Source organism: Anaerococcus sp. Marseille-P9784 (assembly GCF_902500265.1).
GTDB lineage: Bacteria > Bacillota > Clostridia > Tissierellales > Peptoniphilaceae > Anaerococcus.
The window spans coordinates 115,343-172,642 of sequence record NZ_CABVOZ010000003.1 but is presented as its reverse complement, the minus strand read 5'-3'; the positions used below and the strand labels follow the sequence as shown (position 1 = coordinate 172,642).

The following is a 57,300-nucleotide window of genomic DNA, read 5'->3' as shown; positions in this document are numbered from 1 at the left end:
AAACGATAAATTACTAGATCCTACCAGTGGAGAAATAAAAGAATCTAGCCAATTTGCTGGAAATGAGGAACTTGACAAAAAAACTCGTCAATCAGAAGCGACCAAAGGTGGAGAGGATATTGATAAAAAATTAAGTCCTGATCAAGAAGAGCTTAAAACCGAAGTTGATGAAGCTGATCAAATCTCTAATGTCGGTGTTGAAGCTAGAAGAACAAGAGATGATGATTTATCAGAAAATCCTTCTATGGACTAATATATAAACCATACTTTACATAAATATATAAGTATTAAGATGCCAAAATATTGTATTGTTTTTACTAAAATACAATATTTTGGCATCCTTTTATTTGCTATTTAGATATTATCATCTTCTAGGATTTCTCTTCTTAACATATCTCCTTTTTCAAGAGGTAAATCAATAGATATCAGAATTTTTTCTTTTGGTTTGTTTGCTACTTCTATATTTTCACCTTTGGTATTTTTCATATTATCGATTTTAAATTTGTAAAAATCTTTAGAATTTCCAAAAATTTCAATTTCTTCATCTAGAAAAAATCTATTTCTTTGCTCTATTGTTGCTATTTTACTATTTTTATCGTAATCTAAAACCGTACCTATAAAATCATAATTTCTAATATAAGAAGAATTTTCGTAAATTTGATCGTTGCCATCTGGCTTTTTATGGAAAAAGCCTTTAGTATAATGTCTGTGACTAGCTTTTTGTAGTTCTTTAAAATATTTATCTATAATTTCTTTATTGTAATTTCCCTCATAATATGCATCTATAGCTTGTCTATAAGATCTTACAACGGTTGCTACATAAAAAGCTGTTTTCATTCTTCCTTCAATTTTAAAACTATCTATCCCTGCTTCTATAAGCTTATCAATCTCATCAATTAGACAAAGATCCTTAGAATTCATAATAAAAGTTCCAGATCCATCTTCTTCTATTGGATAATATTCGCCAGGTCTAGTTTCTTCTTGTATGCTGTATTTCCACCTACAAGCTTGGGCACAATCTCCCCTATTTGCATCACGTCCTGTCATATAATTACTTAGTAAGCATCTTCCTGAATAAGAAATACACATAGCTCCATGAATAAAGACTTCAATTTCTAGATCTTTTGGAGTATTTTTCCTGATTTCTATTATTTCATCCAAAGATAATTCTCTAGCAAGAATAACTCTTTTTGCGCCCATCTTATACCAAAAATTAACTGTGGCAGTATTTGTAACTGAGGCTTGAGTGCTTACATGGATATCAATATTTGTTAGTTCTTTTGCTAAAGAAAATATACCTGGATCAGATATGATAAGAGCATCAACTCCTATCTCTTGCAAAAATTTTAAATAATCTTCTATTCCATCCAAATCTTCATCGTGGGGTAAAATATTCATAGTTATATGAACTCTAACATTATTTTCATGGGCGTATTTTACAGCCTCTTTCATAGATTCTCTATCGAAATTCTTTGCATTAGCTCTAAGTCCAAAGCTATCTCCTGCCATAAAAACAGCATTAGCTCCAAATTTTACTGCAGCTTGAAGTCTCTCCATATCTCCAGCTGGAGCAAGCAATTCTACTTTTTTTTCTTGCATTAATTCTCCTTAACACTTAAAGTTAGTCCATCGCCAATAGGTATGATTGTGCTTTTAAAATCATCTCTATCGACAACATAAGCCAAATAGTTTCTTAGCCTTTTTACTATAGTTATCATTCTTTTATCAACTAAATCATCATTTAAAACCATACCTCTAAATAAAACATTATCGGCAATTATTATTCCATTCTTATTTAATAACTTCGCAGAAATCTTAAAATAATCTATATAATGTGCTTTGTTTGCATCAATAAAAACAAAATCAAAGCCTTGATTAATATTACTCAAGGCTTTAATTGCATCATCATTTATTAAATTAATTGGTGCGTTGTATTTTTTGAAATTATTTTTTGCAATATCAGAAGTTTTTTCATCAATTTCTATTGTTGTAATATTTGCCTTAGTATATTTATAAAACACTAAGGAAGAATAGCCTATTGCGCTACCAATTTCTAGAATAGTTTTTGGCTTATTTATTTCTAATATTGTTTTAATAAACTCTTTTGTTTCAATATTCATAATTGGAACATTGTGTTTTTCGGCATAAGCTCTTAATTCCAAAAAATCAATATCTTCAATAATATTTTTTAGATAATCTGAAGTATGAGGGTAATTAATATATTTCATTATTATCTACTTCAGAAATAATAGGAAGAAGCATAGGATCTCTACCTAATTCGTTATAAAGGTAAGATTTTAAATCTTCTCTAATCTGATATTTAATTTGACTTAAAGCTCTTATCTCTTCTTTTTGGCATTTTTCTATGGATCTTAGAACAACTTCCTTAGAATTTTCAATAATATCCTGATTTTCTTTAACATAAACAAAACCACGTGATACTATTTCAGGGCCTGCCAATAAAGTTTGAGTATTTCTATCAAAAGTTATTGAAACAACCATCAATCCATCTTCAGATAAATGTTTTCTATCCTTTAGAACTATATTACCAACATCGCCAATACCAGAACCGTCAATTAAAACTTTACCTGCTTGAACTTTGCCTGAAATTTTAGCAGATTTTTTTGTAAATTCTAATATATCTCCATTATCTAGGGAGAAAATATTCTTTTTTTCCATGCCCATATCTTCAGCAATTTTTTCATGAGTTTGCAATTGTCTCGCCTCCCCATGGGCAGGAATGAGGTATTTTGGTGTTGTTAATTGATACATAAGCTTAATTTCTTCTTGACAAGCGTGTCCTGAAGCATGAACTTTGGCAAGTGAAGCGTATATTATATTTACACCTATTCTGGTTAGTTTGTTTATTGTATTGTTAATAGAAATTTCATTTCCAGGAATAGCTGATGAGGATAAAATTACAGTATCTGTTTCATTTAGATGGATTTGCTTATGCTCACCATTTGCCATTCTAGTTAATGCTGATAAAGGCTCCCCTTGTGTTCCAGTAGAAAGAACAACAACTTGATCATCAGAATATTTTTTGATATTTTTCATATCAATCAAAGTATTGCTATTAATTTTTAAATAACCCAAATCACTAGCAATCTTTACGTTGTTAATCATACTTCTACCAGAAAGTGCCACTTTCCTATTATATTTTTCTGCTGCATAGATAACTTGTTGTACCCTATGAAGGTTACTAGCAAAAGTAGCTACAATTATACGACCAGATACTTGTCCAAATATTCTAATAAATGTATCTCCAACCTCTTTTTCACTTATAGAAAAACCAGGTCTTTCAACGTTTGTACTATCCGCATAAAGAGCTAACAAGCCTTTTCTACCAAGCTCTGCAATTCTTTGGATATCCGTTGGATCGCCATCAATTGGTGTAAAGTCCATCTTAAAATCTCCAGTAAATAGTATAGTACCTACAGGTGATTTTAGGGCAATTGCACATGAGTCAGGTATTGAGTGGCTAACTCTAATAAATTCAAGACTCATATCTCCAACTTTGACCTTATTATTTACATTAACCATTTTAATTCTATTAGGATTTAAGCCATGTTCTTTAAACTTACTTTCTAACAATCCCTTAGTTAATTTGGAACAATAAACATTGGTGTCTACATTTTTCAAAAAATATGGAATTGCACCAATATGATCTTCGTGACCATGAGTTACGAAAATTCCTCTTAATTTATCCTTATTTTCTTCTACATAAGTAAAATCTGGTATTACTATATCAACTCCAAGCATATCTTGGTCAGGAAATGTTAGACCGCAATCTATCATTACCATATCATTACCATATTCTACTACTGCACAGTTTTTACCAATTTCTTGCATGCCTCCAATTGGTATCAATTTTAATTTTTTTTCATTTGTCATTTGTACTCCTTAATTTTTGACAGTCGGAGCAAGTACCATAGATCCTTAGTGAATAATAATTTAAATCGAAGTCATATCTTTCTTTCAATTCTTTTTCCAACTGATTTGTTGATATACATTCATCTTCTATGATTTTTCCACAATTTGTGCAAATGATATGATCATGATGAGAATTTGAAGAATCGATCAATTCGTAAGTATAAGCATTATCAGTAAATTCTTGTTTATTTACAATTCCTAATTCCTCAAATATATTTAGTGTTCTATATATAGTTGCTATTCCAACTTGTTTGTTTTTTTGGCGCACTATAGAAAAAAGTTCTTCTGGTGTAACATGCTTAGGAGAACTCTTTTTTAAGGCTAAAAATATTATTTCTCTCTGTTTAGTATATTTTTGATTATTTTTTTCAAATATTTTTTTTATATCTTTACTTTCCATTTGATTCATCTCTCATTTGTTCATAGAGTTCAATAATTTCATCTAATTCTTTTTGATCGTCAATACTCTTAAATAAAACTTCTTTGTCATTATTTATTACTTCTAAGATAAGAATCATATCATCATTATCTTTTTGTAATGCACAATAATTTTTATCATCAACTCCGAAAGTATCTATTATATTAAATTTAACTTCATTATTATCTTCATCGTATAAAATGATATTATCCATTGTTTCTCCTATCTAAATAGGTTTGTAAAATAAAAGTTGCAGCAATTTTATCAATATATTTTTTTCTATTTTCACGTCTTACATCCATGTCTATAAGAACTCTCTCCGACTGTAATGTTGTCATTCTTTCATCTTCATAAACAATTTCTTTATCGGTTTGTTTTCTTAATAAGTCTACAAAGCTCATAACTTTCATAGATTGTGGACCAATAGAATTATTCATATTTTTAGGTAAACCTACAACAATTAGATTTACTTGATTGTCTTCAATGATTTTTAGTAACTTTTCGATATCTAAACTTGCTTTTTTTCTTTTTATTGTTTCTAATGGATTAGCTATCAAAAACATAGGGTCGCTTAATGCAACCCCTATTGTTTTATCTCCTATATCCAGGCCCATAATTCTAGTCATTGATATAGCTATTTAATAATTCTTCAATTATTTCATCACGATCAACGGCTCTAATTAGTTTTCTAGCACCATTATGAGCAGTTATATATGTCGGGTCCCCAGATAATAGATAACCGACTATTTGACCAGTTGGTTTATATCCCTTTTCTTCAAGAGCAGAATATACAGTATTTAAAATATCTCTAATATCTTTTTTCTTATCTCTATCAGGTTTAAATGCAATAGTTTCATTTAAGTTATTATTATCAGTCATTTTATAACTCCCTTTATATTAATTGACGAGCCTTTTCTAAAGCAAGATCAACCTTTGAAATATCTTTACCTCCTGCTTGGGCGAAGTTTTTTCTTCCTCCACCGTTGCCACCTGTTACTTGACTTATTTCCTTTACAATTTTTCCTGCATTATATTTTTCGGTTAGTTCTTGATCAACTGAGACAGTAAATACTATTTTTCCGTCTAAAACACTAACAAATACAATAATTAATCTATCAAATATTTGTTTTAATCTATTTTCGTAATCACGCATTTCATCAATACTAGCATCATCAAATTTATATATCAAAAGATTTAGATCATCTTTTTTGATCACATTTGATTTTAAACTTTCAAAAACATCTTTGGTTGATGTTGATTTTAATTTTTTTATCTCATCTTTTTGATTATTAATTTCTGATTTTAAAGATTCTATTTTTTGTTCTATGAAATCTGGTCTAGAAGAAATTAAATTTGCTATCTCATCGATTTTGGAAATTTTTTCTTGGAGCAATTTGTAAACTTTATTTCCAGTAATTGCTTCAATTCTTCTAACTCCAGCTGATACTGATGATTCACTTACTATTTTAAACATTAAAATATTTGATGAATTATCAACATGACAACCACCACACAATTCTTTTGAGTAATCTCCAATAGAAACAACTCTTACTTCATCTTTATACTTATCTTCAAATAATCCAATTGCTCCCATCTCTTGAGATTTTTTAAATGGAACAATTTCCTTACTTACTGGTAATTGTTGGCAGATTTTATCATTAATAATATCTTCTATTTGCTTTTTTTCTTCTTTAGTTAAAGATTGGTTATAGGTAAAGTCAAATCTTAATTTATCCTCATCAACTAAAGAACCTGCTTGTTTTACTTCGTTACCTAAAATATCTTTAAGAGCCTGGTCTAAAAGATGTGTTGCTGAGTGATTGCGTGTTATAGCTAAACGTCTGTTTTTATCTATTTGGAATAAATACTCTTTTTCTGTTTCTAATGTTCCTTCTAAAACTTCTACATAATGAAAATAAATATCATTTTTCTTTTGAACATCATCTACACGAACTTTTGTATTTTCTCCTAAAATAAAACCAGTATCTGCTACTTCGCCGCCACCTTCAGCATAAAATGAAGTCTTATCACTTACTACTATACCTTCTTGTCCTTCTTTTAGCGATGTCAATCCACTATTTTTATCAAATAAATTTAAAATTTTAGCTTTTGTTGTGAAATTATCATAACCAACAAATTCAGTTATTTTAATTCCATCAGTTGCTATATTATCTAATGACCAACCAGCGTCTTTTTTTCTAGCATTTCTAGCTGTTTCTCTTTGTTTTTCCATTTCTTGATCAAAAGTTTTTATGTCAACATCATAATTAGATTCGTTTAAAATCTCTTTTGTAAGATCTATTGGAAATCCATAAGTATCATAAAGTTTGAAAGCTTCTGCTCCATCTAAAATTTTAGATTTTTTCTCTCTAATTTCATCGATTAAAGAGTTAAGTCTTTCAAGTCCTTGTTCTATAGTTTTTTGGAATCTTTCTTCTTCTTCGATAACTACATTTAGAATATTTTCTCTATTTGTGACTAACTCTTCATATTCTACTTTATAAGAATCAATAACCTTATCTATGATTTTTGATAAAAACTCACCTTGAATGCCTAATAATTTTCCGTGTCTATAGGCTCTTCTTATAAGTCTTCTAAGTACATAACCACGTTTTTCATTAGATGGTAAAACACCATCGGAAATAAGAAATGTCATTGCCTTGGCATGATCTGTTATAACTCTAATAGAAACATCATCCTTTGGATTTTCTTTATATTTTTTATTAGAAATTTTTTCTATTTCTGAAATAATGTCTTGAGCTATATCAACTTCAAAAATATTATCTTTATTTTGAACTATCATAGCAATTCTTTCAAGACCCATACCAGTATCAATATTTGGATGAGCAAGTGGCGTATAATTTCCTTGACTATCTTTATTAAACTGAGTAAAAACGAGATTCCAAACTTCCAAAAACCTATCTGAATTATCATTACCAGGCTTATTGTCATTACTATCAACAGCTCTTTTTTCTCCTCTATCTACAAAGATTTCAGAGCATGGTCCACAAGGACCAACTTCTAATTCCCAGAAATTATCTTCCTTACCTTGTTTTAGGATTCTTTCTTCTGGCATTCCAATATCATTTTTCCAAATATCGAAGGCTTCTTGGTCATCTTTATAAACGGTAACCCAAAGTTCATCTTTAGAAATTTCTAATTTTTGGGTTAGAAATTCATATGCCCAAGAAATAGCTTCTTTTTTGAAATAATCTCCAAAAGAAAAATTTCCAAGCATTTCAAAATATGTTCCGTGACGTTCAGTCTTGCCTACTCTTTCAATATCACCAGTTCGCACACATCTTTGTGAAGAAGTAGCTCTATTATTTTTCATTTTTTCTTCACCAGTAAAATATTTTTTAAGAGGAGCCATTCCAGCATTTATCAAAAGTAAAGACTCATCGTTTTTTGGTATTAATGGAAATGATTTTAAAATTGTGTGATTTTTCTCATTGCCAAAAAAGTCAATATATAATTTTCTTAACTCGTTTACTCCTAAATTTTTCATTTATTCTCCTAAGTTTTATTAATTTACAATTTCATCTATAGTTAAAGAATCTATAGTATTATTTATAGCTTCATCTATTTTATTAAATGCAAAAAAAGCGTTGCATTTGTTATCACAGTGATCTTTATTTTCAAAGCAACCACTAATACTAAAATCTCCCTCCAAAACTCTTAAAACTTCACCGACTGTTATTTCTGATGGATTTTTAATGAGTTTATAACCGCCTTTTGGTCCTCGGATAGATTTTACAATTTTTTCTTTTCTTAGTATTCTAATTAGTTGTTCCAAGTAATTTTCTGATAAAGATAGTTGTTCAGAAATTTCTGATACTGGTATGTAGCCTCTATCTTCATTTTCTGCCATATAACAGATGGCTCTTAAACCATACCTGCTTCTAGTTGATAATTTCATAATACCACACCTATACAGTTATCAAATCTTTTAATGATTGATAAAATTTTTCTCCTATGCCAGTTACATTTTTAATGTCTTCTATTTTTTCAAAAGGAGAATTTTCTCTATATTCTATAATAGCATTAGCACGTTTTTCGCCAATATTAGGTAATGTCATAAGTTCTTCTTTACTTGCTTTGTTGATGTTTATTTTCTCTATTTCAGTAGATGGTTTATCAGATATCAATAGATTATCATTTGTACTTGATGTTTCATCTTCAAAATCATAGATGCTAGGTATGTAAATTTTCATCTGATCTTCTAATTTCATAGCTAAATTTATTTTTTTGCTATTAGCATCTTTAGTTAAACCACCAGCTCTTTTGACCAAATCATCTAATCTATCGCCATTATTTACTTCATAGACTCCTTCTTTGTTAATCTCTCCAGCTATATGTACTTTGATTGTTTCACTAGCTTGTGTTTGATTAGAATCTTCTTTTGTTTCTTCTGTTTCTTCGAATTCATCATCTGAGCTAAACAAAGATATTTTTGAGTTAGAAAAATCATCTTCTTTTTGATCTATAAAATTATTTGCTAATAAAGCCACTAAAGCTATTATAAGTCCAATTATAAGCTTATCTTTAATTTTATCTTCCATTTTTACACCCAGAAATTATTGGCGAAGATTATTCACTCAACAAATTATCTATGCCATAAAATTCTCTTTGCTTTCTTGTGAAAATATGAACAATAATATCATTAGCGTCTATCAATATCCATTCGCCTTCTCTAAATCCTTCTTTAGAAATTAAAGAAAAACCATTCTTGATTAATTCTTCTTCGATGTAATCAGCCAGAGCTCTAGTTTGTATAACTGAAGTACCTGTAGCAATTACAATTGTATCTGCAATTGAAGAATTTTTAAGATTGATTACATTTATATCTTCTGCTAATCTATCCTCTAAAACTTTTAATATTATCTCTAATTTATTCATTATGCTCCCTAATTAAATAATTATATGCTTCTATAGTTAATGGATGAATAAGAAAAGATTTTTCCACCAAATAAGTAATATTGCGACTTAGACTATATAAAATTGCCTTATCCATATCATTTTCAGCAAGTTTTCTTATCTGATCTACTCCTGGATAATTTCTTTTACTTTCTATGGCATCTGCAAGGTAAATAATTTTATCAAGCTTTGTCATATTAGCTCTTCCGGTAGTATGAAATCTTATTGCATCCAATATATATTCATTATTTATATTATACACTTTTTTGGCAACTTCTGCTCCAAGAAATGAATGAATTACATTTTTAAATTCTAAATCTGATTCATTAATTTTATCTCCATAAAGTTTTAAATACTTCTTTTCATTATATTTGGCACAATCGTGTAAAATCGCAGCAGTTCTTACCAAATCTTCATCAATATCTTTATTTAATTTAATAGCGACTTCCATAACTCTTTTTGAGTGTTCAAATCTTTTAATCCCAATATCTGCTATTAAATTATTTTCCCGTTTTTTAATATCATACATAAAGTCTATTCTCCATTATAAAGTCATAAACATCGTCTGTAACTAAATATCTAATACTCTTTCCATTTCTAAGTAAATTTCTAATTAAAGTTGATGATATATTTATATTTAGATTATTGATTAGATGTATATTTTCTTTATTAGTTTCCTTAACTTTTTTTACTAGACTACTTTGCGAATCGATACTTGATCTTGCAAAAACTATTAGATTTTCTTTTAATAAATCCTTATAATTTTTCCAACTTTCTATATTCATAAAAGAATCTTCGCCCATTACATAATAAAATTCGTCAGTAGGATATTTTCCTTTGAAGTAATTTATAGTCTGATAGCTATAAATCACTTCGTTACTATTTGCCTCAAAAGTGGAAAGTATTATTCTATTATTATTTTCTATAGCTTTTTTTACCATATCAACTCTTAGCTTCACATCAGTTTTATCTTTACCTTGCTTATGTGGAGGATTTGAACTTGGCAAAATAATAATTTTATCTAAATTCATAATATTTAGAACATTTTCCATAACTATCAAATGTCCTAGGTGAATTGGGTCAAAAGTTCCACCAAAAAGTCCAATTTTCATAGTTATTCCAAATTATAATTCGAATTTATTATCATCACTTTTTCTATATATTGTTATTATACTTCCTAAGTGATTTACAAAATCTGCATTTAGACTAGTTAAAATATTTTCAAGTATTTCATCTTGATCGTCTAAATTATTATTTAGTATTTTAATCTTTATTAATTCACGAGAACTAAGAGCTTCATCTATTGCCCTAATTACTTCATCGGTAATAGAATTCTTCCCTATATTTATTACCGGTTTGAAATCGTGACTTAAAGATTTAAGCTTTGCTCTTTCTTTAGCGTTTATCATATTTCCTCCTATTCATAATATTCGAAGACAATATCGCCAATTGCTACACTATCTCCTTCTTTTATTCCCATTTCTTTTAATTTATCAAAAACTTCCATTTCTCGAAGTTTCTTTTCAAAAAACATTCTAGAATCGTAATCTTCCATATTTATTTTTTCAAGTAAATTATCAATTCTTCTGCCAGAAACAACAAAAACTTCGTTTTCCCTTGCAAAATTAAGGTCAAACTCAATTTCTTTATTATAAAATTCTTCCAAAAAGTTCTCATCAACTTCTTCTAATAAATCAAATTGTTTATCTTCAGATTTTGATAATAAATCATAGGCACCATCTAATAATTCTTTTATTCCATCAGTTGTAGCTGCTGAAATTTTATAAATTTTATAATTATTTTTAAAAGTTTCTATAAATTTACTTGCATTATCATTAAAGTCTAAATCTGTCTTATTTAGGGCAACAATCATTGGTTTATTAGCAAGTTCTTTGTTATATAATTCTAATTCTTTATTTATTAGATCAAAATCTTTTATAGGATCTCTTCCTTCTATACCAGAAATATCAACAAGATGAATTAATACTCTACATCTTTCTATATGCCTTAAGAAATCGTGACCTAAACCCTCTCCCTCATTAGCACCTTCTATAAGTCCTGGTATATCAGCTACAATAAATGATCTTTCTTTATCGATATTTACAACCCCTAAATTTGGATTTAGTGTCGTAAAATGATAATTCGCTATTTTTGGTTTTGCTTTTGAAATAACAGATATTAGTGTTGATTTTCCTACGTTTGGAAGACCTACTAGTCCTACATCGGCAAGTATTTTTAATTCTAATATAAGATTTATCTCTTGTCCTTTTTTACCATTTTCTGCAAATCTTGGAGCTTGTCTTACGGAGTTTTTAAAATGAACATTCCCTCTTCCGCCTCTGCCACCTTTTGCAATTAAAAATTCTTCTCCATCAACTTTAAAATCTTTTATAATTTTATTAGATGTTTCTTCTCTTAATATAGTGCCTACAGGAACTTTTATAATTAAATCTTCACCTTTTTTGCCAAATTTTTTGCTCTTGCCACCAGCTTCTCCATTTTCAGCTTTAAAAATTTTTTTAAATTTAAAGTCATCCAAAGTTGAAAGATTTCTTGTAGCTTTTATTATAATGCTGCCACCATCTCCTCCATCTCCACCTGCAGGACCGCCGGTCGGCTCATATTTTTCACGTCTCCAAGCAATAGCTCCATTACCGCCATTGCCAGCTTTTAGACTAATTTTTGCCAAATCTATCATGATAAATTCCTCTCACATAAAAAAGCTTGCCGAAAAGCAAGCTTTAGTTTCTTAAGCAATATCTTGTTTTGGATAAACAGAAACTTGTTTTCTGTCGCGTCCTTTTCTTTCAAATTTTACAATACCTTCATTTAAAGCATAAAGTGTATCATCTCCACCTCTTTTTACATTATTGCCTGGGTGGATCTTTGTACCTCTTTGTCTAACAATGATAGTTCCAGCATTTACAAATTGACCATCAGCTCTTTTTACTCCAAGTCTTTTGCTTTCTGAATCTCTACCGTTTTTAGAAGAAGATACTCCCTTTTTACTTGAAAATCTTTGTAAATTAATATCTAATATCATTTCATATCTCCTATAATATATTTGTATAAGCTTTTACAAAGTCATCATAACTTTGCGTTAGTGTCCAAATTCCTGTAGAAAAAGTATTTAAAATCACTTCTGAATCATGAGATGGATTTTTTACTAATAATTTCATAGTTTCTTCATCATCTTTAAATTCAAAATCATAATTATATGAATCAAGTGAATTAACTGTAGTATAAGCTAGCATTGATACTGCTGCACAAACTATATCTTTACCAGATTCGTCATAATCTGCATGACCAGTAATTTTAAAACCTCTTATAAGATCATCAATATAGATTATCTCTACTTTAATCATTAGTTAGCTTTGATGCTATCGATTTTTACTAAAGTATAAGGTTGTCTATGACCGTGTTTTTTTCTATACATTTTTTTAGGTTTATATTTGAAAACCACAATCTTCTTTGCTTTGTTTTGATCTTCTACTGTTGCGGAAACTTTTGCGTTTTCAACTGTTGGGCATCCAACTTTTACATCATCATCGTTAGCTACTAGTAGTACATCTTCAAATTCAACAGTTTCTCCAACTTGGTAAGGAAGTTTTTCAACTCTTACTAAGTCACCTTCTGATACTTTATATTGTTTACCACCTGTTTTAATTATTGCGTACATAGGTGTCCTCCTAACTTAAAATTCTCGCCAGTGTGGGTGATCAGTACCTAAACTGAGCGGTTTACCTTTAAATGATACTATTTGTATTATAGTTTGTCAACTATAATATTTAAATTTCAATAATTTCTAAAGTTTCTAAAGCTTCATTAATTAAATTTTCTATGTCTAAATTATTTTCATCATTTTCTATATATTTTAATCTTGGTTTTGTAACTGGTTTATCTGGTGCAAATATTGAACAACAATCATCAAAAGGTTCGATGGATTTCTCATATGAACCGATCTTTTTTGATAGATCGACTATATCTTTTTTATCCATGGCAATTAATGGTCTAAATATTGGTAAAGCTGATGCATTCTCTACAACAGTAAGAGACTCTAAAGTTTGACTTGCAACTTGTCCTAGGCTATCACCAGTTATTAAGACTTGAAAATCATATTTATTAGCTAATTTTTCACAAATTCTAACCATAAATCTTCTTGAAATAATAGTTGTATTTCTTCTATCACAATTACTTGCAATTGCCTTATATATTTCAGATAGATTTATGATAAATAATTGCATTTTCCCAGTATAATTAGACATTATTTTAGCAAGATCTATGGCTTTTTCTTTTGCTTTTAGTGAAGTATAAGGATATGAATGAAAATGTATAGCATTTATTTTCATTCCTCTTTTTGCCATCAAAAATCCTGCTACTGGAGAATCTATTCCACCAGAAAGTAAAAGTAGTCCATTGCCACTACTACCAATAGGAAGTCCTCCAAGACCTGGATATCTTTTTGTATAGACATAGGCGGAAGTTTTTATATCTATGAAAACTTTAAAATCTGGTTTGTGGATATCAACTTTAAGATTAATAAAATCATCTAGGATCTTATCTCCAATTATCACATTTAGCTCAGGCGAAGTGTATTTGAAAGATTTGTCTACTCTTTTTGTAATTACCTTAAAAGTTTTATTTTCATTTCCATAGTTTTCTTGGATTGATTTTTTTACAGCTAAATAAATGTCATTCTCATCTTTACTTACTTTATAAACCTTATCAATATAAGCAACACCAAAAACTTTTTGTATTTGTTCAATCAGTTGGTCAAATTTATCGATATTAGCATCGATATATAATTTTCCACTTTCCAGGTAGAAATTATTATAACCAATCTCTTTAATGTTGTTTTCTATATGTGCTAAAGCATCGTTAAAGAATTTTTTTCTATTTGCACCTTTTAAAAATAATTCCCCAAAGCTAACTGCTAATAAAGCTTTCATATCATTACCTTTCTAATTTCTTCTATCTTATCTTTTAAAATACATATTGTTTGATCTAATTCTTCCTTTGTATTTGTATCTGTAAAAGAAAATCTTATTACCCCATCTTTATACTTATCATCAACTCCAAGAGCTTCAAGTATTCTATTGTTATTTCCCTTTGAGCAGGCGGAACCGCTTGTTACATAAATTTCCTTTTCTTCTAGCATATGTAAGAGCACTTCAGATTTTATATTAGCAAATCCTATACTGAGTATATTAGGGCAATAATTTGTATCAGGAGAAACAATGTAATAATCCTTGATATTTTCCTTGATTCTATTCCTAAAATATAAATTTAATTCTTTAATATATTCTTTATCGTAAATCTTAACCTGCTCATCTAAGGCTATTCCCATGGCATAAATAGCTGGATGATTATTTGTTCCTGATGAAATAATCTGTTGTCTACCACCATATAAAACCGGAGAAACTTTTCCTATTATTTTATTATTTATATACAAGGCTCCAACGCCTTTTGGACCGTGAAATTTGTGAGCCGAAAAACTCATTAGATCGACTCCTAGTTTTTTTACATCGCAGGATACTTTGCCAAGAGCTTGGGTTGCATCAATATGAAAAATGATATTTTTATCAAATGCCTTAATGATTTTAGAAATTTCTTCTACATTTTGTATGACACCATTTTCGTTGTTAACATATATAAGAGATACAAGTTTGACTTCATGGATTAAATTGTTTCTTAAATTGTCCAAATCAATAAAACCATATTGGTCGTTCTTTAAGTATATAATTTCTTTATAATCATTGTTTTTAAAAGCGTCATATACTGAAGAATGCTCAACTTTGCTTGTAATAGCTATTGAATTAGAGCCTGAAAAAGACTTAATTACAATATTATTAGATTCAGTTGCTCCCTTGGTGAAATAAATTTCATTTGGACTAGCATTAATAATTTTTCCTATAATTTCTTTGCTCGTTTTTATCAATTTCTCAGATTTCATGCCAAAACTATTTAAAGATGAAGAATTTCCAAAACAATATTCTTCTGCATAATCTCTAGCTTCTTGAGCTTTTTTATAAATTTTTGTTGTTGCTGCATTATCTAAATATATCATCAATACTCCTTAATTATATAATTATATTACTAAGAATAAATATGGCAAATCAAGTATAATGGATTTATGATTAGCTTTAAAAAATTATATGCACCAGAAAATCTAAATAAAAACGAAATCATTTTAGATATCGAAACAACAGGCTTAGATAAGAGTGAAGACCAATTAGTTCTCCTTGGATTAATCACTTACGAAGATGATAAGTGTTATATAAGGCAATATTTTGCAGAGGATGATTCCGAAGAAAAAAGACTATTACAAATTTATTTAAAAATTGCAGAAAACAAAAAAATTATAAATTTTAACGGTAATAAATTTGATATTCCTTTTTTAAATTATCGATTGGAAAAACACAAATTGATGCCAATCTTTCCAGAGTCTTACGATATTTATAATATTATTTGCAATTATAGAAAATTTTTTACTTTTGATTCTATGAAATTAGTCGATATAGAAAAAAATATAGGAATATTTCGTAATGATCCAAGCAGATATAAGACAATTAGCAAATTAACTGATGATATCTCTAAAAGAGATAATCCAAGACCTATAATGATCCATAACGAAAATGATTTGATAGCTACAGAAAAATTAGCAAATATAGAAAAATTTTTTCTTAAAGAGCTTACAATTGATTTAAAAACTAATAAACTTACTTTAAATTCTATTTGGATAAATAACGATTTGGCTAAAATAAATCTTATAAGTAAAACTCCACTTATAGAATCTTATTTTACTTCCGAAAATTATGAATTAAGAACAAATGGAAATTCTATAGAGATTATTCTACAGGTTATTTACGGGCGATTTGATAAAAATAACAAGGGACATGTGGCTTTGAATACTTTCAATATTAAAAATGAAAGTGAAATTATAATAGACCCAAAATTATTGATTATAAGAGAAAATCATAGATACAATTACAAAAACATCTTAAAATTATCAAAAAAAATAATAGAGAACCAGCTATAAGTTCTCTATTTGCCAATCTATTGGATCAAGGCCATTTGATATTAGAAAATTATTTGTCTTAGAAAATGGTTTTGATCCAAAAAATCCTCTGGATGCTGAAAGTGGAGAAGGATGTACGGATTTTATAATCAAATGATTTGGATTCGTAATTAATTTTTCCTTACTTTGAGCATTTCTGCCCCACAAAATAAATACCATAGGTTTTTCTCGATCATTTAAAATCTTTATTATATTATCTGTAAGGATTTCCCAACCAATATTCTGATGTGAATTAGCCTCGGCTTCTCTTACGGTTAAGGAAGTATTTAATAACAAAACTCCTTGATTTGCCCACTTTATTAAATATCCATTATTTGGAATATAAGTTTTGATATCATCGTGCATTTCCTTAAAAATATTTAATAATGAAGGTGGAATTCTCACACCTTTTTTTACTGAAAAAGCATAACCATGAGCTTGTCCCTTACCATGATAGGGATCTTGTCCTAAAATTACTACTTTGCAATCTTTATAAGAAACAGATTTTAAGGCATTAAAAATATCGTACATATCTGGATATATGTTGTGAGTTTTATATTCCTTTATAAGATATTTTCTTAAATTTTGATAATAAGCCTTATCCCATTGGTCAGCTAAAAGCATATCCCAATCATTTCCGATATTAACACTCATTTTATTTTCTCACTTTGGTCAAAAAATACCATATATATTATGAGTAGTCCACTACCTAAAGTAACAAAAATATCAGCTACATTAAAAACAGGGAATTTCACAAAGGCAAACTCGATGAAGTCAACAACATAAGCGTTAAATAGTCTATCGTAAAAATTGCCCAAAGCTCCTGCTATAATAAATGCTATTGCTATATTTAAAAATTTGCTATTTTTCTTATAATTCTTAATGAAATAATAAATTAAAAATCCTACAATAGCAATTGTAAGTACTATAAAGAAAAATCTATTATTTTGTAAAATTCCAAAAGCTGCTCCCCTATTTTCTAAATAAGTAAAGTTTAATATCTTGCCAGATATTGGATTTTCAATAAAGTTATTTATAGCATAAATTTTGCTAACTCTATCTAAAATTAAACCAATTATTATTATTAATATATATATCATCTAATTTCCTTGTAAGTAATGTGAAAATTACCTTTCTTACTTTTCCCAGTTATTTCTTCGAAGATGAAACGTCCATATTTTCTAATAGAAATCATAGAATTTTCATCTATTATCCTTGATGGATTATCGATCATTTCAAAATCGACTTTGACGTTTTTGCTTTTTACAATTTCTTTTGCCTTTGATCTTGATAAATTTATAAATTCAGCTACCAAAATATCTAATCTAGTTGATGCCACAAATCCTCTATGGTCAATATATGTCAATGGTTTTATGTCAAGATTTTGCTTTTCTTTAATTCTAACATTTATTGATTCTCTTTTAATTTTATTTAAGTTAAATCTAATAAAATTAGAAATTTTATTTAAAACTGCTATCTGACAAATATTATCATTAATAACTATATCTCCAATATTTTCTCTATCTAAATTAAGACTCATCAAAGCTCCTAATACATCAGGATGACTTAGATTTTCATGGTCAAATTCTAAAATACTTATATAATCAGACTGATCAACTTCATAATAAGAAGAGGATACAAATATTTTTCTTTCCGCTAGATCATTGCCACCAATAAAATCTAACTCTATATTATTTTTTTCGGCAATATTTGCTATCACTTTTTGCTCAAATGGATCCAAAAAGAAACTGGATTCTTCAGTATTTCTAGCGTAAGATCTTTCAAGTATTGTCAAAGCTTTTTTTATAGAGGATTTTTTACTTTTATCACTTATAAAATTTAAATTATATTCTAATTTCATATAAATAAAATAAGCTGCCAGATAATAAATAATTATAAGTTAGCAGCTATTAATTGAGATTAAAGTTGATTATAATTGCCTTCAGAAATTTGATCTGTTATAGCACTATTTACTTCAACGCCCTTTGGAGAAATCACAAAAATTCCTTTTGTAACTTTTTCTACAGTTCCTTCTAGGGCATAAACAGCTCCAGAAACAAAGTCAAATATTCTTCTTCTCATATCGGTATCAACCATTTCGAGATTTAAAACTACTACTTTTTTATCTAAGATATCATCAATTACACTTGGTGCATCTTTTTCATAATCGAGTGGTTCGTGGATGCTAATTCTCATAGTTGATCTATTTGCAAAATTATTATCATTCATTTTTCCTATACTATCTCCTCTTTTTGATGGTCGTTTATAATTGTTTGACAAACCATAATCATTGTTTTTATAACTAGAATCAAAATTGCTAAAACTGCTTGATGATGTGTAATTATAAGAGCTATCAAAAGTGCTACTATCGGAATAATCACTTTCATAAGTTAAAGATTTATCTTTATTGTCAATATAATCACTATCGTCTAGTAAATTAGTGTAATTTTCCTTAACAGTTGATTTAGATTCATCTTCACTTTTTGGATAATCATCGTAATAATCTTCATCATCGTCGTAATTATCGTCTATACCAATAAATTCTTTAAATTTTTCAAACATAACTTTCCCTTTACTATAATTTCTTTCTTATATTATATCTTATAATATAAATTAGTAAAAATTTTTTTAAAATTCACTCTTTAAGTTTCTACCCATTAAGTCACAAGCAGAATCATTTGGCGATTTTCCTTCGAATAAAACCTTATATATTTCATTGGTTATTGGTAGCTCTATATTTTTTTCTTTAGCTTTTTCATAAATTGCACGCGTTGTAGGAATCCCTTCAACCACCATATTTATTTCGTTTGTAACTTGATCAATTGTATATCCCTTGCCAAATAAAATACCAGCCCTATTATTTCTAGAATGTTTGCTGGTTGCAGTTACTATAAGATCACCAATTCCAGCAAGTCCGTTAATGGTTTTAGGATTAGCTCCAAAGTTTACGGCAAATTTAGTCATTTCGTGAATTCCTCGAGTCATAATTGCAGCCTTGGTATTATCACCGTATCCTAAACCACTAAGCATTCCTATACATAAGGCTAATATATTTTTAATGGATCCACCTAATTCTACTCCTACTACATCAGTTGAGGAATAAACTCTAAAATAGTCGGTGTTAAATATTTTTTGAACATCTTTTGCTAAGGTTTCATCTTCGCAAGCACAGACAACAGTAGTAGGCATTTTTATTATTACTTCTTCAGCATGGCTTGGACCAGATAAAATAATATAGGGATTATCTCCTATTACTTCTTTAAATATTTGAGATATTCTATAATGAGTTTTAAGTTCTAAGCCCTTAGATAAGTTAATAAATACATTATCTTTATTTACAAAATTTTTGCACTTTAGCAAAACTTCTCTAAGTGCTTGAGTTGGAATTCCATTAACTATATATTTATTTTTAAATAAATCAGAAATATCATTAGTAGCTCTTATACGTTTTGAAAGTAAATAATTTTTTAAATATTTTCTGTTTTTATGATAATTATTTATGTTCTCTACATCTTCTATATTTCTACTATAGATCAATACATCAAAATTTTCCGACAATACACTTGCTATGGCTGTAGACCAAGAACCTGCTCCAATTATTGAAATTTCCATAAAATCCTCTTTTTATTAAAAAAGTTTTTTTTCTTTTCCATGTATTAATCTATCAATATTTGATCTATGTCTAAAGACCACCATAAAGCTTAAAAACATTAACACCCAACAAATAGGTGTAAATTCATATCTAAGAAAGCTAGTTAAAAAAACAGATATAGCTGATAAGATTGAAGCTAAAGATACTATATGACTTAACAAAAATACAATTGTAAATATAACAACTATGATTAAAGCGTATTTATAGTCTATAAATAAGAGTCCACCAAAGGTTGTTGCAACTCCTTTACCACCTTTAAAATTTAGAAATAAGCTATACATATGCCCTATAACCACAGAAATATATGATATTAGCATACCATTATAGCCTGCTAGCTTTTTACCAATAAAAACTGCTAGAAATCCCTTTAATATATCCATTGCAAATGTTACGCCACCAGCTTTTAATCCAAAATTTCTTAATGCATTAGTTGATCCTACATTTCCTGAACCTAATTTTCTTATATCGGTATTAAACCAAGCTTTGCCAATAATATATCCTGATGGTATAGAACCTAAAATAAATGCAATTACTGCTGCTATAATTATCATTTGCTTGCTCCTCTCTCATTTAGTATAAAGCTAAATGGAACACCTATTAAGTTGTAATTTTTCCTAATTTGATTTTCTAGATATCTCATATATGAAAAATGCATCAAATTTCTATCATTGACAGAAAGCATAAATTTTGGTGGTGCAGTAGAAACTTGTGTCATATAAAAAATCTTTAATCTTTTTCCTTTATCTTGTGGTGGTTGATTAAGCATTATTGCATCTTGTAAGATCGTGTTAAGAACTCCTGTTGATATTCTCGTATTATAATTGTTGTCGACAACTTCTATCATATCTAGAAGTGAATCTATTCTTTGATTTTTCAAAACAGATACAAAAACTATAGGAGCATATGGAGCAAAAGATAATGAATTTCTAATATCTTTTTCAAAATCTTTCATAGTGTTAGTTTCTTTTTCAACTATATCCCATTTATTAACAACTATTATTATTGCTTTTCTATTATTATGAGCATATCCAGCTATTTTTGTATCTTGTTCTGTTACTCCAACAGTTGCATCGATCAAAAATAAACATATTTCAGCACTATCTACAGCATCAAAAGTTCTTTGATTAGCATAGTATTCCACGTTTTCTTTAACCTTGTTTCTTTTGCGTAATCCTGCTGTATCTATTAATACATAATTTTTGTCATTATAGGTCCAATTTGTATCTACAGCATCTCTAGTTGTACCAGCGATATCTGTAACAATCATTCTTTGGTCGTTAACAAGTAAATTAACTAGTGAAGATTTGCCTGCATTTGGTTTTCCTATGATTGCAATTCTTGTTTCATCTTCGATATTTTCAAAAGAGTCAAAATTTATTCTTTCTATAATCTTATCTAGTAAATCTCCCAAACCCTTTGATTGTTCTGCAGAAATAATTGCTAAATCATCAAAGCCCAGAGCATAAAAATCATAGATGTCATCAGGAATTTTATTATTGTCAATCTTATTAACTACAATTATAATTGGCTTATTATATCGTCTGATAACATCTGCAATTTCACTATCATAGGGACTAAGACCTTCTTTGCCATCGACAACAAATAAAATTAAATCTGTCTCTATTAGTGCTTTTTCAACTTGAGATTTTATTTCTTGATTCATTATTTCTTTATTAGAAATATCAAGACCACCTGTATCGACAAGACTAAATTTTTTGCCCAGCCAATCTACCTTATCAACAACTCTATCACGAGTTACACCACTAACATCTTCAGTAATAGATTTTTTCTTGCCAACAAGTCTATTAAATAATGTACTTTTTCCAACATTAGTTCTACCCACTAATGTAACAATAGGCATAGCCATTATTTTTCTCCATTATTAAAATCATAACTAAGATCTGAATTATCATTAGTAATATTTTTGAAAATTCCATTTAATTTTATATTCATTAAATTTTTCTCACTTTCATTATTTCCTTACTTTTTATCTTAGAATCAAGTTTTTTTACTAGTAAAAAAGATATCAGTAAAAAAATCGTAACAAATATAAGAGTCATAAGATTTAAATCATAGTTGGTATTTTTAAAAAATAAATTTGCTAAAAATGCTCCCAATACCATCATTATAACCGGAAATATATAAACATATATAGAATATTTATTTATATCTGAAGCTTTTGATTCAAGTATAACCTTATCTCCTACTTTTATATCATCTGGACTAAAAATTTTTATTAGAGTTTCTTTTTTCTGACCACAAGTACCATTGGCCGCACAAGATCCGCAAGCTTCATTTCTCATGACACTTATTAACAAATTTCCTCTGTTATTTTCGACAACTACACCTTCTTTAGTCATTGTTGTCATCAATATCACTCCTTGTATAAATTCCCAAATCATTCAATGTTTTCTTATCTACAATTGTTGGTGCTTCACTTAGTGGGCAAGAAGCAGATTGAGTTTTAGGAAAAGCAATAACATCTTTTATATTATCAGTTTTTGCAAATAACATTAATAGTCTATCTAGACCATAAGCAAGTCCTGCATGAGGAGGTGTACCATATTTTAATGCTTCGATGAAAAATCCAAATTTTATTTTTATATCTTCTTCTGTAAGATTCAATGCTTCAAATACTTCTTTTTGAAGCTCAGAATTATTAATTCTTACAGATCCACCACCCATCTCATCTCCATTTATTACAATATCGTAAGCTTGAGTTCTTACTTTTTCTGGATGAGTTTTTAAAAGTGGAATATCTTCTTCATTAGGCATAGTGAATGGATGGTGTTGAGAAACATATCTTTGTTCTTCTTCACTGTATTCAAACATTGGGAAGTTTACTACCCATATAAGCGCGTAGTCTTTTTCATAAAGATTGTTATCGCGTGCAATTTTATTTCTTAGCGCACCCAAAGCTTCTAAAACTTTTTTATCCTTATCAGCTGCTATTAAAATTAAGTCATTATCTTCGATTTCTAATTGAACTTTTAAATTGTCCATAATATCATCGGTTAAAAATTTAGATATTGAAGAATTGATTTCATCTGCATATTTAATATATGAAAGACCCTTTAAGCCATAATCTTTTACAAAATCGCTTAGCTTATCAAGAGCTTTTCTAGAGTATTTATCAGCAAGATTCTTAAAGTTTATTGCTCTAACAGATTTTCCATCACTTGTATTTTCGGAGAAAGCTTTAAAATCAGAATTTTTCCATATTTCAGAGATATTTTTTATTTTATAACCAAATCTTAAATCAGGTTTATCTGAACCATAAGATTCGATTGCTTCAGAATAATCCATTCTAGGAATTGGTAATTTCAAATCATAATCTGTGTATTTATCAAAAAGTTCTTTTAATAAACTTTCGTTAACTTCGATTACGTCATCTTGGTTAGCAAAAGATAATTCTAGGTCAAGTTGGGTAAATTCTGGTTGTCTATTCGCTCTTAAATCTTCATCTCTAAAGCATTTTACAACTTGAAAATATCTATCAAGAGATCCTATCATCAAAATTTGCTTAAATAGCTGTGGACTTTGAGGAAGGGCATAAAATTCACCAGCTTGCAAACGTGAAGGCACAATATAATCTCTTGCCCCTTCTGGAGTCGGTTTTGTTAAAAATGGAGTTTCTACTTCGGTAAAACCATTTTCATACATATGCTCTCTTATTGTTCTAATAATATCTGATCTAAGTTTTAAATTCCTTTGTACGGATGGTTTTCTCATATCAAGATATCTATATTTTAATCTCAAATTTTCTGCCACATCGTCATCATCTTTGATGTAGATTGGAGGAGTATTAGCCTTATCTAAGACATTTATTTTCAAAGCAACTAATTCAATATCTCCTGTTGGTATATCAGGATTTTTGCTTTCTCTTTCTCTAACAATTCCTTTTACTTCAATTACATATTCACTTGCCAAATGACTTGCTGTTTCGTGATTTTCCTTGTCATCTTCTCTAACTACTATTTGTGTTATTCCAGTTTTATCTCTAAGGTCAACAAATACAAGAGATCCCAAATTTCTTTTTTTGGCAACCCAACCCATCAATACAACTTCTTTACCAATATCTTCTTTTCTTAATTCGCCACACATGTGGCTTCTTTTAAATTCCATTATAACTCCTTATTTTAAAAACGGATTATTTTCTATTTCATAACCAATTGTTGAACTTGCTCTATGTCCTGGATAAACTTTGATGTCCTTATCCAAAACGCAAATTTTATTTTTTATTGAATCAATTATTGTATCATAATCTCCACCAGGAAAATCATATCTTCCAATGGATAATCTAAATAGACAATCGCCTGTAAAAATATCATCATCTACTAAAAAACTCATAGAATCAAGAGTATGGCCTGGAGTTTTTATAGCTTTGATATGAAAAGGTTCGATAATTTCTCCATCTTTTAGATATTTATCTATAGGAACGTATAAATCGTGATAATAGGACCCTAGGTTATACCTTGGATCATTGGCTATATCTTTTGCATCTTCGCTTGCATATACATCTACATCATACAAGTTTTTATAATATTCTAAGCCCATTACATGGTCAAAATGTGTATGAGTTTGTAAGATAAATTCTATTTTTATATTATTATCTTTAATGTATTTATCAACAGCTTCATCTTTATCTGCACAATCAACAATAAATCCATGACCATCCTTGCTAACAACATATAAATTTGCCAATGCTGGTCCTATAGTAAATTTTTTTACTTCCATCAAATTATCCTTTCACTATCTATAATTATTGTAACAGGCCCATCATTTATAAGATTTACTAGCATATGAGTCTGAAATTTTCCTGTTTGAACTTTAAATCCGTCATTTACTAATTCTTCTTTTAATATTTCATAAAATTCATTAGCCTTATCTGCTTTTGCAGATTCGATGAATGAAGGTCTATTTCCTTTTCTTACATCTCCATACAAGGTAAATTGTGAAACCAAAAGTATTTCTCCTCCAACATCTTCTACTGAAAGATTCATTTTACCTTCTTGATCTTCAAAGATTCTTAATTTTTCAATTTTTTTCTTGATATAAGCAATGTCTTCTTTGTCGTCAGTTTCTTTAACTGCAAGCAGGACTAATAAACCATTATTTATTTTTCCGACTTCTTCATTTTCTACTATAACATTTGCTTTGCTAACTTTTTGTATAACTGCTCTCATTAATTACTCACCCTAAATACACTATAAACTGTTTTTATAGACTTTAATTTACTTATTACATCATTAAGCTGATCTGTGCTATTAACTTCAACTGATAAATCGATAATACCCTCGTTATTATCATTAACTCTAGCGTTCATTCCTACGATATTAACATCTAACGATGATAGATTTTTTGTAACATCGTATATAACTGAAGGAGTATTATGTGCAATAATTTGAATTTTTACCGGGAATTTATCAGTTGATTCATTTTGCCAGTAAACATCAATAAGCCTTTCTGGCTGTTTATTATTAATAATATTTGGACATGATTTTGTATGAACTGATATTCCATTACCTCTTGTTATATAGCCAATGATTGGATCTCCTGGAACTGGTGTACAACATTTAGCAAATTTAACATCAATATTTCCCTCCAAATCACTAACTCTAACTTCTTTTTTAGAACTTTGATTTGAAGCGTAAGTTTTATGAACTTCTATTGGTTCATTTAAAAGTTTCTCTTTATTTTCAAGATCTTTTTCTTTTTTTATCAATTTTTGAATTACTTGTTCACTTGTAATTCTACCATAACCAACTGCTGCATACATTTGCTCATCACTTGGAAAACCCAAGCTATTAGCAATTTCATTAATCCATTCATCTTTTAAGAGATTTTTATAGCCTTCTCTTTGCTTTTTAATTTCTCTTATTATTAAATTTTTTCCAATTTCTATGTTATCTTCTTTTTCATGCTTTTTGAAAAACTGCTTTATTTTGTTTTTTGCCTGAGAACTTTTAACAATATTTAACCAATCTTTACTAGGTCCAGAAGAATTTTTAGATGTTAAAATTTCAATTACATCTCCAGTTTTTAATTGCTGAGTTAATGGAACTATTGATCCATTTACCTTTGCACCAATACATTTATTGCCTACTTCGGTATGTACTTTGTAGGCAAAATCTATTGAGCATGAACCTAACGGCAAGGAATATATCTCGCCTCGTGGAGAATAAACGTAAACTTCTCTTGAGAAGAAATCATTTTTAAGCGTTTCCATAAATTGCTTATTATCTTCATGAGCTCCACCTTCTCTTTGCCATTCCATAATTCTTCTTAAAAATTCCATGGCATTGTCAAAGTCTGTTTCTTTACTATTATTTTCTTTATATCTCCAGTGGGCAGCAACACCATATTCACATTCCTTATGCATTTGTCTAGTTCTAATTTGAACTTCAAATGGTTTTGAATCTTCGCCAAAAACTGTAGTGTGTAAAGACCTATAACCATTTGGTTTTGGTTGGCCTATATAATCTTTGATTCTATTTGGTATTGGCTTCCACAAAGAATGAACTTTTCCCAAAACAGCATAACACTCAGCTATGGTATCTACCAAAACTCTAACAGCCGTAAGATCGTAAATTTCTTCAAATTCAATATCGTTTCTGATCATTTTTTTATAAATTGAATAAAGAGATTTTGGTCTTCCACTTATTTCAAAATTTATACCGCTATTTTTTAAGCTATTAGTAAGAGCTTCAATTATTTCATTAATATAAGCTTCTCTTTCCCTTCTCTTACTGGCTACCATTTGTGCCAATTCATAGTATTTTTCTGGCTCCCTATATCTAAAACATAAATCTTCTAGTTCCCATTTAATAGAATAAATTCCTAATCTGTGAGCTAATGGCACATATATTTCTATAGTTTCTGTGGCAGTTTGAATTTGTTTTTCACGAGTCTTGTATTCCAAAGTTCTCATATTGTGAAGTCTATCTGCAAGTTTTATTAAGACTACTCTAACATCGTTACTCATAGCCATTACCATCTTGCGGATATTTTCTGCTTGTTTTTCTTCTCTTGAACTATAGTTTAAATTTTTAAGTTTGGTAACTCCATCAACTAAAAATGTTATTTCTTCTCCAAATTCATCCCTCATCTGCTCATAAGTTACATCAGTATCTTCTAATACATCATGCATAAGACCAGCGCAAATTGTTTGATCATCAAGCTTCATTCTCGATAAAGTTTTAGCTACAGCAATTGGATGGATAAAATAATCTTCTCCAGAATTTCTTTTTTGTCCCCTATGATTAAACTCTCCGAAAAAAAATGCTTTTTTAATGAGGTCAATATTTGCATTTGGATTATTTTCAAGTACATAATCTTTGAATATTTCAAATTCTTTTATAAAATCAGTTGTCATAATTACCTCATCTTAAATCTTTAATCAATATTTGTAGCTTTCTATTGCCTCTAAATTCATTTATACTTGTGTAATACGCTATATCAATCTTACTTCCTAATATTTTATTGGAAAATTTGTTTTTTAAATAGGAAAGACTATCTTCTCCATTAAATTTAATGGCACTTATGCTTTGACCATTTTTACTTAATTGCAATCTCATGGTTTTTTTATTAGTGCCTATCATTTCAAGATTTTCAATTATTACATTTCTATCAGCAAAAATTGGCTTTTCAAAATTTTTGCCAAATGGTTGTAAATTATTAATACTTTCAGCTAATTCTAAGGACAATTTATCAAGATTAATAACCGTATCTATATTTACAACTTTTTGCATATCAGAATTTTTTAAGGTTGAATTTTTGTTAATTAAATTTCTAAATTCATCTATTTTTGAAATATCAATTGATAAACCACAAGCCATAGGATGACCACCAAAAGACTTTAACATATCTCTAAATTCGTCTATTGATTCAAATATATTAAAACCATCAATTGAACGACCCGAACCTTTTGCAATATCATCTTCTTTTGATTTGGATAAAACTATAGTAGGTTTGTAATATTTTTCCTTAATTCGTCCTGCAACTATCCCGCAAATAGACTCGTTAATTGAATCATCATATACTATAATTATATCATCTTTATATAGCTTTTGGTCTTTGATTAGATTCAAACATTTTTCTAAAGCTTTATCAGTTAAAAGTTTACGTTTATTATTTAAGTCAACTAATTGTTTTGACATATTGTAAATATTATCTATATCTTCTTCCATAAGTAAATCTATAGCAAGTTTTGCTGAAGCTAATCTTCCACTAGCATTCATAATTGGTCCTATTATAAATCCTAATGTGTATTCGTCGATTTTTTTATTCCACGAACTTTCTTCCAATAAAGCTTTTATTGCAAATTTTTCTGTATAATTTAATCTCTTTAGTCCCTCTATTACGAAAATCCTATTTTCATCAGTAAGAGAAACCATATCACAAACTGTGCCCATTGCTACATATTCTAATAAGGAATAGAGATATTCTAAATCACCTTCTAATTTTTCATAAAGAGCAGAAATTAATTTAAAACAAACTCCTGCTCCACACAAATCTTTAAAAGGATATGAACTATCAATTCTTTTGGGATTTATTACAGCATCAGCTTCCGGTAATTTTTGGATTTTCCACTGGCCATCAGTTTCAGTTTCAATTTCATGGTGGTCAGTTATTATTACTTTGATACCCTTAGTTTTTAAAGCTTCTACTTGATCAAAGCCAGTTATACCATTATCACAAGTGATAATTAAAGAAACATTATCATAAATGGCCTTACTGACCATCCCATCACTCATGCCATATCCCTCATCAACTCTATGAGGAATATCGTAACTTATATTATCATAATAAAATAAAAGCCCGTCCATAAGCGTCATTACAGATGAAATTCCATCTTGATCGTAGTCTCCAAAAATTCTTATTTCACCATTGTTTTGCATAGTTTCTATTATCAAATCTACTGCCTTATCCATATCTTTTAATAAAAATGGATCGTGTAATTTTGATAAACTTGGATTTAAAAACATTTCTACAGTCTGTGGATCGGTAATGTTACGATTTGCCAAAATAAGAGCTTGTAATTTTGTAATCCCTTCATTTTTAAGATTAATTTCATAATTAAATTTTTTATTATATATAAACCAATTTGCCATAACATCACCTTTCATATACAAAAAATTATACCATTTTTTGAAAGTTTATAAAGAAAAAAGGCCATAGGCCTTAACTTAAAATACTTCTTATATCAGAATCTAGAATCGTCATATACGAATGTTTTTCATTAGTACCACTTACGATAAGTAATTCATCATTATTAATTTCTTTTACATAAGCTATTAAACCATTTTTGCAAATTATTTTGGAACCGACTTCAAGATGATTTTTGATATATTCTCTATTCTTTTTGTCTTTAATGTAATCTTTTAGAGAAAGCTCATAAAAGGATATTACAAGTATTATCAAAATTATATATTCTAATTTCATTGATATCCGTATTTTCTATAAAATTCTTCTTTATATTCCAAAAATCTATCTTCCATTATAGCTTCTCTAATATTTTCACAAAGCTTAATTAAAAAATACAAATTGTGGTAAGTTAGTAATCTTGCAGCTAAAATTTCATTTACATTTACTAAGTGTCTTAGATATGCTCTTGAATAATTTTTGCAAGTGTAACAATCACAATCATGGTCTAGAGGAGAAAAATCATCTTTATAGGTCGCATTTTTTATAACTACTCTTCCCTCAGATGTCATAGCACTACCATGTCTTGCCATTCTTGTTGGCAAAACACAATCTGCCATATCAATACCAGCTTGATAAGATTCAAATAAATAATCTGGAGAACCTACTCCCATATTATATCTTGGTTTATTTTCAGGTAACAATGGTGTGGTGAAGTTTAAGATATCTATCATAGTTTCTTTACTTTCACCAACTGAAAGTCCACCAATAGAAAATCCATCAAAATCCATTGCACTAGTTTCCTTAACTGAAATTTCTCTTAGATCTTTAAACATACCACCTTGGATTATACCAAAAAGAGATTGGTCAGGGTGTGAATTTTCTTTATGGTAATCAAGTCCTCTTTTTGCCCATCTTATGGTTCTTTCCATAGATTTTTTTACATAATCATAATCAGCATTTGCATCTACACACTCATCAAAGCTCATCATTATATCTGAATGGATGTCATTTTGGATGGAAATAGATTTTTCTGGGGTGAAAAAATGTTTTGAGCCATCTATATGCGATCTAAATTCTACTCCATTTTCAGAAATTTTTCTCATATCTGATAGGGAAAAAACTTGAAATCCACCACTATCTGTAAGAATCGGCCTATCCCAATTCATAAATTTGTGCAAACCACCAGCTTCTCTCATAATTTCCATGCCTGGTTTTAAGTAAAGATGATAAGTGTTACCCAAAATTATTTTTGCATCAATTTCTTTAAGTTCATCAACAGTCATAGCTTTTACTGTTCCGAGAGTTCCTACTGGCATAAAAATCGGAGTTGGTATATCTCCATGGACTGTGTGAATGACACCAACTCTAGCATTTGTATATTTATCTTTTTTTATAACTTCAAATGTTAAACTCATACTTCTCCTTAGTGAATAAACATCGCATCACCAAAACTAAAAAATCTATATTTTTGCTCGACAGCATATTTATAGGTATCTAATATCATTTCTTTTGATGTAAAAGCCGCCACAAGCATAATCAAGGTTGATTTTGGTAAATGAAAATTTGTTATCATAGCATCAGCAACCTCATATTTAAAGCCTGGATAGATGAAAATATCAGTCCAACCTGATGATTCACAAAGTTTGCCACATTTTTTATAAACTGATTCAAGAGTTCTAATAGTTGTAGTCCCTGTAGCTATAACTTTGTTGCCATTTTCATGGGCTTTATTAATAATGTCGCAAGTTTCTTTAGAAATCGTATAAAATTCGCTGTGCATCTTATGATCACTAACATCTTCAACACTTACTGGTCTAAAGGTTCCCAAGCCAACATTTAATGTTAGATAGGCAAGTTTTATTCCTTTAGATTCTATTTTTTCTAAAAGTTCTTTTGTAAAGTGTAAGCCAGCAGTTGGGGCTGCAACTGATCCAGGGTTTTTCGAATAAACTGTTTGGTAATCTTCGGCTTCTTTTAATTCTTCCTTTATATAAGGTGGAAGTGGAACATTTCCTAATTTGTCTAATATTTCGTTAAATATCCCCTGATATTCAAATTCAACTATTCTATTTCCATCATCTTTTATATCTTTTACTATTAAGGAAAGGTCGTCAGAAAAAATTAGTTTTGTTCCTATTTTCATTTTTTTGCCTGGACGAACCAAACATTCCCATGTTTTTCCCTCGATATTATTTAATATAAAAACTTCTATAGTTTCTTCTTTATTTTCTCTATGGCCAAAAAGTCTTGCTGGTATTACTCTTGTGTCATTCATCACCAGAACATCCCCACAATTTAGATAATCTATAATATCATAGAAATACTTATCTTCAATTTTTCCTGTTTTCTTATCTAGCACAAGCATTCTTGCATGATCTCTTTTTTCAGTTGGGTGTTGAGCTATTAGCTCTTCTGGTAAATAATAATCAAAATCGTCTGTCTTCATTCATTCCTCGTATTTTAGTCCATAATGTTTATAAGCATTTCTCGTTAAAATCCTACCTCTTGGAGTTCTTGATAAAAACCCAATTTGCAAAAGATAGGGCTCGTAAACATCTTCTATAGTTACATTTTCTATTCCTGTAGATGCTGCTATTGTATCTACGCCAACAGGTCCACCGTTAAAATTTTCATACATGGTCATAACTATTTTTTTATCCATAGTATCAAGACCCATTTCGTCAATTTCAAGTAAAGAAAGTCCTTCTTTACTAGTTTGATAATCAATTATTCTATCTTTTCTAACAATTGCATAGTCTCTAACTCTTTTTAATAATCTATTTGCAATCCTCGGTGTACCTCTAGATCTTTTGGCTATTTCATAAGCTGCATCATCTTCTATTTCAATATTTAAAATTCCAGCTGATCTTTTTATAATTGTTGTTAAATCATCTGCTTCATAAAGATTTAATGACAGCATAACACCAAATCTATCCCTTAATGGAGCAGATAGCATACCAGATCTTGTGGTAGCACCAACAAGGGTAAATTTTTCTAAGTCTATGCGGATAGATTGTGCATTTGGTCCTTTACCTACAATGATATCAAGGACAAAATCTTCCATGGCAGAATATAATATTTCTTCTACAGACCTATTAATTCTATGAATTTCATCAATAAAAAGCACATCTCCGTACTTTAAATTTGTAAGAATACTTGCAAGATCAGAAGGTCTTTCTATGGCAGGGCCACTTGTAACTCTAATATTTACACCAAGCTCATTTGCTATTATTGTAGATAGAGTGGTTTTGCCTAGGCCTGGTGGTCCTTGCAAAAGTACATGATCTAGTGGTTCTTTTCTTGATAGTGAAGATTTTATGAATATATCAAGTTTTTCCTTAACCTTATCTTGACCAATATATTCTTTAAGCCACTTAGGTCTTATTGAATTTTCATTAGTCAAATCTTCCACTAACTCGTTAGATCCAACTATTCTTTCATTTGCATCATACATTACATCTACTCCCTACAAAAGTCTTTTAAGGCTTTCTTTAACAAGCTCTTCTAAAGTTAAATCTGAAGTCTTTAATTCATTTAATACGTGGTTGATATCATTTTGAGCATAGCCTAAATTTATTAAAGCTTCTCTTGCAACATCAATATCCTCATTAACATTAGTAAGTGTTTTCTTTGAATTGGTCTTAATATCTGGCATTTGTTTAATTTTATCCATAAGTTCCAAAATAATCCTACTTGCTGTTTTTTTTCCAATTCCCTTAGCTTTAGTTAATTTATCAATGTCACTTTCTATTATCGCTAGCTTTATATCATCTACTTCAAGAAATGATAAGATTCCTATGGCATTTTTGGGTCCTATTGATGAAACAGATGTCAAAAGTAAAAACATCTCTAATTCATCCTTAGAGTAAAAACCATACAAACTCATATCATCTTCTCTAACTTGCAAAGAAGTATAAATTTTGTATTCATTATTTAATTCTATTAAAGAAAGTGTAGATAGAGAGGACTTTATTAAATATCCAATCTTATTATTTTCTATAACAAATTCACTTTCGCTTATCGATCTAACATCTCCGATTATATATGAAATCATTAATTCATCCTAAAGTTTTCTTTAAATTTTTGACTTAAAGCATGACAAAGAGCAACAGATAAGGCATCTGCTGCATCATCAGGTTTAGGTATTTGCTTTAAATTTAAAAGAGTAGTAACCGTTTTTTGCATTTGACTTTTACTAGCTCTTCCATAACCTGTAATTGATTGCTTAATTTGTAAGGGGGTATATTCATAAATTGGTAGCGCATTTTCTTCTGCACAAAGAATTTGTATTCCCCTTGCATGACCAACTGTTATGGCTGTTTTAACATTTTGATTAAAAAATAATTCTTCAATGGCAAACTCATCAGGCTTAAATTCCTTTATAATATCATATAAGTTATCGTAAAGTACCTTTAGTCTTTGAGGAGTTTTACTCTTACTAGATGTAGTTACAACACCATTTTCTATTACTTTAACCTTGTTTCCATCAAATTCAACCACGCCATAACCCATGATTGCAATTCCTGGATCTATTCCTAAAATTATCATAATTTCTAATAAAAAAGAGCTTTTAAAGCTCTATTGATATCTTTCTAATACTTCTCTTATGAGTCCTCTGAAATAATATTCAGCATAAACATCTACTACGGATTTATATAAATATGAAACAGATTTGTCATAAATTTTTTTCATCTGCTTTAAGGTAATATCTTCTGCATAAATAGAATTTGTACTATCAAATTTCAACTGCCTATGGGTACTTTGATCCAAAGTTAATATATTAGCCTTTATCTTTAGCTTGCAATATTTACCCATATCTCTTGTAAGATTTGAAATTAGTTCTTTATCAGAATATATATTTTCCTTAAAATTCTCACCAATTTGTAAAATTTTACTATCTTTTTTTGAGCTTGGATAAGTTAAGCTATCCATCATATAAGAAACATCAAAGGTTTCAATAAGCTCATACTCAAGTTTATCGATCATTTTTTTATCTCTAAAAGCTCTGTACTGGGCTTTTATTGATATCAAATATTCATAACGATTCAAATCATTTGAAATAAGAGTTTCTAAATTATCAATTATTTGATCTATGTTAGATAAGTCGTAAAAAAACTTTTTGAGATTTTTAATGACATAATCTTTCATATAAAAATCATTTTTAGAAAATTTCACAAAATTTTTATCATATAATAAAGACATAAGCGTATTAAATGAGTATATATCTTCATTAATCAAAAAGTTATATTCAAGTTTTTCAATTATTGGATATTGTTCACTAGCTTCTGCCTTCATCATTTCTACCTCGTTATTACATTTTAACACAAAATTTAATATAATTATTTAGATATATTGCAAAGAAAAATAAAAAAAGCTAAATTTTAAGTAATAATATGCATTATCTTCTTATATTTGAATAATGCCTTAAAAATTTAGCTTATAGAATTTTTAAAATAAAATTTTATACATTTAAAATTTTTTGAAATTTGCTTTTAAGTCGGAAAGATTAAAACTATAATTTACATCCTTTCGTTCAATATCAATTACTGTTTTATTTCTTAGTTCCTCATCTTCAAAAAGTTTATCAATTAATTCAAAAGACGGATTTATAGCATGCGGAAATCCTACCATTTGAAACATTGTGATGTCACCGTTGGTGTCGCCATAAGCATAGGATTTACTTAAATCTAGTTTATAAGTTTCTGCCAGTTTAATTACTGCTTGAAGTTTATTTCTCCCATCCCACATTGGTCTAACAGTTCCAGTAAATTTATCTTCGTCATCAAATTCATATTTTGTGGCAATACTTAGATTGGCTCCATAAATTTTTGCAAAATTATCTACTAAAAATTCCGGAGATCCTGAAATGAAAAATATCAAATAACCATTTTTTTTATGAAATTCCACAGCTTTTTTAGTAAACATATAAACTTTATTTTTATTTTTTTCTATAACTATCTTAGAGTATTTATCTATGGTTTTTCTATCGATCCCTACTAGCTTTTGCTGGTAAACCAGTGAAGCCTTATCCAAATAGTCTTCATAAGCACCTAGTCTATTTTGATATTTTTCATACAAGGGGCCTATTTCATTTTCCCGTGCAATTTTAGGAATTATACCATCATTTGTAAGCAGTAAAAAATGCTCAATTAATAGACTATTTCTAAATAAAGTACCGTCAATATCAAAAAATGCAGCTTTATTTTCATGCATAACTTTACCTTTATTTATCTACTTTATTATTTTTCAATTCGTAGTTTTCCTTATTTATTTTATGGGCAGCTACCTTATTATTTATATTCTTGGTATCAATTTTTTTTGTGAAAAATTTACTTTCATCAGTATTTCTTTCTTTTACTTTTCTATTTTTTTTAGCAACTCTATTTGGATTTGATTTGCGTTTGCTTTGTTTTTTTACAGTATTTTCATTTTTTACCATAACATTTGAATTTTTGTTGATGGATTTTATAAGATCTATTATTAGTGATACAAATATACCAACAAGACCAGCGGAAGCTAAAAATACAGCAATCCAGCTTAAATTTAGACCTTCGCTTGTAGTGAAAATAGAAAGTGCATACACAAAAATAACAATAGCAGCTATAAGCATAGCAAAAGAAGGTAGGTATTTAGTAATTTTCTTCTTAGTTAGAAAATGTATTAGTATTGTTATTATAATATTCATAACAACAATTATTGGTAAAATATTTAGTTTTGAGGAATATTCTGATATTAAGTTAATAATTCCTGTCATCGTAGCTCCTTTATAGAAAAACTCTCTCTAAAGAGAATTTTTCATTTGATATATCCATAATCATAAATCCGGGATTTCCATCTCTTGGCAAAGACACAGAACCTGGATTTATAAATAGAATACCATCAATATAATTATTATAATATTTGTGAGTATGGCCAAATATAGTTATATCTGCTTTTAAACTTTTTGATTTTTCGAGTATTTTGTCAAAATAATAATCTATTTTGTAATTATGACCATGGGTTATAAAAATTTTCTTATTTAAAATCTCTATTATTTTATCATAAGATTCATTTGAAAAATAGTCGTTATTTCCCTTCACTGTGTAATAATTTATTCCAGTTTCGTAATATATATTTTTTACATCTTCTATTCCATCACCAGCATGAATTAATAAATCAATATCATCATGTGATAGAATGTATTCACTTATGGGAACGTAATAGCCGTGTGTATCACTAGTTATAAGTATTTTCATATATATTCTTTTCCCAGAAAATCAACAAAATTTTTTATAGCTTTTGATCTATGTGATATTTCATTAATTTCACTAGCTTTCATTTGTCCTAGGGTTAGATTTGAATTGTCAGGCTTAAATATCTGATCATAACCGAAATCATAAGGTCCAATTTCTTTTTCAGTAATTACCCCGTTTAGCCTTCCCTCAAAATAATGAGCTTTGGAATTTTTATCTACAAAGCATACTACAGTTTTAAAATAAGCTTTCCTATTTTCCTTACCACTTAGCTCATCTAATAGTTTTATCCTATTGTCTTTGTATGTTGCATTAATTCCAGCATATCTATGGGCAAATACTCCAGGTCTATTATCTAAAGCTTCAACAAATAAACCAGTATCATCAGAAAATGTTGGAATTTTAGTCAGATTATAAAAAGTCATTGCTTTTTTATAAGCATTTCCTTCTAATGTATCCTTATCTTCATCAACTTCAAAATTCTCATAGCCAAAATCTTTTGGAGACTTTAAAACTATATCTTTTAACATTAATTCAACTTGTTTAAGCTTATCTTTATTACCTGTTGCAAAAACAATTTCCATTAATTTCTCCTTTATAATAACATTTTAACAAACTTCTTTCAATAAAATCAATTACTATCAATAATTTCATTATTGTTTAGATAATTTTCCTCTAGATTTTTTACATTGCTTCCACTTTGCTGATTTATTGAAATCAATGTACTAGCTTTGTCAGTAGGAATTGAAAATATTGGTTTTTTTTCTATATAATCTTTGTTAATCTTGTGTATTAATATCTCATCTGCTGTTTGGATTAATATATATTTACCATCATTAAATAGATAGTAGTCTTTAAATTGTGGATTGATATTTCTTACTTGATCTTTTGTAATGTCTATTGGATTTGCAACAGAATTATCAAGATGATTTCTCATAGGAATTTGAGTGCTTGCTTTTATTTGTTTTTCTTTTGTGTAAATGGATGTTTGAATTGTCCAATTTCCCAGATCTCTTACCAAACCAAAATTTGTGTTATCTATAATGATATCATTTGGTTTTATTTCTGAATCAGCTGAAGTTGCTTCATTTAACACCATATATTCAAATTGTTCAGTTGCAGTATTTTCACCTGTGAACTCATCTATTGAAATTAAAGTATTATCTTGCAATTCATTAGTCGCAAGAAATCCATATTTATTTATCGAATTATCGGATAATAATTTTGTATAAGAAAAAGATATATAATTGATATCTGCAAAATTTATTCTTAAATCCATATCAAAATCTTTAAAGCTATATCTATCAATATTTTCTTTTTGATCCATCTGATCTTCTAATCTTGCAGGAAAAGCCTCTATATTATCATATAGGCCACTTAAATTATTCTTTTTGCTTCGTATTTTCCGATATTCGTCTTTTCCTTTTATAAATATATCTTCTGATTTTTTATAAGTTATTTTGTCGTTCTTAGGAATCTTTATTAGATAAGTATAATAGTTATATTCTAAATCTTTATCAGCCAGGTCATCTCTTTCTCTTACTGATAATAATAAAGCTTCATCTTCGTCATTTTTTGTTGGATTTTTATCTTTGCTTCTTTCAAATATTGCTAGAACTTTGAAAGAATTTACCACTTCGGAATCAACATCATCCGATACTTTTGATAAAAATATCATATTATCATCGGCTATATAAAAAATTTCATCATCGGATGTTTTTATAAAATCTCTTGAAAAATATTGACCTTGTGAGGCGTTTACAACTACAACATTTTCATCTATTGCTACATTGTCAAAATTATAGCCACGATTTATTAAATAGTCACTCAAAATTACATATTTTGAAGTGAATGTTGGAGGAAAAGCATATTCCTTGTTTATAGCCACCAAGTTATTGTTAATATAAAGTTTATCGCCAATTTTAGGTGAATTTGTATTATTAACACCGGTTATATTTTCAACCTTAGTTACTTGCCAAGTCCCTTGTAAAACAGGACTATCGAGTACCGGAGTTAAAATTAGATCGTTTAATTCATCATCTGATCCCTTAGAACAAGATACTAAAAATATACTAAAAATAAAAAACAAACAACATCTAATAATCTTTTTCATCTTGCATCCTCGGTATTTCTATAATTACTGAAGTTCCAGAGCCATATTTACTTTTAATTATCATATTTCCATCATGAGCTTTTACAATTTCTTCACATATTGATAATCCAAGACCTGTTTGTGATTTGGAAGAAGAACCCTTATAAAATTTACTTGCTACAAAGGCAATTTCATCTTCTTTGATACCCTCACCATCATCTTTTATAGTTATTGTTACATAATCATTTAATTGCTCTATGAGTATATCTATATTACCATTTTCATCTGTAAATTTTATGGCATTATCTATTATATTTATAAAAACTTCTTTCATTCTATTTTTATCTGCAAAAACATAAATGGATTTATATAAGGAAGTTAGAGTGAAATTTATTCCCTCATTTTCAGCTCGAGGACTTAATTGGGTATGGACTTGTTTTACAAGTTCCACTATATCTATTTTTTCTTTTTCATATTTGAAGTTACTTGATTGTAACCTAGAGAAATCTAATAAATCTTCAACCATCATGGATAATCTATCACCTTCACTCTCGATGATGCTAAGTCCTTGGTTAAGCATATCTTTATTTTCTTGAATTTCCTTAGACTGTAAAGTAATAGCCCATCCTTTGATAGAAGTAAGTGGTGTTCTAAGTTCATGAGAAACTGAAGATATAAACTCGTTTTTCATATCTTCTCTTCTTATGATATTTTCGCTCATGAAATTTAAAGTTTGACCTAGTTCTGATATTTCATCATTACCGTTAATTTCCGCTTTTACATTGAAATTTCCTTGAGCTAATTTTTCTGAAACATCGATTAATTTAAGAATTGGTGCAACAAGGCTTTTTGAGGCTATTAATGCAAGAATAAAAGCTGCAATAACAACAAATATGCCAAATATAATATAAATAACCATGTCTGATCTGATTTTCTGATTAACTTTTGACATTGAGCTAGTTAATCTTAGGATTCCCGCTTGCTTATCATTAGAATTTAAAGGATATGATAAAGATATTATCTCTTCTTTAGTTCTAAGATTTTTGCGCCTATAAATACCTTGCTTACCTTCTTTTGAAGCTTTTATATCAGAATGGATTAGCTTTTTTCCAACATCATTTGATGCTTGAGAATCAAAAAGTACTGTTCCTGAATTATCTAATATTTGAACTTGTGTTGTATTACCCCTATAAAATGCGTTTTTATCACCAAGAATTATCTCTGCCAAATCGTATTTATTAGAATAATTGTTAAATTGCAACTGATCTATTTTTGCCTGATTTAGCATTGATCCTAATAAAGTTGATTGATAGTAATTTCTAATACTATTAAAGGCAAATATCTCAAAACCAATTACAACAGTTATAACAAACATCATTATAAATCTAACTATTGTTATTCTGTATGAGGAATTGATATTTAATTTATTATTTGCTAGTTCCATCTATAACCTGTGCCCCAAACAGTTTCAATATATTTAGGTTTTGCTGGATCTTCTTCTATTTTTGCTCTTATTCTTCTTATATTGACATCAACAATTTTTGTATCGTTGCTATAATTTTCTCCCCAGGTTTGCTTCATAATTTCATCGCGAGTCATCGCTTTACCTTTTGAGTTAATGAAGTTTTTAAGTATAGCAAATTCTGTTGGAGTTAGGTCAATTTCTTGACCATTTTTATAAAAAGTTTTTGCATATAAATCTAGAGTAAATGGACCATCGTTTATAGAATTTGTTTTTTCTCCTTCAATTTTATCATTTGTTAAATTTACTCTTCTCATTAGAGATCTTACTCTTAGTATTAATTCTTGAGGATTAAAGGGTTTAATAATATAATCATCAGCACCTCTTTCAAGACCCAAGATTTTATCTATATCTTGGCTTTTAGCTGAAACCATTATAATTCCAGTTTTAGGAGATTTTTCTCTTATTTTTTGGCAAACTTCAAATCCGTTGATACCTGGAAGCATTACATCAAGTATTGCAACTGCAGGATTTTCTTCTTCAAAAACTTTTAATGCCTCTTCTCCACTAGCTGCTTCACAAGTCTTATAGCCCTGATATTCCAGGTTGATTTTCATAAATTGTCTTATTGCATTTTCATCATCTAATATTAAGACTTTATTATTTTCCATTATCTATCCTTTCAAAAGCAATTTTACCTGCTCCAATAACACCAGAATCATTCAAAAATTTAGCAGGAATTACACTTATATTAAGAGTGTTATTGCAAACCACATTGAATTTTTCAATCATTCCATCCCACCAAATATCTTTTGAGTTTATAACTCCACCACCAATTACTATAACTTCTGGATCAAAAATATTTCTAAGGCTTGTCAAAAAATATGCCAAATCTTCTTGATAGGTGTTTAATACTTCTTTAGCATATGAGTCTATTTCAATTCTCTTTAGGATTTGTTCTCCACTTAAATCTTCACCTGTTAGTTTTTTGTAATTTTTAGATAAAGCACTTCCAGAACAGTAAGCTTCTGCACATCCGTGTTGACCACAGGTACAATAATCACCAGCTGGATGAAGGATTATATGTCCTAGTTCTGCTCCCTGGAAATGAGATCCTGTTAACATTCCTCTTTTAGAATTATAAACTGCACCACCTACTCCAGTACCAAGTGTTATCATAACAATATCATTAGCATCTTTGCAAGATCCCAACCACTTTTCTGCAAGTAAGGCTATGTTTGCATCATTTTCTACAAATACAGGTACATCTACAAATTCTTCTACGGCTTTTTTTAAATTTAAGCCACTCCATCCTTCAATATTTCCAGCAAATGTAACAATTCCATTTTCTGAATCAATAAAACCTGGAGTTCCAATGCCTATAGCTATGGCCTCTTTGTAATCTAAACCATAAATTGTTTTTTTGATATTGTTTAAAACAACATCACGACCCTCTTTTGCTTGAGTGTCGATACTATTTCTATCTAATATTTTCCCTTCTCTATCTATAAGACAAGCATTTATTTTTGTTCCACCTAAATCCACACCTATGACTTTATCCATTAGCATATCTCCTACAATTTAAATATTTTATTTTTTAGGCTTATTATATTATCTTTTTTCTTTGAAAGAAATTCTCGATCTATAAGATATTCTAAACCTTCTATTTCTCCAAATTTCAACTTATATGCTAATAATACTTGATTTTTTATCGCAAGTTTATCAAATAGCATATTATTTATGTCTTTATTGCCATATTTGCTATCACCAATTATTGGAGTCTTATTCTTTTTTAACGAATATCTAATTTGATGAGTTTTTCCTGTTAATAATTCACATTCTATAAGACTAAAACTACCATTACTTTCTATAGGTCTAAATTTTGTAATTATCCTAGAGCCCTTATCTGATTGTTTCACTTTATTTTTATTCTCATTTTTTGATATATAAGTGTCTACAGTAAATTCTTCTTTTATCTCACCTTTTACTATGGTTAAATAATATTTGGAAATTTTATTTTCTCTTATAGCTTTGTTTAGATTTCTAAGTGCCATAGCGTTTTTCGCACCGATTACTAATCCTTCGGTATTTCTGTCTAGTCTATTAACTACAGCAGGTGTAAATGTTTTATCTCTGCTATCGACTTTTTTGGTTTTAAGAAGATAAGAAATCATTTGATCAACTAAGTTGTTACCATATTCTTTTGGATTTGAAGAATGAGTTAATAGACCACTCTTCTTATCCAAAATAATTATATTTTCATCTTCATATACTATGTCTAGATCAAAATCGCTAGCTTTATAATCAATTTTTCTTACCCATTTATTGTAGTCGCTATCAGAAATATACATATTGACAACATCGGCTTCTTTAACAAACATATCCGCTGTAGCTCTTTTGCCATTGATTTTAAAATTTTTCTTTCTAATATTTTTTTGTATCAATGAAAGTGGTGCATTAGAAAAATATTTTCTTAGAAATCGATCAAATCTTTGGTTTGCATCATTTTTGTTTATAGTAATTTCTATCATATTAGTAAGATTTATTTACGTAAGAATCGATTAAAGAGGGCCTGGAATAATCCAAAAATACCCCGTGGTCTTTTAATTCATTTAAGATTTTCTTATTTTTTGAATGTAAAATTAATTTTTCTTCTGATTTTATATTAATTTCAAAAATTTCACCCTTTAATCTTTTTGAATTAAGAATAATAAAATAACTTTCTACAAACTTATAGTCTAAAAGCTCTAGTATTCTCTGTGTTGCAATATCTTTTAGGCAATAATAATTTTCTCTTTCATTGATTAGCCTAGCATATAATTTTCGTTTTTTATAATTATTTACAATATTTTTTGCCTCTGCATTGGATTTTTTAGCCAAGAGATTATAATACTGGTAATTATAGATTGCCTCTTCTACATTTTTTATATTAGAAAATGGTTTTAGATCAAGTTTTCTTATGTAATCTAAGTTTTTATGTAAAAATTTATCTTTATCTATTTTAGATTCTTCTAATAAATCAATGGCTTCCTTTCTAAATTTTTCAAACGCCTTTAGTTTATCTATTTCTTTTATCATAATAAAAAACCGCCTCTTAGGAGACGGTCACATAAATCTTTTAATTTACTTCTATTACTTCAGCTTTAATAGATTCAGGTATATCTTCTTTTGACCAGTCTAAACTTAGATAAATATCTGCTTTTGCATATTCTGATAATCTCATTAATTCGTCAGTAAGTTTTTCTAAGTTGTCTTTATTTATATCTGCTATCTCATAAGCTCCATCAACATAAATTTTGCCGATATCATAATCACGTGCCAAAATACCAGCTATAAAGCCTTTGAGTTGTCCTATACAAGTTATATTGTATGATTTTGCATTTATTACTCTAACTCTGTGGTTTAAAATTCTTGTTCTATCATCTTCAGTTGTAACAAAAGCTACATTATTTACGTCTTTTTCCTTTTCTTTAGTAGCTTCATCAACTAAATATTGAGTTTTTCCTGATCCAGATGTTCCAATTACATAATATAACATTTACATGTCCCCCTTTATTTTTTTATATATCTTATCATCGGACTTATCACCTTGAACAAATCCGTTTTCAATCATTATTTTCACAATTTCATCTCTTATTAGCCACCAAGAACTATCCCAATTGCAAAATACAGTTTTTTCGCTAGGAGCTCTACCGACTAGTCTAGAAATTGCCACATCTTTTTTTAGAATTCTTAAAAATTCTATTACATTTTTCTCATATTCTTCTTTGCTCGGCATGACAAATTCATTGTTTTCATACATCTGACAAAGCTTTGTTCCTTTTATAATAAATAAGGAATGAATTTTAACTTCTTTTACATTCAAAGAATTAATAATTCTAGCAGTCTCTCTAACATCTCTTATATCATCCCAGGGTAGGGAAAGTATAACGTGAGCACAAATCCTAAAATCATATTTATTGATTAAATTACAAGCTTTTATGAAATCCGCCAAACTTTCAGCTCTATTTAATATCTCTAAAGTTTTATAATTTGCAGTTTGCAAACCCAATTCAAAAATTATATCTTTACCAGTTTTTTCCTTCCATTGATAAAGAAAGTCAAGCTTATCTTCACTAATACAATCAGATCTAGTTGATATTGCAACTGCAACTATATAATCCTTTTCACAAGCTTTTATTATTTCTTTAAAAGTATGTAAATCCATATAAGTATTAGTAAAATTTTGAAAATAGGCAATAAATTTATTTATTTTGTATTTCTTCCCTATATAAGCTTTGTTTTTTGTTAATTGGTCTTCAACGCTTAAATATGAGGGTAAATTTTCAAAACTTCCACCATCTTCCGAGCAATATATACATCCGCCGTAAGAAGCTTCACCGTCCCTATTAGGGCAAGTAAGAGATAATTTTATCGGTAGCTTATAGATTTTTTCGCCATATTTTGTTTTATAATATTCACTAATTGAATAATACGGATTATTCATCTTTATCTTCTAAATCAATATCCTCTTCTTCGTAGATAATTTCTTCATCGATTATAACATCTTCTGTGTTTTCCTTTATTTCTAAATCAGTATTGTAATCTTCTACTAGTTGATCGATTGCATCATCATCCCAATAATGACCAAACAAGTGGAAAACTTCATCTATTTCATCTTCATCTTCTATTGTTTTTAAATCTATTTCATTTTCATCATCAAAAGAATCTTCATAATAAAATAAATAAATTTCATTACTCATACTTGATATTAAGGCCACATAATCAATATCATCTACTGAGAAAATATCGATTAAATAGCATTCTTCAGAATCTTCTCCAAAATCCAAAGAAATTACAGCTTTTCCTTCATTTTTCAAAAATTCTAACTTATGACCATGTATTTCTAATTTTTCGCTCACACATGTCCTCCTCAATTTTCTTCTAATTGGGTAATAGCATTATCTATTAGCATTGTTTCACTAACAATATCAGCTAACTTGCTATAATAATTACCATCATCCCCTTGTTTATATTCTACCCCTAATGATACCAAGTTAACATTTAAATTGTTAAATATTATACTAGAATCTAAAGAATATTGGGTTTTAATAACTTGCAAATCTTCATTGAAAATATTTGTATATGCTCTTCTAAAAGCGTTTACTAATTTATCATTCGAATTTTTCCATTTTGGTATAACAAGATTTGTTATAATTTCTCCATAACTTATTTCAGCAGCTATTGAGGTTTTATTTTGCATCTCATTCATTATCTCTTCTGACAATGATCTATAAACTATGACAAATGCAAATAAATCTTCAAAAGTTCTAGCTGTCGATAAGTTGATAGAGCTTATAAGCTCATTAGATATATTATCTACCTTATAGGCTCCAGATGGTATTAATTCCACAAATGACAATAGATGATCAAAACTTGCTTGGTCAATAGGATTAAAATCAATTTCAGAAATTTCTTCAATTGATAAATCCATTTCTGGTTCATGCTTTAAATTTTTTTCTATGTAATCGTTTTTTATGATTTGGTAAATATCCAATAATTCATTTTCATATTGGCTTTTTACTACGAAATCAATAAAACCAGCACTAGGGATATTATCATATCTTTCACCAGCTGTTATATTTGTTATATCGATATCTACTTTAGATTTTATTCTTCTAATAAATCCTATCAGAGTTTTTATTGAATTTAATCTAAGTTTGTCTAGATCTTCACCTGTATGACCACCAATTAGATTATTTAAAGAAATTCTAAATTTCTTATAATCATAAGTAATCTCAAATCTTTCCACTGGTATATTTATTCTAGATAATATCAAGGAACTAAATTGATCTGCTAGACAAAAACTTTTATTAAGATTTAAATTAATAATATTTTCGCTTCTTATTATATTTGCTAAAGTTTGAAAACTTTTATTTTCAGTTTGAATAACATTTTTTGTCATTAGAATATCAAATTTAGCATCTTCTTGAAAAAACAACAAAGAAATAATTAATATCGCATTTATATATGTGCTTTCACAAGAAGAAATTAATTGCAAGGGATTATTTTCATCTATTGAAAAATCATAATTCTTATTTTTGTATTCTAAATTTAAGTGAATTATTGCAGATGGCTTATCTCCTCTTTTAAAATAAATTGCATCATTGACACCAGTAACTTCAAAGCCATTTTCTACAGCAATTTTACTTATATATTCTGATAGAGGATGTTTTGCTTGAGTATTATTTATAAAATCCGATAGATTTTCGATATTTATTTTTAGCTTATCCATTAATGATTCATAATCCATAAACTCACCTAATAATATTTATTTATTTCTGCCTTTTTTGTAAGATCTTTTATCTTTTCTATATACTTTTCCTGTCTTTTAACCATTTCATAGGTTGATTTTACTTTATCTTTTATGTCATCGTAGGTATTTGATGAATCCATTTTGTTATCAAGTTTAATAATGTGGTAGCCAAATTGTGTTTTTATTGGCTTTGAAATTTCACCAATCTTAAGCTCATCAAGGCCTTGTTGAAACTCTTTAACCATTACTCCTTTTGGGAAAGATCCTAAAGAACCACCATTATCTTTTGTAGGATCAAGTGAATATTTTTTTGCTGCTTCCTTAAAATCTAAACCCTCATTTATTTGATCTAAAACTTTATCTGCCATTTCTTCACTTTCTAGTAAGATATGGCTGGCAGTATAAGTAACCGGTGAAAATAAAGTGTCTTTATTTTCTTCATAATAGTTTTCGATTTCATCTTCACTTACGCTTACTTTTTCAAAAATCTTGTGCATTGCGTAATTTTTTAGCATATTATTTTTCACTATTTCAAGTTCTTTAACAAATTCTTCTTCATTATCAAGCTTATTTTCTTTTGCATCTTGTAATAAAAGTTCTTGGTTAACTAGTTCATCAGCCAATACATTTAAGCCTTCTTTTGAGTTAAATCTAGCTTTATCTTCCATAGCTGCCAAAAGATTAAACAAATCTTCTTGATAGATTTTTACCCCATTTACTTCTGCTATCAATTTATTTTCAGACATTTTTACCCTCATTTAATTCAATTTTGTTATTGTATATTTTTATATCTTTGTTTTTATAAAGTCTACCTAATGCTTTTTTAAAAGATGATTTGCTAATACCAAAGAGTTTTTTTATCTGTTCTGGTGATGATTTATCAGATATATAAGCAACACCATCATTTTCATATAAATAATCTAATATATTATCAGAATCATTGTCAATTTCTAGATAAGCTCTTTTTCTTAATGAAAGCTCAATTTTTCCATCACTTTTTACTTCTTTAACTCTTGCTTCTATAAATTCACCTTCAATGTGAACCCCTTGCAATTCATTTATTCTTAGTAAAGAATCAAATTTATTATCTATGGCGATAAATGCACCGATAGATTTATTTATTGAGTAAATTCTTCCACATACTTCGTCATTTTCTTTGAAATCATGATCTAGGCTAAGCAAATTTCTAATTTTTGATGATAGTATTATAAATCCATTTTTATCGACTTTAAAAGTCACAGGATAAGTCATTTCTTTTATTATCCTATAAGTTCTTTCTGTAAACGGCATAAAAATGTGGTTGTTGTTTATTATTTCAAAATAAACACCATCTTTATCGATCTCAACCGCCTTAAGATCATAAATTTTATTAAATTCGTAAGGAAAGTCTATTGTCGCCTTAATTATTTTATTTCTATCGTAATAAAGATATGCGCTTATTAAATCTCCTTGTCTTCTATCTTTGACTTCCTTCTTATCAATAGTTGCATCCCCAAATCGGGTTGCTAAGTAGGCTTTGTTTTTTGTAAATCTTTTTAATCTATATTTGTTTATAATTTGCTCCTATCGTAATTCTTTAATTGTAAAACCTTCTCCAAATACTTCTGATATTGTATGAGAGAATATAAACGCTCTATCATCAACAGATAATATATCATCTTTTATTATAGGATATTTTCTAGTTGCACAGATTGTAAAAACTAATCTTTTTTCTCTACCTGTGTATCCACCTTCAGCATGAATTAAAGTTACACCTCTATCATGCTTTTTAATAAGTAAATTATTAATTTCTTCATATCTATCGCTAATTACAAATATAGCAATTTTTCTTCCTAAACCTTGAATTACATAATCAATTGTTATATCTTGAATCATTATTACTAAAATAGCGAATAGACCTTTATCTAAACCTATTACAAATGTGGATGATAATACTACAATAAAATCTGTAATAAATAAGCTAATATGTATAGGAAAATTTGTGTATTTATTAATAATAGCTGCTATTACATCCGTACCACCAGAAGAACCACCGTTGTAAAATATAATACCAATACCAATTGCAGCCAATAGCGGTCCAAATATAACATTAAGCATTATCTCTTCTGTAAGAGCTTTTTGTGGTAAACATTTTTCTAGAACTATCAGTACAACTGATACAGTAGCTGCCGATAAAATAGATTTTTTCGTGAAGTCAACATTTATAAAAATTGCTCCCAAAATTAGAACAATAACGTTTAAAATAAGGTTTAAAACGCCAAGATTTATTCCAGTAACCTTTGATAAAACAAGTGATAGACCAGATACTCCGCCAGCCGAAATATTATTTTGCAATAGGAAAAAATGTAAACCACAAGCAAGTATAACAGATCCTATAAAAATATTAACATTCTTTCTCATCCTCTTCCTCCATCTTTTGCTTATTTAAGCTTACCACAAAAATCTATTTTCGTAAATTACCTATATAAAAAAAAGAGAGCTCCAAGCTCTCTTAAATCCATATTGGAATTACATTATTAAAATAATCATAAATTTTTAATAAATATTCAAATTCATCATCAGTTAAATATCTATTAGACTTATCTCTTTTATTAACAATATCTTCTAATATTATATATGCTTGATACATAGATAATAACCTAAAAAACTTTATAGGTGCTTTTTTATCTAAGAAATAACTCTTGTAACAAGCTTTTGAGAATTCTTTACTAACTTTTGAGATTTTATTAATGTTTGTAAAATCAAAAGCAGGATCACCATAATGAAAATTTTCTTTTTCTTTCAATAGAAAATTGTTATCACCATCAAGTAAAATATTTTCAAAATTAATTTGTCCAATTATTCTTTTAGATTCAATATTTTTTGTTAGATGTTTATTTTGATTAATAAAATCTACTAATATATAGTCATTATCACCAATATCGTCGCTCAAGCCGTGCCTATAAAATAGGTAGTTAGCCTTGGTATTAAATAATTCGTAGGAATTAATACCATCTTTAGCTTTTTTTTGATGAATATTTTTTAGATATTTCCCAAATTCTAAACCTAGTTTATAATTTTCTTCTTTTGTATGATTAGATAAATAATTTTTTATATTACAATCTTTATCCATAGATTAAAAATCTTTCAGTTAATTATTATGATTTTTTACTTTTTCTTCTATTTCTTCTGGAGTTTCAAGATCTAATAAGCTAATAGCAAATTTTTCTTCCTCGCTAAATTCAGAGTTTATGATTGTATCTTTAATTTCTGCAATTTTTGATGATGCTGCTGAAAATTCATCCAAACCTAAACCTAATAGCAACTTCGTAGCTTCAGTATCAGACGCAAATTGACCGCACATTCCTGTCCATTTGTTAGCCTTGTGAGATTCATCTATTACATGCTTAATTGCACGAAGTACAGCTGGATTATAGTTTGAATATAGATAAGAAATATTTTCATTGCCTCTATCGCAAGCTAGTGTGTATTGAGATAAATCATTTGTACCGATTGAGAAAAAGTCTACATATTTTATTAATTTATCTGCCATGAAAACAGATGCAGGAGTTTCAACCATTATTCCAATTTCAAGGTCCTTATTATAAGATATTCCATCTTTATCAAACTGAGATTTTATTTGATCAACTAATTCTAAGGTTCTTTTGAATTCTGAAACATTAATAATCATAGGAATCATTATTTTTAAATTTCCATAAGCTGATGCACGAACTAAAGCTTTTAGTTGTGTCATAAATATATCTTCTCTATCAAGACATAATCTAATTGCTCTATAACCTAAGAACGGATTTTCTTCTACAGGGAATTCGAAATAATCTAATCCCTTATCTCCACCAATGTCTAAGGTTCTTATAATAAGTGGTTTTTCTCCTAGCATTTTTGTGGCTTGCTTGTAAACTTCAAATTGTTCATCTTCTGTTGGAAAATGAGTATTTTCCATGTATAGAAATTCTGTTCTAAATAATCCTACACCATCGCAGCCATTTTCTATTGCAATTTTAAGATCTTCTAAGTTTCCAATATTAGCAGAAACTTCAACACTTCTTCCGTCTTTAGTGGTTGCTCTTTTATCTTTTATTAATTTTAATCTTTGTCTAATTTCTTCTTCTTTTTTGATCTTTGATTTATATATTTCTAGTTCTTCTTCTGATGGATCAACGATAATAAAGCCTTCATTACCATCTATAATGGCTAATTTTCCATCTTCTACTTTAGTTGATATATCTTTCATACCAACAAGGGCAGGGATATCTAAAGTTTGAGCTATAATTGATGTATGACTGGTCTTTCCACCTAAATCCGTTGCAAATCCTGCAACATTTTCCTTATTCATATTGGAAGTATCTGAAGGTGTAAGTTCTTTAGAAATGATAATTGTATTTTTTTCTATGTTGGATAAATCTTTGGGAGTAATTCCTTTTAATTTATACATTAATTGATAGCCAATGTCTTTATAGTCACTTGCACGTTCTTTCAAATATTCATCATCAATTTGGCTCATTATTTCTACCATTTCGTTGATGGTTTCACTTAATGCTAGCTCTGCATTTTTCAATTCGTTAGTTATTTTAGATTCTATAGTATCTGAAAAATATGGATCTTGCAAAAGTTCTTTGTGAGCGTTAGCTATATTTATTTGTGCTTGGTTGGCTCCTTTTGTATCTGATAGTTGATTAACATAAGAATTTATCGCATCATTTACTTTGGATATTTCTTTTTCAATCAGTTCTTTTTCGATTTTTGATTGGTCTATATCAACTTTTTCTCTATTAAACAGATAAATATTACCTATAGCTATACCTGAACTTGCCTTTATACCTTGATATTTGTTTGTCATAATCATCCTTTCTATAAAATTTATAAAAAAAAGAGGCTGTTGCTATATAAACTCTTTGTTATATCATATAGTTATCTCAATCGATTATCTTTCCCAATAGATAAGGATTAGATAATCAATAAAAAATATTGATAAAACAAAATTAGTTTATATTTAATGCAGCATCCCCTAATGATAAAATTATTCTGATAAGTTTTTTATAAAATCAACTAATTGATCTGCAAATTTTTCATCATCTTCGCCATCAATTACAAGTTCTATTTCTGCTCCTTTAGCAATTCCAAGGCTCATAACGTTAAATATTGATTTTGCGTTAGCTTCTTTACCATCTTTAATGATTTTTACTTCGCCAGAATAGTTTTTTACAAATTGAACTAAACTAGCTGCTGGTCTAGCGTGTAAACCTGTTTCATTTTCTACAATTACTTTTCTTTCTGCCATAATAGCCTCCCTATTAATTTTCTACATATATTATAGTAGTTATTTTATATATTTTCAACTGAATGATTTGCTAGATTGCCTTATTTTTAAATTTGCATCTATTATCCAATCCTCAGTTAAAATATCATCTTCATCTTTGATCCTTTTAATCAAAGCTCTTATTGCTATAGCACCAATATCATAATACGGTATTGCTACAGTTGTTAGATTTGGTCTATAAATACTAGCTATTGACCTATCTCCAAAACCTGTTACGGTTAAATCGTTTGGTACATTTATGCCATTATCTGCACAATAATCAATAAATCCTATGGCTACTTCATCATTTTCGCAAGCTACAGCACTTATTTTATTCTTTTTGCATAAGTTTATAACTTCTTTTCCTATATTATAGCCATCATTACTTGTAAGTCCATCTATTTCTATTGCAAAACTTTTTTTCTTATTTTCTTCTATGGCTTTTTTGTAACCTTCTAGTTTTGCTTTTTTGACAATATTATCATCTTTTGTTTCCAATAATAGTACATTTTCATGACCTGAATCTAAAAGATATTTTATAAGTTTGTATTCTTCCTTTTCATAGTCAATTCTTACTGTATGTAGATTTTTTGAAGAATAGTATTTATCTAATAATACAAATGGTATTTTAGCTTCTCTAAGCTTCAATAAACTTTCATCACTTATACTTTCAGATATAATTACTAAGCCCTCTACTTGTTTTGTAGCCAAAAAATCGATTGCATTATTGATAGAATCTTCTGATCCATAAGAGCTTGAAAGTAAAATATCATATTTATAAACTCTGCCTATTTCTTCTGCTCCTCTAACTAAATGAGCCATATATTCTATAGCTAAGTCAGAAACTATAACTCCTAGTAAATTGGATTTTCTCATAACTAGCGATCTTGCTAATTCATTAGGTTTAAAATCAAGTTTATTTATAGCATCTAATACTTTTCTTTTTGCTTCAGGACTTACAGGTTTTGAATTATTCATTACTCTTGATACTGTAGATATTGAAACTCCTGCAAGTTTTGCCACATCTTTAATAGTTGGTTGTCCCATAATTCACCCTCTTAAATTAAAAGGCCATCTTATTTGATGACCTTTCTCCTATCTGCCAGATATTACATTTTTTACTATGTCAATTACATCCATAATTAGTGAAGAATAATCACTAACAGATGAAATTCCAGCGTTAACAGTATCAATACTATCAACAGCTGTCACACCAACATAATTTACAGTATCTCTGATGTCATCACTAATACTACTTACATTTGTCATAGTATCGTTAGCTTTGGCAATTGCCATTCTTAAATTTGGATCTTGAACAATTGTATTTATATTATTTACAAGAGTATTTGCTTGATCTACAACTGATGGTAGCTTATTGATAACATCATCAAGATTATCTTCATTTTTTTCTAGTATCCCTTGGAAAGATTTGACTAATTTATTGATATTTGATAGTGTCATTATCAAATATATCAAAGCAACAATCCCAACAATTGTTAGGATAATATTACCAAGAAGATTAAAATTTATAGTTATCATTTAATACTCCCTAGTTATTTTTTTTATTATTTTCAGAAGCTTTTTTATCTGCTTCTTTTACTTCTTCCTTTGTTTCTTTTGCTTTATCAGCAAGGTCTTCTGCATTTTCTTTTATTTCTTCTTTGGATTTGTTAGCTTCTTTTTTATTATCTTGATGTTTTTCTTCTACAACATCAGAAGCTTCATCAGCACCTTCTTTGATATCTTCTTTTACATTATCTGCTGTATGATTTACAATTTTACCTACTTCAGAAACACCTTCGGCTACATTTTCTTTTACATTATTTGCAGTTTCAGCAATTTGTTCGCCTGTTTGTTTGGCAATTTCTTTGCCATAATCAAAACCTTCTCTAACTGGTTGTAAATCTGTGTAAGCTCTATATTTTAAATCTTCATAAGAATCTTTTGCGTTATAAACCATATCAGTTGCACTATCCATCAAATCATAAGTAGTGTCTTTAACATTGTTTATTGTTTCATCAAAAGCATCTGCAATATCTTCTCTAGTTTCTTTACCAGATTTTGGAGCCAATAATATTCCAGCTGTAACTCCTACTAAAGCACCTAACAACGCACCTTGAGTTCTCATTCTGCTATCATGATTTTTAGCTTTCCAAATTTCGTATTTAATTTCTCTTTGTTTTGCTCTTGCTTTTTGTTCTATATAATCACTTATTGACATTTTTTCTATCACTCCTTTAAGTTTTACTAATTATTATATACCCAAAAAAGAATATATAACACACATTTCACAAATAAAAATCCTAAGGTGGCCCTTAATTATAACCTTCGCTTTTGTGAAGGTGGGCAAGCTGTCCAGAATATCTGAAGTCCACTCTGTGGAGGCTTTCCATCCAAGCTGGAACAAGGCAATCCCATATAATTGATGTAGGTTTAAATACGGACCTATACTCCTTAGGATGATTAAATTATAATACATTAGGAAAATATTTTCAACAAATTTTGATTTTTAATTTATAAATTAAATTTGTTTTATTTTTTAAAAAAAGCAAGGACTTAGCCTTGCCTTTTATAGTTAATTTACTTTTTTCTTTAATATTCCTAATAAAAGTGCAGATACCAATGATCCTACTACTATAGCTAGTAGATACATTATTGGATTTTCTATAACTCCTATTACCCAAATTCCACCGTGAGGTGCTCTTAATGAGCAATTAAATACCATAGATAGCATTCCTGCTATTCCACTACCAACTATTGAAGCTGGTATTACTCTTAGTGGGTCTGCTGCTGCAAATGGAATTGCTCCTTCTGTAATAAATGAAAGTCCCATTATGATATTTGTCGGTATTGTTTGTCTATCTTTTTCACTATATTTATCTTTGAATAATATCATTGATAGTGATAGCGCTAGTGGTGGAACCATTCCTCCAGCCATTACAGCTGCCATTACTAAAGATGATCCAGATGCTAAAGATGCTGTTCCAAATAAATAAGCCGCCTTGTTAATTGGACCACCCATATCTACAGACATCATTCCGCCTAGCAAGAATCCAAGTACGATTTTTGAAGCACTACCCATTGTTTCTAGCCAATTTGTTATAGATTCATTAAGTGCTGCAAGTGGTGGGTTTAGTAAAAGTAACATTATAAGACCTATAGATAAAATTCCAAATAGTGGGAAAATTAGCATAGGTTTAATTCCATCTAATGATTTTGGTAGTGGACTTGTTATTTTTCTTAAAAGAATAATTATATATCCTGATAAAAATCCAGCTACTAAAGCTCCCAAAAATCCTGCTCCTCCAGCATTTGCCAAAAATCCTCCGACAAAACCAACTGTTAGTCCAGGTCTATCTGCTATTGACATTCCTATAAAACCAGCAAGAACTGGTAACATAAATCCAAATGCTGCACCACCAATTTCTTTAAATAAAGCTGCAATCGGTGTGTTTGAACCGAAGTTTGCAGGATCAATTGTATAATCATCAAGTAAAAATGCTAGGGCAATTAAAATACCTCCACCAACTACAAATGGTAGCATATGTGAAACACCGTTCATAAGATGTTTATAAATTGTTTGACCTAATGAAGCTTTTTCACTTACATCTTCTTCTTTAATATTTACATCAGATTTGTAAGTTTTTGTATTTTCATTTAAAGCTTTTTCTATAAGTTCTGCTGGCTTATTTATTCCATTAGAAACTTTAGTTTCTACAAGTCTTTTGCCTGAAAATCTTGATTTTTTAACTCCCACATCGCAAGCAATAATTATGCCTTTAGCATTTTTAATTTCTTCATTTGTTAGTGCATTTTCTATTCCTGTAGATCCGTGAGTTTCAACTTTCATAGTGTAGCCCATTTCTTTTGCTTTTTCTTTTAAGGCTTCTGCTGCCATAAATGTATGAGCTATACCAGTTGGGCATCCAGTTACTGCTAATAGGTCGTAAGATCCTTTTACAGTATTTTCAGTGTTTTTTACAAAATCGTCTGGGAACTTTTCTTTTTCTTTATTAGCTATTATAGTTAAAAATTCATCCTCATCTTTGGCATTTAGTAAATCTTCTCTAAAACTTTGATCCATGAGCATGGTTGAAAGTCTTTGTAAAAGAACTATGTGTTCATCAGATGATTTTTCTGGTACAGCTATAAGGAAAAATAGTTTAGTATCTTCTCCATCCAAAGACTCATAATCTGTTCCTTGTGGAATTGTCATAGCTGCTAACTGAGGGAAGTTTACTCCTGCTGATTTTGCATGAGGAATTGCAATGCCTTCTCCAATTCCAGTAGTTCCAGATTCTTCTCTTAACAGTACATCTTTCTTGTAAATTTCTTTGTCATTTAAATTGCCACTAGTTGCCATTAAGTCTACAAGTTTTCCAATTAAATCTTCCTTACTTGCAGGACTTTCCCCAAGTTTTATGGAGCTTTTTTTTAATAAATCAATAATTTTCATTTTTACTCCTAAATATTTTCATATAAATTATAAATTTCTTCTTTTGTTGCGATATTTTCTGAAAAAGCAGTTGCCGATCCACATGCTAGCGCAAACTTAAAGGCTTCTTCTGTAGAAAAACCAGCTGTTATTCCATAAACAAAACCTGCAAGCATTGAATCTCCAGATCCTACTGAATCAACCAATTTTCCTTCTGGGGCTTTTGAATAATATTCATTGCCGTTTTCATCAAGCAAAAATGCACCATTTTTCCCTAAGGAAATTATTATATTTCTTGCTCCTAAATCCTGAAGTTTTTTACCGTAGGTGCTTAAATCTTTATCAGTTTTAATTTCAACATCGAATATTTCTTCAAGTTCTCTTTGATTAGGTTTTATTAGGTAAGGTTTAAGCGCTAAACTTTCTTTTAAGGCATTTCCAGAAGCATCTACAATAACCTTAACGTTTTTGTTTTCTAAATCTTTCATAATTTTAGCATAAAAATTATCTCCTAAAGATTTTGGTATTGAACCTGATAAAAATAGATAGTCATTATCTCCTAATTTTTCTAATTTTTCAAAAAGTAATTTCTGCTCGCTTTCGTTAATTATAAGGCCCTTACCATTTATTTCAGTTTCATTATCAGCTTTTATTTTTACATTTATCCTTGTTATGCCTTTAGAAATTTCAATAAAATCCGTCTTAAGTCCCCAATCATCTTTAACTAACCTTTCAAGCTCTTTGCCAGTAAATCCTCCTATGTAGGCTAAGGAAAGTGAATCCATTCCAAGATTTTTCAAAAGCTTTGAAACATTTATTCCTTTACCGCCCGCCTTTATAATCTCTTCATCCATCCTATTTGTTTCGCCTAGATCCAAATGTTTCACTCTAACAATGTGGTCTAGGGCAGGATTTAAAGTTAAAGTATAAATCATAGGCCCTCCTTTAACTTTCTTATAACAATTTCATCCTTTCCATCATTTTTTACATTAGTTATAATTTCTAAATTAGGATTATTAGAAAATGTAACCTTAGAAACTTTCCCAAACTTCGAAGAATCCGCCAAAAAATATACTTTGTTGCACCTTGAAATAGCCTTTGATTTTACCATAGCTTCGTTTATATCTGGAGTTGTAAAACCAACTTGTTCATGTATGCCATTAGTGCCAAAAAATCCAATACTAAAGTTGAAGTTATCTAAATAATCACAAGTGCTTGCACCAATCAATGCTCCTGTTCCCTTTTTAAACTCTCCAGGGACAATAAAAACTTTCTTGCCAATAAGTGATAACTTTTTTCCTATAGTTAAAGAATTTGTTACGTAATAAGTATTTTCTGCACTAATATAATCTATCAGAGCTTCT

Annotated in this window: 68 protein-coding genes (2 of these 68 only partly in view); 2 read left to right on the top strand and 66 right to left on the bottom strand. The window is 28.8% G+C overall.

Annotated features, from left to right (window positions below; genetic code table 11):
* On the top strand, positions 1-253 hold the 3' portion of the coding sequence (locus GAN53_RS07485; protein WP_151410487.1) for an elastin-binding protein EbpS. 8 nt of this gene lie to the left of the window's left edge; the window shows 253 of its 261 coding nt (coding positions 9-261); the start codon falls outside the window, past its left edge; it ends in the stop codon at positions 251-253.
* Between the two features lie 101 nt (positions 254-354).
* Here the strand turns inward: GAN53_RS07485 and GAN53_RS07480 are convergent, their stop codons facing one another.
* The 20 genes from GAN53_RS07480 to GAN53_RS07385 all read right to left on the bottom strand — a co-directional run bounded on the left by GAN53_RS07480 (position 355) and on the right by GAN53_RS07385 (position 15,335).
* Positions 355-1,599: a peptidase U32 family protein gene (locus GAN53_RS07480; RefSeq protein WP_151410486.1), complete on the bottom strand. Its 1,245-nt coding sequence runs from the start codon at positions 1,597-1,599 to the stop codon at positions 355-357.
* A complete protein-coding gene (locus GAN53_RS07475) occupies positions 1,599-2,228 on the bottom strand; it encodes an O-methyltransferase (protein WP_151410485.1) in 630 nt (209 codons plus the stop codon). Before GAN53_RS07475 ends, GAN53_RS07480 begins: the two co-directional genes overlap by 1 nt.
* Entirely contained in the window at positions 2,215-3,894 is a 1,680-nt protein-coding gene (locus GAN53_RS07470) for a ribonuclease J (RefSeq protein ID WP_151410484.1), read from the bottom strand. The genes GAN53_RS07475 and GAN53_RS07470 overlap by 14 nt, the downstream gene beginning before the upstream one ends.
* Positions 3,884-4,333 carry a Fur family transcriptional regulator gene (locus GAN53_RS07465; RefSeq protein WP_151410483.1) on the bottom strand — a complete coding sequence of 150 codons (450 nt, stop codon included), beginning with the start codon at positions 4,331-4,333 and terminating at the stop codon, positions 3,884-3,886. Before GAN53_RS07465 ends, GAN53_RS07470 begins: the two co-directional genes overlap by 11 nt.
* Positions 4,323-4,565, bottom strand: a complete 243-nt coding sequence (locus tag GAN53_RS07460; protein WP_151410482.1) for a DUF1292 domain-containing protein — start codon at positions 4,563-4,565, stop codon at positions 4,323-4,325. Before GAN53_RS07460 ends, GAN53_RS07465 begins: the two co-directional genes overlap by 11 nt.
* On the bottom strand, positions 4,558-4,977 hold the full coding sequence (gene ruvX / locus GAN53_RS07455; RefSeq protein ID WP_151410481.1) for a Holliday junction resolvase RuvX: 420 nt from the start codon (positions 4,975-4,977) through the stop codon (positions 4,558-4,560). Before ruvX ends, GAN53_RS07460 begins: the two co-directional genes overlap by 8 nt.
* A complete protein-coding gene (locus GAN53_RS07450; RefSeq protein ID WP_151410480.1) occupies positions 4,970-5,230 on the bottom strand; it encodes an IreB family regulatory phosphoprotein in 261 nt (86 codons plus the stop codon). Before GAN53_RS07450 ends, ruvX begins: the two co-directional genes overlap by 8 nt.
* A 13-nt stretch (positions 5,231-5,243) precedes the next feature.
* Positions 5,244-7,859 (bottom strand): alanine--tRNA ligase, encoded by a 2,616-nt coding sequence (gene alaS / locus GAN53_RS07445; protein ID WP_151410479.1) that lies wholly within the window; start codon positions 7,857-7,859, stop codon positions 5,244-5,246.
* A gap of 18 nt (positions 7,860-7,877) precedes the next feature.
* A complete protein-coding gene (locus GAN53_RS07440; RefSeq protein ID WP_151410478.1) occupies positions 7,878-8,270 on the bottom strand; it encodes an RrF2 family transcriptional regulator in 393 nt (130 codons plus the stop codon).
* A 10-nt stretch (positions 8,271-8,280) separates the two neighbouring features.
* Positions 8,281-8,913: a helix-hairpin-helix domain-containing protein gene (locus tag GAN53_RS07435; protein WP_151410477.1), complete on the bottom strand. Its 633-nt coding sequence runs from the start codon at positions 8,911-8,913 to the stop codon at positions 8,281-8,283.
* A 28-nt stretch (positions 8,914-8,941) separates the two neighbouring features.
* Positions 8,942-9,250 carry a ribosome silencing factor gene (gene rsfS, locus GAN53_RS07430; RefSeq protein ID WP_151410476.1) on the bottom strand — a complete coding sequence of 103 codons (309 nt, stop codon included), beginning with the start codon at positions 9,248-9,250 and terminating at the stop codon, positions 8,942-8,944.
* Positions 9,243-9,797, bottom strand: a complete 555-nt coding sequence (gene yqeK / locus GAN53_RS07425) for a bis(5'-nucleosyl)-tetraphosphatase (symmetrical) YqeK (RefSeq protein WP_151410475.1) — start codon at positions 9,795-9,797, stop codon at positions 9,243-9,245. Before yqeK ends, rsfS begins: the two co-directional genes overlap by 8 nt.
* A complete protein-coding gene (gene nadD / locus GAN53_RS07420; RefSeq protein ID WP_151410474.1) occupies positions 9,790-10,380 on the bottom strand; it encodes a nicotinate (nicotinamide) nucleotide adenylyltransferase in 591 nt (196 codons plus the stop codon). Before nadD ends, yqeK begins: the two co-directional genes overlap by 8 nt.
* A gap of 12 nt (positions 10,381-10,392) precedes the next feature.
* Entirely contained in the window at positions 10,393-10,677 is a 285-nt protein-coding gene (gene yhbY / locus GAN53_RS07415) for a ribosome assembly RNA-binding protein YhbY (protein ID WP_151410473.1), read from the bottom strand.
* An 8-nt stretch (positions 10,678-10,685) separates the two neighbouring features.
* On the bottom strand, positions 10,686-11,966 hold the full coding sequence (obgE, locus tag GAN53_RS07410; RefSeq protein ID WP_151410472.1) for a GTPase ObgE: 1,281 nt from the start codon (positions 11,964-11,966) through the stop codon (positions 10,686-10,688).
* A 51-nt stretch (positions 11,967-12,017) separates the two neighbouring features.
* A complete protein-coding gene (gene rpmA, locus GAN53_RS07405; RefSeq protein ID WP_192574110.1) occupies positions 12,018-12,308 on the bottom strand; it encodes a 50S ribosomal protein L27 in 291 nt (96 codons plus the stop codon).
* Positions 12,309-12,321: 13 nt separating this feature from the next.
* A complete protein-coding gene (locus tag GAN53_RS07400; protein WP_099320713.1) occupies positions 12,322-12,633 on the bottom strand; it encodes a ribosomal-processing cysteine protease Prp in 312 nt (103 codons plus the stop codon).
* Positions 12,633-12,947, bottom strand: coding sequence for a 50S ribosomal protein L21 (gene rplU, locus GAN53_RS07395; protein WP_099320714.1), 315 nt, complete (start codon positions 12,945-12,947; stop codon positions 12,633-12,635). Before rplU ends, GAN53_RS07400 begins: the two co-directional genes overlap by 1 nt.
* 109 nt (positions 12,948-13,056) lie before the next feature.
* Positions 13,057-14,217, bottom strand: a complete 1,161-nt coding sequence (thiI, locus tag GAN53_RS07390) for a tRNA uracil 4-sulfurtransferase ThiI (protein WP_151410470.1) — start codon at positions 14,215-14,217, stop codon at positions 13,057-13,059.
* Positions 14,214-15,335, bottom strand: a complete 1,122-nt coding sequence (locus tag GAN53_RS07385) for a cysteine desulfurase family protein (protein ID WP_151410469.1) — start codon at positions 15,333-15,335, stop codon at positions 14,214-14,216. Before GAN53_RS07385 ends, thiI begins: the two co-directional genes overlap by 4 nt.
* Before the next feature lie 66 nt (positions 15,336-15,401).
* Here GAN53_RS07385 and GAN53_RS07380 point away from each other — a divergent pair, with 66 nt between their 5' ends.
* Positions 15,402-16,307, top strand: coding sequence for a ribonuclease H-like domain-containing protein (locus GAN53_RS07380; protein ID WP_151410468.1), 906 nt, complete (start codon positions 15,402-15,404; stop codon positions 16,305-16,307).
* Here the strand turns inward: GAN53_RS07380 and GAN53_RS07375 are convergent.
* The 46 genes from GAN53_RS07375 to GAN53_RS07150 form a co-directional block, all read right to left on the bottom strand.
* Positions 16,302-16,979, bottom strand: coding sequence for a uracil-DNA glycosylase (locus GAN53_RS07375; protein ID WP_151410467.1), 678 nt, complete (start codon positions 16,977-16,979; stop codon positions 16,302-16,304). The two genes, GAN53_RS07380 and GAN53_RS07375, sit on opposite strands and share 6 nt — an antisense overlap.
* Positions 16,976-17,425, bottom strand: a complete 450-nt coding sequence (gene lspA, locus GAN53_RS07370; RefSeq protein ID WP_151410466.1) for a signal peptidase II — start codon at positions 17,423-17,425, stop codon at positions 16,976-16,978. Before lspA ends, GAN53_RS07375 begins: the two co-directional genes overlap by 4 nt.
* Entirely contained in the window at positions 17,422-18,186 is a 765-nt protein-coding gene (locus GAN53_RS07365; RefSeq protein WP_151410465.1) for a YlmH/Sll1252 family protein, read from the bottom strand. The genes lspA and GAN53_RS07365 overlap by 4 nt, the downstream gene beginning before the upstream one ends.
* 59 nt (positions 18,187-18,245) lie before the next feature.
* Positions 18,246-18,887, bottom strand: coding sequence for a cell division protein SepF (locus GAN53_RS07360; protein WP_151410464.1), 642 nt, complete (start codon positions 18,885-18,887; stop codon positions 18,246-18,248).
* Between the two features lie 66 nt (positions 18,888-18,953).
* Positions 18,954-19,937, bottom strand: a complete 984-nt coding sequence (locus tag GAN53_RS07355; protein ID WP_151410463.1) for an NAD(P)H-dependent glycerol-3-phosphate dehydrogenase — start codon at positions 19,935-19,937, stop codon at positions 18,954-18,956.
* 15 nt (positions 19,938-19,952) lie between these two features.
* Positions 19,953-20,528, bottom strand: a complete 576-nt coding sequence (gene plsY / locus GAN53_RS07350; protein WP_151410462.1) for a glycerol-3-phosphate 1-O-acyltransferase PlsY — start codon at positions 20,526-20,528, stop codon at positions 19,953-19,955.
* A complete protein-coding gene (der, locus tag GAN53_RS07345; RefSeq protein ID WP_151410461.1) occupies positions 20,525-21,844 on the bottom strand; it encodes a ribosome biogenesis GTPase Der in 1,320 nt (439 codons plus the stop codon). The genes plsY and der overlap by 4 nt, the downstream gene beginning before the upstream one ends.
* A gap of 85 nt (positions 21,845-21,929) precedes the next feature.
* Positions 21,930-22,346, bottom strand: coding sequence for a SoxR reducing system RseC family protein (locus GAN53_RS07340; RefSeq protein WP_151410460.1), 417 nt, complete (start codon positions 22,344-22,346; stop codon positions 21,930-21,932).
* Positions 22,330-24,102, bottom strand: coding sequence for an aspartate--tRNA ligase (gene aspS, locus GAN53_RS07335; protein ID WP_151410459.1), 1,773 nt, complete (start codon positions 24,100-24,102; stop codon positions 22,330-22,332). Before aspS ends, GAN53_RS07340 begins: the two co-directional genes overlap by 17 nt.
* 9 nt (positions 24,103-24,111) lie before the next feature.
* Positions 24,112-24,714 carry an MBL fold metallo-hydrolase gene (locus GAN53_RS07330; protein ID WP_151410458.1) on the bottom strand — a complete coding sequence of 201 codons (603 nt, stop codon included), beginning with the start codon at positions 24,712-24,714 and terminating at the stop codon, positions 24,112-24,114.
* Complete coding sequence (gene dtd, locus GAN53_RS07325; RefSeq protein WP_151410457.1) at positions 24,714-25,163, bottom strand: D-aminoacyl-tRNA deacylase; 450 nt, start codon at positions 25,161-25,163, stop codon at positions 24,714-24,716. The genes GAN53_RS07330 and dtd overlap by 1 nt, the downstream gene beginning before the upstream one ends.
* The gene (locus tag GAN53_RS07320) at positions 25,163-27,352 is read right to left on the bottom strand and encodes a RelA/SpoT family protein (protein WP_151410456.1); all 2,190 of its coding nucleotides are present in this window, start codon (positions 27,350-27,352) and stop codon (positions 25,163-25,165) included. Before GAN53_RS07320 ends, dtd begins: the two co-directional genes overlap by 1 nt.
* Positions 27,353-27,359: 7 nt before the next feature.
* Positions 27,360-29,090 (bottom strand): single-stranded-DNA-specific exonuclease RecJ, encoded by a 1,731-nt coding sequence (gene recJ, locus GAN53_RS07315; protein ID WP_151410455.1) that lies wholly within the window; start codon positions 29,088-29,090, stop codon positions 27,360-27,362.
* Between the two features lie 70 nt (positions 29,091-29,160).
* Positions 29,161-29,421: a preprotein translocase subunit YajC gene (locus GAN53_RS07310; protein WP_225791847.1), complete on the bottom strand. Its 261-nt coding sequence runs from the start codon at positions 29,419-29,421 to the stop codon at positions 29,161-29,163.
* Positions 29,418-30,539 carry a tRNA guanosine(34) transglycosylase Tgt gene (gene tgt, locus GAN53_RS07305; RefSeq protein ID WP_151410453.1) on the bottom strand — a complete coding sequence of 374 codons (1,122 nt, stop codon included), beginning with the start codon at positions 30,537-30,539 and terminating at the stop codon, positions 29,418-29,420. The genes GAN53_RS07310 and tgt overlap by 4 nt, the downstream gene beginning before the upstream one ends.
* Before the next feature lie 8 nt (positions 30,540-30,547).
* Positions 30,548-31,570, bottom strand: coding sequence for a tRNA preQ1(34) S-adenosylmethionine ribosyltransferase-isomerase QueA (gene queA, locus GAN53_RS07300; RefSeq protein WP_151410452.1), 1,023 nt, complete (start codon positions 31,568-31,570; stop codon positions 30,548-30,550).
* Positions 31,571-32,578 (bottom strand): Holliday junction branch migration DNA helicase RuvB, encoded by a 1,008-nt coding sequence (gene ruvB / locus GAN53_RS07295; protein ID WP_151410451.1) that lies wholly within the window; start codon positions 32,576-32,578, stop codon positions 31,571-31,573.
* Positions 32,579-32,590: 12 nt separating this feature from the next.
* Complete coding sequence (ruvA, locus tag GAN53_RS07290) at positions 32,591-33,178, bottom strand: Holliday junction branch migration protein RuvA (protein WP_151410450.1); 588 nt, start codon at positions 33,176-33,178, stop codon at positions 32,591-32,593.
* On the bottom strand, positions 33,178-33,672 hold the full coding sequence (gene ruvC, locus GAN53_RS07285) for a crossover junction endodeoxyribonuclease RuvC (protein ID WP_151410449.1): 495 nt from the start codon (positions 33,670-33,672) through the stop codon (positions 33,178-33,180). Before ruvC ends, ruvA begins: the two co-directional genes overlap by 1 nt.
* 30 nt (positions 33,673-33,702) lie before the next feature.
* Complete coding sequence (locus tag GAN53_RS07280) at positions 33,703-34,422, bottom strand: hypothetical protein (protein ID WP_225791846.1); 720 nt, start codon at positions 34,420-34,422, stop codon at positions 33,703-33,705.
* A gap of 171 nt (positions 34,423-34,593) precedes the next feature.
* Positions 34,594-35,337 (bottom strand): HAD family hydrolase, encoded by a 744-nt coding sequence (locus GAN53_RS07275; protein ID WP_151410448.1) that lies wholly within the window; start codon positions 35,335-35,337, stop codon positions 34,594-34,596.
* Between the two features lie 10 nt (positions 35,338-35,347).
* Positions 35,348-35,878 carry a biotin transporter BioY gene (locus GAN53_RS07270; RefSeq protein ID WP_151410447.1) on the bottom strand — a complete coding sequence of 177 codons (531 nt, stop codon included), beginning with the start codon at positions 35,876-35,878 and terminating at the stop codon, positions 35,348-35,350.
* Positions 35,879-35,888: 10 nt separating this feature from the next.
* Entirely contained in the window at positions 35,889-36,359 is a 471-nt protein-coding gene (locus GAN53_RS07265) for a YfcE family phosphodiesterase (protein WP_151410446.1), read from the bottom strand.
* The gene (gene rdgB / locus GAN53_RS07260; RefSeq protein ID WP_151410445.1) at positions 36,356-36,940 is read right to left on the bottom strand and encodes an RdgB/HAM1 family non-canonical purine NTP pyrophosphatase; all 585 of its coding nucleotides are present in this window, start codon (positions 36,938-36,940) and stop codon (positions 36,356-36,358) included. The genes GAN53_RS07265 and rdgB overlap by 4 nt, the downstream gene beginning before the upstream one ends.
* A gap of 47 nt (positions 36,941-36,987) precedes the next feature.
* Positions 36,988-38,469 carry a hypothetical protein gene (locus GAN53_RS07255; protein WP_151410444.1) on the bottom strand — a complete coding sequence of 494 codons (1,482 nt, stop codon included), beginning with the start codon at positions 38,467-38,469 and terminating at the stop codon, positions 36,988-36,990.
* Positions 38,453-39,892 (bottom strand): ATP-binding protein, encoded by a 1,440-nt coding sequence (locus tag GAN53_RS07250; RefSeq protein ID WP_151410443.1) that lies wholly within the window; start codon positions 39,890-39,892, stop codon positions 38,453-38,455. The genes GAN53_RS07255 and GAN53_RS07250 overlap by 17 nt, the downstream gene beginning before the upstream one ends.
* On the bottom strand, positions 39,883-40,581 hold the full coding sequence (locus GAN53_RS07245; protein WP_151410442.1) for a response regulator: 699 nt from the start codon (positions 40,579-40,581) through the stop codon (positions 39,883-39,885). Before GAN53_RS07245 ends, GAN53_RS07250 begins: the two co-directional genes overlap by 10 nt.
* Positions 40,571-41,473 carry an ROK family protein gene (locus GAN53_RS07240; RefSeq protein WP_151410441.1) on the bottom strand — a complete coding sequence of 301 codons (903 nt, stop codon included), beginning with the start codon at positions 41,471-41,473 and terminating at the stop codon, positions 40,571-40,573. Before GAN53_RS07240 ends, GAN53_RS07245 begins: the two co-directional genes overlap by 11 nt.
* 11 nt (positions 41,474-41,484) lie before the next feature.
* Positions 41,485-42,441, bottom strand: coding sequence for an RluA family pseudouridine synthase (locus GAN53_RS07235; RefSeq protein ID WP_151410440.1), 957 nt, complete (start codon positions 42,439-42,441; stop codon positions 41,485-41,487).
* 1 nt (position 42,442) lies between these two features.
* Positions 42,443-42,988 carry a DUF6648 family protein gene (locus GAN53_RS07230; RefSeq protein WP_151410439.1) on the bottom strand — a complete coding sequence of 182 codons (546 nt, stop codon included), beginning with the start codon at positions 42,986-42,988 and terminating at the stop codon, positions 42,443-42,445.
* A gap of 40 nt (positions 42,989-43,028) precedes the next feature.
* Entirely contained in the window at positions 43,029-43,448 is a 420-nt protein-coding gene (locus GAN53_RS07225) for a hypothetical protein (RefSeq protein WP_151410438.1), read from the bottom strand.
* Positions 43,449-44,396 carry a TIGR01212 family radical SAM protein gene (locus GAN53_RS07220; RefSeq protein WP_151410437.1) on the bottom strand — a complete coding sequence of 316 codons (948 nt, stop codon included), beginning with the start codon at positions 44,394-44,396 and terminating at the stop codon, positions 43,449-43,451. It abuts the gene before it with no gap.
* On the bottom strand, positions 44,389-44,811 hold the full coding sequence (locus GAN53_RS07215; RefSeq protein ID WP_151410436.1) for a DUF1292 domain-containing protein: 423 nt from the start codon (positions 44,809-44,811) through the stop codon (positions 44,389-44,391). The genes GAN53_RS07220 and GAN53_RS07215 overlap by 8 nt, the downstream gene beginning before the upstream one ends.
* An 11-nt stretch (positions 44,812-44,822) precedes the next feature.
* Positions 44,823-46,202, bottom strand: a complete 1,380-nt coding sequence (locus GAN53_RS07210; RefSeq protein WP_151410435.1) for an aminoacyl-histidine dipeptidase — start codon at positions 46,200-46,202, stop codon at positions 44,823-44,825.
* A gap of 8 nt (positions 46,203-46,210) precedes the next feature.
* Complete coding sequence (locus tag GAN53_RS07205) at positions 46,211-46,951, bottom strand: peptidylprolyl isomerase (protein WP_151410434.1); 741 nt, start codon at positions 46,949-46,951, stop codon at positions 46,211-46,213.
* Positions 46,944-47,495 (bottom strand): RNA-binding protein, encoded by a 552-nt coding sequence (locus tag GAN53_RS07200; RefSeq protein ID WP_151410433.1) that lies wholly within the window; start codon positions 47,493-47,495, stop codon positions 46,944-46,946. The genes GAN53_RS07205 and GAN53_RS07200 overlap by 8 nt, the downstream gene beginning before the upstream one ends.
* A 273-nt stretch (positions 47,496-47,768) precedes the next feature.
* Entirely contained in the window at positions 47,769-48,605 is an 837-nt protein-coding gene (locus tag GAN53_RS07195; RefSeq protein ID WP_151410432.1) for a YitT family protein, read from the bottom strand.
* A 91-nt stretch (positions 48,606-48,696) separates the two neighbouring features.
* Positions 48,697-49,317, bottom strand: a complete 621-nt coding sequence (locus GAN53_RS07190) for a kanamycin kinase (RefSeq protein ID WP_151410431.1) — start codon at positions 49,315-49,317, stop codon at positions 48,697-48,699.
* Positions 49,318-49,335: 18 nt separating this feature from the next.
* Positions 49,336-51,042, bottom strand: a complete 1,707-nt coding sequence (ptsP, locus tag GAN53_RS07185; RefSeq protein WP_151410430.1) for a phosphoenolpyruvate--protein phosphotransferase — start codon at positions 51,040-51,042, stop codon at positions 49,336-49,338.
* A 180-nt stretch (positions 51,043-51,222) separates the two neighbouring features.
* Positions 51,223-51,483, bottom strand: coding sequence for an HPr family phosphocarrier protein (locus tag GAN53_RS07180; RefSeq protein ID WP_099320757.1), 261 nt, complete (start codon positions 51,481-51,483; stop codon positions 51,223-51,225).
* 54 nt (positions 51,484-51,537) lie between these two features.
* Positions 51,538-52,548, bottom strand: a complete 1,011-nt coding sequence (locus GAN53_RS07175; protein WP_151410429.1) for a LacI family DNA-binding transcriptional regulator — start codon at positions 52,546-52,548, stop codon at positions 51,538-51,540.
* A gap of 48 nt (positions 52,549-52,596) precedes the next feature.
* Positions 52,597-53,040 carry a DUF948 domain-containing protein gene (locus tag GAN53_RS07170; RefSeq protein WP_151410428.1) on the bottom strand — a complete coding sequence of 148 codons (444 nt, stop codon included), beginning with the start codon at positions 53,038-53,040 and terminating at the stop codon, positions 52,597-52,599.
* A 10-nt stretch (positions 53,041-53,050) separates the two neighbouring features.
* Positions 53,051-53,722 carry a YtxH domain-containing protein gene (locus GAN53_RS07165; RefSeq protein WP_151410427.1) on the bottom strand — a complete coding sequence of 224 codons (672 nt, stop codon included), beginning with the start codon at positions 53,720-53,722 and terminating at the stop codon, positions 53,051-53,053.
* A gap of 354 nt (positions 53,723-54,076) precedes the next feature.
* Positions 54,077-55,957: a PTS fructose transporter subunit IIABC gene (locus GAN53_RS07160; RefSeq protein ID WP_151410426.1), complete on the bottom strand. Its 1,881-nt coding sequence runs from the start codon at positions 55,955-55,957 to the stop codon at positions 54,077-54,079.
* A gap of 8 nt (positions 55,958-55,965) precedes the next feature.
* Positions 55,966-56,871, bottom strand: coding sequence for a 1-phosphofructokinase (gene pfkB, locus GAN53_RS07155; protein ID WP_151410425.1), 906 nt, complete (start codon positions 56,869-56,871; stop codon positions 55,966-55,968).
* A protein-coding gene (locus GAN53_RS07150) for a DeoR/GlpR family DNA-binding transcription regulator (protein WP_151410424.1) crosses the window boundary here: on the bottom strand, positions 56,868-57,300 show its 3' portion. It continues 320 nt past the right edge of the window; the window shows 433 of its 753 coding nt (coding positions 321-753); its start codon lies off the right edge, out of view; the stop codon is at positions 56,868-56,870. Before GAN53_RS07150 ends, pfkB begins: the two co-directional genes overlap by 4 nt.

What these genes read in the sequence shown, in the direction of transcription:
- GAN53_RS07180 (WP_099320757.1), bottom strand. Translation starts at nt 51,483, where the DNA reads ATGGCAGAAAGAAAAGTAATTGTAGAAAATGAAACAGGTTTACACGCT.
- GAN53_RS07435 (WP_151410477.1), bottom strand. Translation starts at nt 8,913, where the DNA reads ATGGAAGATAAAATTAAAGATAAGCTTATAATTGGACTTATAATAGCT.
- GAN53_RS07470 (WP_151410484.1), bottom strand. Translation starts at nt 3,894, where the DNA reads ATGACAAATGAAAAAAAATTAAAATTGATACCAATTGGAGGCATGCAA.
- tgt (WP_151410453.1), bottom strand. Translation starts at nt 30,539, where the DNA reads ATGAGTTTAACATTTGAAGTTATAAAAAAAGATAAATATACAAATGCT.
- GAN53_RS07220 (WP_151410437.1), bottom strand. Translation starts at nt 44,396, where the DNA reads ATGAATAATCCGTATTATTCAATTAGTGAATATTATAAAACAAAATAT.
- GAN53_RS07190 (WP_151410431.1), bottom strand. Translation starts at nt 49,317, where the DNA reads ATGGATAAAGATTGTAATATAAAAAATTATTTATCTAATCATACAAAA.
- rsfS (WP_151410476.1), bottom strand. Translation starts at nt 9,250, where the DNA reads ATGAATAAATTAGAGATAATATTAAAAGTTTTAGAGGATAGATTAGCA.
- GAN53_RS07200 (WP_151410433.1), bottom strand. Translation starts at nt 47,495, where the DNA reads ATGCCGTTTACAGAAAGAACTTATAGGATAATAAAAGAAATGACTTAT.
- GAN53_RS07480 (WP_151410486.1), bottom strand. Translation starts at nt 1,599, where the DNA reads ATGCAAGAAAAAAAAGTAGAATTGCTTGCTCCAGCTGGAGATATGGAG.
- GAN53_RS07225 (WP_151410438.1), bottom strand. Translation starts at nt 43,448, where the DNA reads ATGTTATATTATGTAATTGGAACATCTGGATCAGGAAAAACTCAATAT.
- ruvB (WP_151410451.1), bottom strand. Translation starts at nt 32,578, where the DNA reads ATGTATGATGCAAATGAAAGAATAGTTGGATCTAACGAGTTAGTGGAA.
- lspA (WP_151410466.1), bottom strand. Translation starts at nt 17,425, where the DNA reads ATGATATATATATTAATAATAATAATTGGTTTAATTTTAGATAGAGTT.
- GAN53_RS07235 (WP_151410440.1), bottom strand. Translation starts at nt 42,441, where the DNA reads ATGATAGAAATTACTATAAACAAAAATGATGCAAACCAAAGATTTGAT.
- aspS (WP_151410459.1), bottom strand. Translation starts at nt 24,102, where the DNA reads ATGGAATTTAAAAGAAGCCACATGTGTGGCGAATTAAGAAAAGAAGAT.
- ruvX (WP_151410481.1), bottom strand. Translation starts at nt 4,977, where the DNA reads ATGACTAGAATTATGGGCCTGGATATAGGAGATAAAACAATAGGGGTT.
- GAN53_RS07440 (WP_151410478.1), bottom strand. Translation starts at nt 8,270, where the DNA reads ATGAAATTATCAACTAGAAGCAGGTATGGTTTAAGAGCCATCTGTTAT.
- GAN53_RS07250 (WP_151410443.1), bottom strand. Translation starts at nt 39,892, where the DNA reads ATGGAACTAGCAAATAATAAATTAAATATCAATTCCTCATACAGAATA.
- GAN53_RS07310 (WP_225791847.1), bottom strand. Translation starts at nt 29,421, where the DNA reads ATGAAATTAGAATATATAATTTTGATAATACTTGTAATATCCTTTTAT.
- GAN53_RS07360 (WP_151410464.1), bottom strand. Translation starts at nt 18,887, where the DNA reads ATGTTTGAAAAATTTAAAGAATTTATTGGTATAGACGATAATTACGAC.
- yqeK (WP_151410475.1), bottom strand. Translation starts at nt 9,797, where the DNA reads ATGTATGATATTAAAAAACGGGAAAATAATTTAATAGCAGATATTGGG.
- GAN53_RS07255 (WP_151410444.1), bottom strand. Translation starts at nt 38,469, where the DNA reads ATGAAAAAGATTATTAGATGTTGTTTGTTTTTTATTTTTAGTATATTT.
- GAN53_RS07265 (WP_151410446.1), bottom strand. Translation starts at nt 36,359, where the DNA reads ATGAAAATACTTATAACTAGTGATACACACGGCTATTACGTTCCCATA.
- thiI (WP_151410470.1), bottom strand. Translation starts at nt 14,217, where the DNA reads ATGAAAGCTTTATTAGCAGTTAGCTTTGGGGAATTATTTTTAAAAGGT.
- GAN53_RS07195 (WP_151410432.1), bottom strand. Translation starts at nt 48,605, where the DNA reads ATGAGAAAGAATGTTAATATTTTTATAGGATCTGTTATACTTGCTTGT.
- GAN53_RS07270 (WP_151410447.1), bottom strand. Translation starts at nt 35,878, where the DNA reads ATGACAGGAATTATTAACTTAATATCAGAATATTCCTCAAAACTAAAT.
- GAN53_RS07460 (WP_151410482.1), bottom strand. Translation starts at nt 4,565, where the DNA reads ATGGATAATATCATTTTATACGATGAAGATAATAATGAAGTTAAATTT.
- GAN53_RS07320 (WP_151410456.1), bottom strand. Translation starts at nt 27,352, where the DNA reads ATGACAACTGATTTTATAAAAGAATTTGAAATATTCAAAGATTATGTA.
- GAN53_RS07450 (WP_151410480.1), bottom strand. Translation starts at nt 5,230, where the DNA reads ATGACTGATAATAATAACTTAAATGAAACTATTGCATTTAAACCTGAT.
- GAN53_RS07175 (WP_151410429.1), bottom strand. Translation starts at nt 52,548, where the DNA reads ATGGGACAACCAACTATTAAAGATGTGGCAAAACTTGCAGGAGTTTCA.
- dtd (WP_151410457.1), bottom strand. Translation starts at nt 25,163, where the DNA reads ATGAGAGCAGTTATACAAAAAGTTAGCAAAGCAAATGTTATAGTAGAA.
- GAN53_RS07210 (WP_151410435.1), bottom strand. Translation starts at nt 46,202, where the DNA reads ATGGATTATGAATCATTAATGGATAAGCTAAAAATAAATATCGAAAAT.
- GAN53_RS07385 (WP_151410469.1), bottom strand. Translation starts at nt 15,335, where the DNA reads ATGATATATTTAGATAATGCAGCAACAACAAAAATTTATAAAAAAGCT.
- pfkB (WP_151410425.1), bottom strand. Translation starts at nt 56,871, where the DNA reads ATGATTTATACTTTAACTTTAAATCCTGCCCTAGACCACATTGTTAGA.
- ruvC (WP_151410449.1), bottom strand. Translation starts at nt 33,672, where the DNA reads ATGATAATTTTAGGAATAGATCCAGGAATTGCAATCATGGGTTATGGC.
- GAN53_RS07355 (WP_151410463.1), bottom strand. Translation starts at nt 19,937, where the DNA reads ATGGAAATTTCAATAATTGGAGCAGGTTCTTGGTCTACAGCCATAGCA.
- GAN53_RS07160 (WP_151410426.1), bottom strand. Translation starts at nt 55,957, where the DNA reads ATGAAAATTATTGATTTATTAAAAAAAAGCTCCATAAAACTTGGGGAA.
- GAN53_RS07230 (WP_151410439.1), bottom strand. Translation starts at nt 42,988, where the DNA reads ATGATAAAAGAAATAGATAAACTAAAGGCGTTTGAAAAATTTAGAAAG.
- GAN53_RS07465 (WP_151410483.1), bottom strand. Translation starts at nt 4,333, where the DNA reads ATGGAAAGTAAAGATATAAAAAAAATATTTGAAAAAAATAATCAAAAA.
- GAN53_RS07475 (WP_151410485.1), bottom strand. Translation starts at nt 2,228, where the DNA reads ATGAAATATATTAATTACCCTCATACTTCAGATTATCTAAAAAATATT.
- rplU (WP_099320714.1), bottom strand. Translation starts at nt 12,947, where the DNA reads ATGTACGCAATAATTAAAACAGGTGGTAAACAATATAAAGTATCAGAA.
- GAN53_RS07205 (WP_151410434.1), bottom strand. Translation starts at nt 46,951, where the DNA reads ATGTCTGAAAATAAATTGATAGCAGAAGTAAATGGGGTAAAAATCTAT.
- obgE (WP_151410472.1), bottom strand. Translation starts at nt 11,966, where the DNA reads ATGATAGATTTGGCAAAAATTAGTCTAAAAGCTGGCAATGGCGGTAAT.
- nadD (WP_151410474.1), bottom strand. Translation starts at nt 10,380, where the DNA reads ATGAAAATTGGACTTTTTGGTGGAACTTTTGACCCAATTCACCTAGGA.
- GAN53_RS07375 (WP_151410467.1), bottom strand. Translation starts at nt 16,979, where the DNA reads ATGAGTGTTAATATCGGAAATGATTGGGATATGCTTTTAGCTGACCAA.
- GAN53_RS07330 (WP_151410458.1), bottom strand. Translation starts at nt 24,714, where the DNA reads ATGGAAGTAAAAAAATTTACTATAGGACCAGCATTGGCAAATTTATAT.
- alaS (WP_151410479.1), bottom strand. Translation starts at nt 7,859, where the DNA reads ATGAAAAATTTAGGAGTAAACGAGTTAAGAAAATTATATATTGACTTT.
- yhbY (WP_151410473.1), bottom strand. Translation starts at nt 10,677, where the DNA reads ATGATAAACGCTAAAGAAAGAGCAAAGCTTAAATCTTTAAGTCACGAT.
- GAN53_RS07380 (WP_151410468.1), top strand. Translation starts at nt 15,402, where the DNA reads ATGATTAGCTTTAAAAAATTATATGCACCAGAAAATCTAAATAAAAAC.
- recJ (WP_151410455.1), bottom strand. Translation starts at nt 29,090, where the DNA reads ATGGCAAATTGGTTTATATATAATAAAAAATTTAATTATGAAATTAAT.
- der (WP_151410461.1), bottom strand. Translation starts at nt 21,844, where the DNA reads ATGGCTATGCCTATTGTTACATTAGTGGGTAGAACTAATGTTGGAAAA.
- GAN53_RS07240 (WP_151410441.1), bottom strand. Translation starts at nt 41,473, where the DNA reads ATGGATAAAGTCATAGGTGTGGATTTAGGTGGAACAAAAATAAATGCT.
- GAN53_RS07245 (WP_151410442.1), bottom strand. Translation starts at nt 40,581, where the DNA reads ATGGAAAATAATAAAGTCTTAATATTAGATGATGAAAATGCAATAAGA.
- queA (WP_151410452.1), bottom strand. Translation starts at nt 31,570, where the DNA reads ATGAAGACAGACGATTTTGATTATTATTTACCAGAAGAGCTAATAGCT.
- ptsP (WP_151410430.1), bottom strand. Translation starts at nt 51,042, where the DNA reads ATGACAAACAAATATCAAGGTATAAAGGCAAGTTCAGGTATAGCTATA.
- GAN53_RS07400 (WP_099320713.1), bottom strand. Translation starts at nt 12,633, where the DNA reads ATGATTAAAGTAGAGATAATCTATATTGATGATCTTATAAGAGGTTTT.
- rdgB (WP_151410445.1), bottom strand. Translation starts at nt 36,940, where the DNA reads ATGGAAATTGTTTTTGCAACAGGTAATAAAGATAAGCTTAAACAAGTT.
- GAN53_RS07170 (WP_151410428.1), bottom strand. Translation starts at nt 53,040, where the DNA reads ATGATAACTATAAATTTTAATCTTCTTGGTAATATTATCCTAACAATT.
- GAN53_RS07340 (WP_151410460.1), bottom strand. Translation starts at nt 22,346, where the DNA reads ATGACAACAATGACTAAAGAAGGTGTAGTTGTCGAAAATAACAGAGGA.
- GAN53_RS07165 (WP_151410427.1), bottom strand. Translation starts at nt 53,722, where the DNA reads ATGTCAATAAGTGATTATATAGAACAAAAAGCAAGAGCAAAACAAAGA.
- GAN53_RS07275 (WP_151410448.1), bottom strand. Translation starts at nt 35,337, where the DNA reads ATGCATGAAAATAAAGCTGCATTTTTTGATATTGACGGTACTTTATTT.
- GAN53_RS07280 (WP_225791846.1), bottom strand. Translation starts at nt 34,422, where the DNA reads ATGATGAAGGCAGAAGCTAGTGAACAATATCCAATAATTGAAAAACTT.
- GAN53_RS07365 (WP_151410465.1), bottom strand. Translation starts at nt 18,186, where the DNA reads ATGAAATTAGAATATAATTTAAATTTTATAAGTGATAAAAGTAAAAAA.
- plsY (WP_151410462.1), bottom strand. Translation starts at nt 20,528, where the DNA reads ATGATAATTATAGCAGCAGTAATTGCATTTATTTTAGGTTCTATACCA.
- ruvA (WP_151410450.1), bottom strand. Translation starts at nt 33,178, where the DNA reads ATGATTTCATATATAATCGGAGATGTTAGATCGATAAGCGAAAGTGAA.